At 73.0% G+C, this 56,306-nt stretch carries 50 protein-coding genes (1 of these 50 running past the window's edge); 18 read left to right on the plus strand and 32 right to left on the minus strand.

Annotation, left to right across the window (positions count from 1 at the left end; all coding sequences use genetic code 11):
* Positions 1-200: 200 nt before the first annotated feature.
* The 5 genes from IE136_RS26920 to IE136_RS26940 form a co-directional block, all read right to left on the minus strand.
* Positions 201-1,559: a PAS domain-containing protein gene (locus IE136_RS26920; protein ID WP_158989084.1), complete on the minus strand. Its 1,359-nt coding sequence runs from the start codon at positions 1,557-1,559 to the stop codon at positions 201-203.
* A 464-nt stretch (positions 1,560-2,023) separates the two neighbouring features.
* On the minus strand, positions 2,024-5,248 hold the full coding sequence (locus IE136_RS26925; RefSeq protein WP_189601653.1) for an FG-GAP-like repeat-containing protein: 3,225 nt from the start codon (positions 5,246-5,248) through the stop codon (positions 2,024-2,026).
* A 158-nt stretch (positions 5,249-5,406) separates the two neighbouring features.
* Positions 5,407-6,228 (minus strand): ABC transporter permease, encoded by an 822-nt coding sequence (locus IE136_RS26930; RefSeq protein ID WP_189601654.1) that lies wholly within the window; start codon positions 6,226-6,228, stop codon positions 5,407-5,409.
* Positions 6,225-7,217, minus strand: a complete 993-nt coding sequence (locus IE136_RS26935; RefSeq protein ID WP_189601655.1) for an ABC transporter ATP-binding protein — start codon at positions 7,215-7,217, stop codon at positions 6,225-6,227. Before IE136_RS26935 ends, IE136_RS26930 begins: the two co-directional genes overlap by 4 nt.
* Positions 7,217-8,020, minus strand: coding sequence for an ABC transporter permease (locus tag IE136_RS26940; protein ID WP_189601656.1), 804 nt, complete (start codon positions 8,018-8,020; stop codon positions 7,217-7,219). The genes IE136_RS26935 and IE136_RS26940 overlap by 1 nt, the downstream gene beginning before the upstream one ends.
* A 138-nt stretch (positions 8,021-8,158) precedes the next feature.
* On the opposite strand from IE136_RS26940, the gene IE136_RS26945 reads away from it, so the two are divergent.
* Positions 8,159-9,037, plus strand: a complete 879-nt coding sequence (locus tag IE136_RS26945) for a winged helix-turn-helix transcriptional regulator (RefSeq protein WP_189601657.1) — start codon at positions 8,159-8,161, stop codon at positions 9,035-9,037.
* Here the strand turns inward: IE136_RS26945 and pdxH are convergent.
* Positions 9,029-9,661, minus strand: coding sequence for a pyridoxamine 5'-phosphate oxidase (gene pdxH, locus IE136_RS26950; protein ID WP_229819222.1), 633 nt, complete (start codon positions 9,659-9,661; stop codon positions 9,029-9,031). The two genes, IE136_RS26945 and pdxH, sit on opposite strands and share 9 nt — an antisense overlap.
* Positions 9,662-9,876: 215 nt before the next feature.
* Between pdxH and IE136_RS26955 the strand changes: the two genes are divergently transcribed.
* Entirely contained in the window at positions 9,877-10,977 is a 1,101-nt protein-coding gene (locus IE136_RS26955; protein WP_189601659.1) for a citrate synthase 2, read from the plus strand.
* On the opposite strand, the gene IE136_RS26960 is transcribed toward IE136_RS26955, so the two are convergent.
* From IE136_RS26960 to IE136_RS27000, 9 genes are all read right to left on the minus strand, one after another.
* A complete protein-coding gene (locus tag IE136_RS26960) occupies positions 10,956-12,008 on the minus strand; it encodes an isopenicillin N synthase family dioxygenase (RefSeq protein ID WP_158989070.1) in 1,053 nt (350 codons plus the stop codon). The two genes, IE136_RS26955 and IE136_RS26960, sit on opposite strands and share 22 nt — an antisense overlap.
* Positions 12,009-12,248: 240 nt before the next feature.
* On the minus strand, positions 12,249-12,836 hold the full coding sequence (locus tag IE136_RS26965) for a TetR/AcrR family transcriptional regulator (protein ID WP_158989068.1): 588 nt from the start codon (positions 12,834-12,836) through the stop codon (positions 12,249-12,251).
* Positions 12,824-13,546 (minus strand): enoyl-CoA hydratase family protein, encoded by a 723-nt coding sequence (locus IE136_RS26970; protein WP_189601660.1) that lies wholly within the window; start codon positions 13,544-13,546, stop codon positions 12,824-12,826. The genes IE136_RS26965 and IE136_RS26970 overlap by 13 nt, the downstream gene beginning before the upstream one ends.
* Positions 13,543-15,126 carry a 4-coumarate--CoA ligase family protein gene (locus IE136_RS26975; RefSeq protein WP_189601661.1) on the minus strand — a complete coding sequence of 528 codons (1,584 nt, stop codon included), beginning with the start codon at positions 15,124-15,126 and terminating at the stop codon, positions 13,543-13,545. The genes IE136_RS26970 and IE136_RS26975 overlap by 4 nt, the downstream gene beginning before the upstream one ends.
* Before the next feature lie 47 nt (positions 15,127-15,173).
* A complete protein-coding gene (locus IE136_RS26980; protein ID WP_189601662.1) occupies positions 15,174-16,310 on the minus strand; it encodes an acyl-CoA dehydrogenase family protein in 1,137 nt (378 codons plus the stop codon).
* Positions 16,307-18,313: an acetyl/propionyl/methylcrotonyl-CoA carboxylase subunit alpha gene (locus IE136_RS26985; RefSeq protein WP_189601663.1), complete on the minus strand. Its 2,007-nt coding sequence runs from the start codon at positions 18,311-18,313 to the stop codon at positions 16,307-16,309. The genes IE136_RS26980 and IE136_RS26985 overlap by 4 nt, the downstream gene beginning before the upstream one ends.
* A gap of 11 nt (positions 18,314-18,324) precedes the next feature.
* On the minus strand, positions 18,325-19,926 hold the full coding sequence (locus IE136_RS26990; protein ID WP_189601664.1) for an acyl-CoA carboxylase subunit beta: 1,602 nt from the start codon (positions 19,924-19,926) through the stop codon (positions 18,325-18,327).
* Entirely contained in the window at positions 19,923-21,647 is a 1,725-nt protein-coding gene (locus IE136_RS26995; RefSeq protein WP_189601665.1) for an acyclic terpene utilization AtuA family protein, read from the minus strand. Before IE136_RS26995 ends, IE136_RS26990 begins: the two co-directional genes overlap by 4 nt.
* Positions 21,644-22,465 (minus strand): TIGR03084 family metal-binding protein, encoded by an 822-nt coding sequence (locus IE136_RS27000; protein WP_189601666.1) that lies wholly within the window; start codon positions 22,463-22,465, stop codon positions 21,644-21,646. Before IE136_RS27000 ends, IE136_RS26995 begins: the two co-directional genes overlap by 4 nt.
* A gap of 210 nt (positions 22,466-22,675) precedes the next feature.
* Between IE136_RS27000 and IE136_RS27005 the strand changes: the two genes are divergently transcribed.
* Positions 22,676-23,014, plus strand: coding sequence for a hypothetical protein (locus tag IE136_RS27005; protein ID WP_189601667.1), 339 nt, complete (start codon positions 22,676-22,678; stop codon positions 23,012-23,014).
* Positions 23,015-23,038: 24 nt separating this feature from the next.
* On the opposite strand, the gene IE136_RS27010 is transcribed toward IE136_RS27005, so the two are convergent.
* The gene (locus IE136_RS27010; RefSeq protein WP_158989050.1) at positions 23,039-23,980 is read right to left on the minus strand and encodes an EamA family transporter; all 942 of its coding nucleotides are present in this window, start codon (positions 23,978-23,980) and stop codon (positions 23,039-23,041) included.
* A gap of 171 nt (positions 23,981-24,151) precedes the next feature.
* On the opposite strand from IE136_RS27010, the gene IE136_RS27015 reads away from it, so the two are divergent.
* Positions 24,152-25,009 (plus strand): LysR family transcriptional regulator, encoded by an 858-nt coding sequence (locus IE136_RS27015; RefSeq protein ID WP_189601668.1) that lies wholly within the window; start codon positions 24,152-24,154, stop codon positions 25,007-25,009.
* A 22-nt stretch (positions 25,010-25,031) separates the two neighbouring features.
* Here IE136_RS27015 and IE136_RS27020 read toward each other — a convergent pair whose 3' ends face one another.
* Together IE136_RS27020 and IE136_RS27025 are read right to left on the minus strand one after the other, a co-directional pair.
* Positions 25,032-25,625: an MBL fold metallo-hydrolase gene (locus IE136_RS27020; RefSeq protein WP_158989046.1), complete on the minus strand. Its 594-nt coding sequence runs from the start codon at positions 25,623-25,625 to the stop codon at positions 25,032-25,034.
* 103 nt (positions 25,626-25,728) lie between these two features.
* Positions 25,729-28,521 (minus strand): FAD-binding and (Fe-S)-binding domain-containing protein, encoded by a 2,793-nt coding sequence (locus tag IE136_RS27025; RefSeq protein WP_189601669.1) that lies wholly within the window; start codon positions 28,519-28,521, stop codon positions 25,729-25,731.
* Between the two features lie 51 nt (positions 28,522-28,572).
* Between IE136_RS27025 and serC the strand changes: the two genes are divergently transcribed.
* Positions 28,573-29,691: a phosphoserine transaminase gene (gene serC, locus IE136_RS27030; protein WP_158989042.1), complete on the plus strand. Its 1,119-nt coding sequence runs from the start codon at positions 28,573-28,575 to the stop codon at positions 29,689-29,691.
* Between the two features lie 87 nt (positions 29,692-29,778).
* Here the strand turns inward: serC and IE136_RS27035 are convergent, their stop codons facing one another.
* The 3 genes from IE136_RS27035 to IE136_RS27045 all read right to left on the minus strand — a co-directional run bounded on the left by IE136_RS27035 (position 29,779) and on the right by IE136_RS27045 (position 32,088).
* Complete coding sequence (locus IE136_RS27035; RefSeq protein WP_158989040.1) at positions 29,779-30,144, minus strand: cupin domain-containing protein; 366 nt, start codon at positions 30,142-30,144, stop codon at positions 29,779-29,781.
* Positions 30,145-30,256: 112 nt separating this feature from the next.
* Positions 30,257-31,117: an ABC transporter permease gene (locus tag IE136_RS27040; RefSeq protein WP_158989038.1), complete on the minus strand. Its 861-nt coding sequence runs from the start codon at positions 31,115-31,117 to the stop codon at positions 30,257-30,259.
* The gene (locus IE136_RS27045; protein ID WP_158989036.1) at positions 31,114-32,088 is read right to left on the minus strand and encodes an ATP-binding cassette domain-containing protein; all 975 of its coding nucleotides are present in this window, start codon (positions 32,086-32,088) and stop codon (positions 31,114-31,116) included. The genes IE136_RS27040 and IE136_RS27045 overlap by 4 nt, the downstream gene beginning before the upstream one ends.
* 81 nt (positions 32,089-32,169) lie before the next feature.
* Between IE136_RS27045 and IE136_RS27050 the strand changes: the two genes are divergently transcribed.
* Complete coding sequence (locus IE136_RS27050; RefSeq protein ID WP_158989034.1) at positions 32,170-32,925, plus strand: TetR/AcrR family transcriptional regulator; 756 nt, start codon at positions 32,170-32,172, stop codon at positions 32,923-32,925.
* Here IE136_RS27050 and IE136_RS27055 read toward each other — a convergent pair.
* Positions 32,891-33,892 carry a WD40 repeat domain-containing protein gene (locus tag IE136_RS27055; protein WP_158989032.1) on the minus strand — a complete coding sequence of 334 codons (1,002 nt, stop codon included), beginning with the start codon at positions 33,890-33,892 and terminating at the stop codon, positions 32,891-32,893. The genes IE136_RS27050 and IE136_RS27055 overlap by 35 nt on opposite strands.
* A gap of 261 nt (positions 33,893-34,153) precedes the next feature.
* On the opposite strand from IE136_RS27055, the gene IE136_RS27060 reads away from it, so the two are divergent.
* The gene (locus IE136_RS27060) at positions 34,154-34,840 is read left to right on the plus strand and encodes a GDSL-type esterase/lipase family protein (protein ID WP_158989030.1); all 687 of its coding nucleotides are present in this window, start codon (positions 34,154-34,156) and stop codon (positions 34,838-34,840) included.
* A gap of 33 nt (positions 34,841-34,873) precedes the next feature.
* Here IE136_RS27060 and IE136_RS27065 read toward each other — a convergent pair whose 3' ends face one another.
* A complete protein-coding gene (locus tag IE136_RS27065) occupies positions 34,874-35,980 on the minus strand; it encodes an SGNH/GDSL hydrolase family protein (RefSeq protein ID WP_229819196.1) in 1,107 nt (368 codons plus the stop codon).
* 332 nt (positions 35,981-36,312) lie between these two features.
* Here IE136_RS27065 and IE136_RS27070 point away from each other — a divergent pair, with 332 nt between their 5' ends.
* Positions 36,313-36,516, plus strand: coding sequence for a hypothetical protein (locus IE136_RS27070; RefSeq protein WP_189601670.1), 204 nt, complete (start codon positions 36,313-36,315; stop codon positions 36,514-36,516).
* A 28-nt stretch (positions 36,517-36,544) separates the two neighbouring features.
* On the opposite strand, the gene IE136_RS27075 is transcribed toward IE136_RS27070, so the two are convergent.
* Positions 36,545-36,985: a carboxymuconolactone decarboxylase family protein gene (locus IE136_RS27075; protein WP_158989026.1), complete on the minus strand. Its 441-nt coding sequence runs from the start codon at positions 36,983-36,985 to the stop codon at positions 36,545-36,547.
* 35 nt (positions 36,986-37,020) lie between these two features.
* On the opposite strand from IE136_RS27075, the gene IE136_RS27080 reads away from it, so the two are divergent.
* Complete coding sequence (locus IE136_RS27080; protein ID WP_189601671.1) at positions 37,021-37,530, plus strand: MarR family winged helix-turn-helix transcriptional regulator; 510 nt, start codon at positions 37,021-37,023, stop codon at positions 37,528-37,530.
* A gap of 51 nt (positions 37,531-37,581) precedes the next feature.
* Here the strand turns inward: IE136_RS27080 and IE136_RS27085 are convergent, their stop codons facing one another.
* Positions 37,582-38,571 carry an aldo/keto reductase gene (locus tag IE136_RS27085; protein ID WP_158989024.1) on the minus strand — a complete coding sequence of 330 codons (990 nt, stop codon included), beginning with the start codon at positions 38,569-38,571 and terminating at the stop codon, positions 37,582-37,584.
* Between the two features lie 116 nt (positions 38,572-38,687).
* Here IE136_RS27085 and IE136_RS27090 point away from each other — a divergent pair, with 116 nt between their 5' ends.
* Positions 38,688-39,617, plus strand: coding sequence for a GNAT family N-acetyltransferase (locus IE136_RS27090; RefSeq protein WP_198422482.1), 930 nt, complete (start codon positions 38,688-38,690; stop codon positions 39,615-39,617).
* Positions 39,618-39,758: 141 nt separating this feature from the next.
* Here the strand turns inward: IE136_RS27090 and thpR are convergent, their stop codons facing one another.
* The gene (gene thpR, locus IE136_RS27095; RefSeq protein WP_158989020.1) at positions 39,759-40,328 is read right to left on the minus strand and encodes an RNA 2',3'-cyclic phosphodiesterase; all 570 of its coding nucleotides are present in this window, start codon (positions 40,326-40,328) and stop codon (positions 39,759-39,761) included.
* A 35-nt stretch (positions 40,329-40,363) separates the two neighbouring features.
* Here thpR and IE136_RS27100 point away from each other — a divergent pair, with 35 nt between their 5' ends.
* Positions 40,364-40,876, plus strand: a complete 513-nt coding sequence (locus IE136_RS27100; RefSeq protein WP_229819199.1) for a GNAT family N-acetyltransferase — start codon at positions 40,364-40,366, stop codon at positions 40,874-40,876.
* A gap of 62 nt (positions 40,877-40,938) precedes the next feature.
* On the opposite strand, the gene IE136_RS27105 is transcribed toward IE136_RS27100, so the two are convergent.
* Entirely contained in the window at positions 40,939-42,285 is a 1,347-nt protein-coding gene (locus IE136_RS27105) for an MFS transporter (RefSeq protein WP_158989018.1), read from the minus strand.
* Positions 42,286-42,312: 27 nt separating this feature from the next.
* The gene (locus IE136_RS27110; protein WP_158989016.1) at positions 42,313-42,756 is read right to left on the minus strand and encodes a MarR family winged helix-turn-helix transcriptional regulator; all 444 of its coding nucleotides are present in this window, start codon (positions 42,754-42,756) and stop codon (positions 42,313-42,315) included.
* Between the two features lie 132 nt (positions 42,757-42,888).
* Here IE136_RS27110 and IE136_RS27115 point away from each other — a divergent pair, with 132 nt between their 5' ends.
* Positions 42,889-43,071, plus strand: a complete 183-nt coding sequence (locus IE136_RS27115; RefSeq protein ID WP_158989014.1) for a ribbon-helix-helix protein, CopG family — start codon at positions 42,889-42,891, stop codon at positions 43,069-43,071.
* Positions 43,072-43,110: 39 nt separating this feature from the next.
* On the opposite strand, the gene IE136_RS27120 is transcribed toward IE136_RS27115, so the two are convergent.
* Positions 43,111-44,562, minus strand: a complete 1,452-nt coding sequence (locus IE136_RS27120; protein ID WP_158989012.1) for an NCS2 family permease — start codon at positions 44,560-44,562, stop codon at positions 43,111-43,113.
* A 151-nt stretch (positions 44,563-44,713) separates the two neighbouring features.
* Here IE136_RS27120 and IE136_RS27125 point away from each other — a divergent pair, with 151 nt between their 5' ends.
* The gene (locus IE136_RS27125; RefSeq protein ID WP_189601672.1) at positions 44,714-45,022 is read left to right on the plus strand and encodes a DUF2530 domain-containing protein; all 309 of its coding nucleotides are present in this window, start codon (positions 44,714-44,716) and stop codon (positions 45,020-45,022) included.
* Positions 45,023-45,121: 99 nt separating this feature from the next.
* Positions 45,122-47,572 carry an HAD-IC family P-type ATPase gene (locus IE136_RS27130; protein ID WP_158989008.1) on the plus strand — a complete coding sequence of 817 codons (2,451 nt, stop codon included), beginning with the start codon at positions 45,122-45,124 and terminating at the stop codon, positions 47,570-47,572.
* Between the two features lie 40 nt (positions 47,573-47,612).
* Here the strand turns inward: IE136_RS27130 and IE136_RS27135 are convergent, their stop codons facing one another.
* Both IE136_RS27135 and IE136_RS27140 read right to left on the minus strand, forming a co-directional pair.
* Positions 47,613-50,753, minus strand: coding sequence for a sacsin N-terminal ATP-binding-like domain-containing protein (locus tag IE136_RS27135; RefSeq protein ID WP_189601673.1), 3,141 nt, complete (start codon positions 50,751-50,753; stop codon positions 47,613-47,615).
* Between the two features lie 307 nt (positions 50,754-51,060).
* Complete coding sequence (locus tag IE136_RS27140; protein WP_158989004.1) at positions 51,061-51,981, minus strand: DUF3027 domain-containing protein; 921 nt, start codon at positions 51,979-51,981, stop codon at positions 51,061-51,063.
* Between the two features lie 359 nt (positions 51,982-52,340).
* Here IE136_RS27140 and IE136_RS27145 point away from each other — a divergent pair, with 359 nt between their 5' ends.
* The 4 genes from IE136_RS27145 (at position 52,341) to IE136_RS27160 (ending at position 56,111) form a co-directional block, all read left to right on the plus strand.
* On the plus strand, positions 52,341-53,708 hold the full coding sequence (locus tag IE136_RS27145) for an MFS transporter (protein WP_158989002.1): 1,368 nt from the start codon (positions 52,341-52,343) through the stop codon (positions 53,706-53,708).
* Positions 53,709-53,906: 198 nt separating this feature from the next.
* On the plus strand, positions 53,907-54,386 hold the full coding sequence (locus tag IE136_RS27150) for a DUF2771 domain-containing protein (RefSeq protein WP_158989000.1): 480 nt from the start codon (positions 53,907-53,909) through the stop codon (positions 54,384-54,386).
* Between the two features lie 7 nt (positions 54,387-54,393).
* A complete protein-coding gene (locus tag IE136_RS27155) occupies positions 54,394-55,218 on the plus strand; it encodes a futalosine hydrolase (protein ID WP_189601675.1) in 825 nt (274 codons plus the stop codon).
* On the plus strand, positions 55,215-56,111 hold the full coding sequence (locus IE136_RS27160; protein ID WP_189601676.1) for a 1,4-dihydroxy-6-naphtoate synthase: 897 nt from the start codon (positions 55,215-55,217) through the stop codon (positions 56,109-56,111). The genes IE136_RS27155 and IE136_RS27160 overlap by 4 nt, the downstream gene beginning before the upstream one ends.
* A gap of 31 nt (positions 56,112-56,142) precedes the next feature.
* On the opposite strand, the gene IE136_RS36620 is transcribed toward IE136_RS27160, so the two are convergent.
* Positions 56,143-56,306 carry the 3' end of a cold-shock protein gene (locus IE136_RS36620; RefSeq protein WP_158988994.1) on the minus strand. Its footprint extends 220 nt past the window's final position, so only the last 164 of its 384 coding nucleotides appear in the window; its start codon lies off the right edge, out of view; its stop codon occupies positions 56,143-56,145.

Genomic DNA, 56,306 nt, shown 5'->3' on the forward strand with positions numbered 1-56,306 from the left:
AAGCACAGCCCGCTGGGCACCGGTCACCGACAACGGCGGAATCTTCGGACCCGGACGACTCATACCGAACCAACGACGAATCTCCGACTCAGGTCACTAGGTCGGGTCCGGAAGGTAGCGCCGTCTGCCCGCAGGGCAGGGCACGCGGCGAGCGTGCGGGCCAGGCGTCGCGGGGCCAGGCGGGACTTCACGGACACGGCCTAGGTCTCACTGGAGGGGACCCCCGCGCCGGCCAGGTCCAGGGACGCCGCCACCCGTGCCGCCACGGTGTCCGCGTACACCGCGTCCGGCCGCTCGAAGGCCGTACGGGACGCCGCGCGGAGGAAGGTCACGGCGCCCACCGTGCGGCCCCGGCTGCGCAGCGGAAGGCACAGCGCGTGGACGGCGTCGCGGGGCCAGTGGCGCTCCACGGCCCAGTCCTCGGCGCCGCGCGCCGTCGCGGCGGAGGCCGAGGCCCGCACCGGGCCCGTGCGGGAGACCGCCTGGAGGACCGGGTGGCCCGAGGGATAGCGCAGCGGAATGCCCCCGCCCGCGACCGGGACCACCGGGCCGGGGGCGCCGGCCGGGGTGGCCGCGACCCGGACGAGGCGCCGCTCCCCCGCCGCCAGGTCGAGCAGCGCGTGGTCGGCGAACCCGGCCAGCGCGAAGTCCAGCAGGACCGTCGCCGCCTCCATGGGGTCCTCGCACTCCGCCGCCGCCGCACCGGCCCGGTGCAACTGGCTGTACCGGAACCGCAGCCGGTCCGCCTCCTGCTCCGCGAGCCGCTCCTCCGTCACGTCCTGGAAGAGCCACCCCACGCCCAGCGGCACCGGCTCCTCCGCCAACGGCGACGACAGCCGCACGAAACCGCTGCGCCAGCAGCGCCGCCGCTCGCCCTCCGCGGTCCGCAGGGTCACCCACACCTCGGCGAGCGCCCGCGGCGCCCCCTCCGCCAGCACATGCTGGAGGGCGCCCTCCAGCTCCTCCACACCCTGGACGACCAACTCGCCGAGCGGCCGCCCGAGGAGAGTCGTACGGCCGGCGCCCATCGTCCGGGCGGCGTACCCGTTGACGACGGTGGGCCGCAGATCGACGTCGACCAGGACGACGCCCCAGGACGCGTCCTCGAACAGCGCCTCGCTGAGCGCGATCGACCGCTCCAGATCGATCTGCGCGTGCACCTCGCTGAACGCGCAGTACACCCCGGCCGGGGCGCCGTCCGGACCGCGCACGCCCGCCGACTGCGTCCGTACGAGCACCCTGCCGCCGTCCTTCCGCAGCAGGGCGAACTCGTGCACCAGCCGGCCGGGCGCCTCCATCGCCGCCATCAGCCGCGCCAGCGCCTCCGCCGCGTCGGCCCTGCGCGCCGCCCACCCCTCGAACCCGCTCCGCCCGACGGCCTCCTCGGCCGACCAGCCGAGGATCCGCTCGGCCTCGCGGTTCCAGTGGGTGACGGTCCCGTCCGCGTCGAAGGCGCAGAGCGCCGCGTCCATCCCGTCCAGCAACGCGGCGAGCAGATCCGCCCCGGGCCCCTGCCCGTCGGCCGCCCGCCGCGCGGTCTCGCTCGTGGAAGCACTCATCCCGGACCCCCTGTCAGGACGGTGTACGCGCGTGCATCCGCACGCCCCGCCCCCAATTCAACTGGAACGTGACGCACGACACACCCGCTTCAACGAAATCGTTGCGCCCCGGAAGCGCGCGGAACCCGTCTCATAAATCGCTTGAGCCCTCGCCGATCGCTTCTTAGGGTGGGGGCACACGTCGAAAGGAGGTGATCCGAAAACATGGTTTCTTTTCGGACTCGTGAGGTGACTGCGGGCTAAGGCCTGCTGTCGCACATCGTGCATCTCGGCAGGCTGTCTGCCGACAACAACGCAGTCACCCGACCCGTGGGCCGCCGGTAAGTCCGGCCGGCTCTCGTCCGAACTCGAGCGGACGGGACCAAGGCCCACGGGTCGTCCGCGTTCTCCCAGCTCCTGCGGCGTAAAGAAGTCCGCCGTCGGCGCGGCGACCGCGTCGACGGCGAACCTCCCTCACTTCGGCGTCAGAACAGGCCCTTGAATCCGTTCCAGCCCCCGGTGCCGATCAGCACCCGGCCGCCGTACGTACCGGCCCCCGTGGAGGCGTACCGCCACAGCTTCCCCGTGGTGTCCCGCGCCAGCAGATCGGCGCGCCCGTCACCGGACAGGTCACCGGTCGTGACGAGAGCGGAGTAACCGCCCCACCCGCCGCCGACCCGCACCCGCGCGGTCAGGCCGCCGGTGGAGGTTCCGTAGTACCGCCACAGCACACCGGCGGAGTCGACCCCGAGCAGGTCGCCACGCCCGTCCCCGTTCAGGTCCCCCGCCCCGACGATCCGCTTGTACAGCTTCCAGTTCGTCCCGATGCGCACCCGGGCCTTCAGCCGGTGATCGGCCGTACCGGCGTAGAAGTACAGGTCACCGGTGGATGCCTGGCGGGCCACCAGGTCGACGAACCCGTCGCCGTTGACATCGCCGGACGACGTCAGCTGGTCGTACTGCCCCCAGCCGGATCCGAGCAGCGTGTACGGCGACGAAGCGGTGACGGCCTTCCCGCACCCGGGCCGGTACGCCCGCAGCTGGTCCCCGACCCGCGCGAGCACGTCCCCGCACCGGTCGCCGTCGATGTCCCCGAAGGGCACGAGCACGGAGCCGGCGGCGAACGGGCTGCCGGTCCCGGCGATACGGGACGACAGGCCACCGGTCCCGGTGCCCCGGTACAGCGACACCGCCCCGGTCGTGTCCATCGCCAGCAGGTCGCCGAACCCGTCGTCGCCGGCCATGTCCCGCCACACGGCGGCACCGCCGGTCACCGGCACCGTCCCGAGGACGGAAAGGTCCGCCTGGACGCCGTCGGCGGGCTTCGCGGTCAGGGTCCAGGTGTAGGCCCCGTTCGGGACGTACTTCCCGCCCGCGTCCCTGCCGTCCCACGACGGCGCGACCAGGCCCCTGGCCTCCCCGCCGGAGAGGGTCCGCACGGTCTTCCCGGTCGCCTTGTTCTTCAGCGTCAGCGACCACGACGCCGCCGGCTTCGACAGCCACCAGCGCGGCTTCCAGACACCGGCCTTGATGTTCACGGCGGGCGTTTCGGCGTCGATGACGGCGATCCGGGAGGCCGGAACGCCCGACGGGACGATCCGCACCCGGCGGTCCTCGCCCGTGTAGGCGACGTGACCGCCGAAGCGGTCGACGGTCCACCCGGACCGGCGTGCGGTCCGGTCTCCGAGCTCAGCGGCGGTGGCGACCACTCGCTGGGGCAGGTCCGCCTCCTTTCCGCTGACCGGGAGGCCGTTGTGCAGGTCGACGAGGGTGAGGCCGACGGCGTCCGAGCGGCGGACCAGGTAGCCGTCGCCGAGGAGCGTGTGGTCGGCGCCCAGCCTCAGGGAGCGCTTCGTCTGCAGGTCGTGGACCCCGGCGCCCTTGAAGTCGTGGCCGTGGTCGCCGCACCGCCAGTACACCCAGCGGCCCACGGCCTGGAGATCGTTGGGAACGCAGCCCGCGTCGAAGGACTCGCCGGCGGCGCCCGTCGACAGGTTCTTCGCCGCCACCCAGGTCGACACGCCCGAGCTGGAGTCGTCCCACCGGCCGAGGGCGCTCCACAGCGTGTTGCCCCAGACGGAGGCCGCCACCGGCTGCCGCTTCAGGAGCACGCTCCCGGTGTCGGCGTCCTTGAAGTGGAGGACCGCCTGCTCACCGCCCCACGCCTGGTTCACGACACCGAACCGGCCGGAGAGGTCGACGAGCTGCGGGCTGCCGAGTCCGGAGGTGACCCTCGGGCCCCACGGGGCGGCGCCGTTCCGGTAGAGCATGGTGACGTCTTGCTCGGTCGCGGCCTTGCGGCCGTGATGGCCGTCGCCGCTCGCGAACATGGTCACGCAGGAGGTGCCGGAGGTGACGCCGCAGTCCTCGTCCCGGCCGGACACGACGCCGTCGACGGTCGAGTCCAGCTCCTCCGGACGGCCGGAGGTCTTCAGCCAGGTGCTCCGGTAGCCGCCGATGGTGGTGCCGGGGCTGTAGTGCTGCGAGTCGTCGGCCGTGGTGAGGACACCGCTGCCCAGCGAGATGCCGGCCGGCTCGGCCTCCCTGTCCGCTATGTCCGCGAGGCGCTTGCGGGTGACGGTGCCGTCCGCGGCGGGGGTGAAGAGGTAGTACCCCCATGCGAGTGCGCCGTAGGTGGTGCGCTCCTCCGCGCCGGCCACCAGGAGCGAGCCGTCGGGGGTGCGGTGCAGGGAGGTGGAGGCGACGGCCAGCAGGGACTTCAGGTACCTCCCGTCGAGGTCGCGCAGGGACAGCTCGTTGCCCCGGTACTCGTTGTCGCCCGGGTTCGGCCGGGACACGGTGACGAGACCGCCGGCGAAGGGCCGGACGGTGTCGTCGTAGGAGATGTCCCGCAGGTCGAGGGTGGCCGGCTCCGCGTCCAGGTCGTCCCGGCGGTACACCTGGGCGGCGTAGGACTCCGGGGCACCGTGGTGGTAGACGGTGTCCCGGTCGAAGGAGACGCTCTCGCCCTGCGTGGAGAGCGCCTTCACGCTCCCGGTGGCGAGGTCGACGACCCACCACCCCTGGGACATCGTGCTGTCCTCCCACTTGATGCCGCGGACGGCGACGGACCGGGCGTCGCCCTCACTGATGGAAAGGTTCCACCCCTCCGGCAGGCCCTCCAGTCTCCGGTCCCGCACCTCGCCGTTCTCCAGATGCAGGAGGTGCAGGCCGGTCACGGCGTTCTCGGCACCGGTCCGGGTGACGACGGTGTCGCCGTAGGTGGCGACGTACGTCTGGCCTTCCGGGATCTGGACCGTGGTGGACGGTCCGCCGCCCGCCCGCTGCTGGAGCGTCACGTGCGGGGTCGGGGTTTCCGCGTAGAGGGCGACGGTGTCGGAGCCGTGGCCGAAGTCCGCCGGGTACTGGGCGAAACGGAACTCGTCCACGTCGTACGCGAGCGGCTCGGGCAGCCGGTGGTCGAGGAGGGTGGTGGCACCGGTGGCGTAGTCGATCCAGCGGAGACGGTCGTCACCCTCCTGGGCGGTGAGGAAGCCGGTCTCGCCGGCGTTCAGGACGATGGTGGCGCGGGGCACGAAGCGTGCGCCCGGACTGATGACGACGGGATCGGCGGACGCACCGGGGGTCTCGGCGACGGCCGACCCCGTGGCGGTGCCGATTCCGGCGGTCACGGCGAGCGTGACGGTGAGAGCGATACGGCCGAGCGCGCGCTGGTGGCGCGTGGCCCGCCTGTTCAGCGGACGAATCACGAAGAAGTCCCTCCCCAGGGCAGTCGACGCAGGGGGGGGGCGCTCACGGAATCGCCGCTCGTCCCTGCGCGAGCAGGGCGACAGTAGCAGGAGGGATCTTCGCGTGACACCTGGTTTCGAACCTGTTCAAGGGCTGAAGGCGGTCCGGGTGGGAGCCTCTAGGCGAGGCCCAGTCTGCCCGTGCGCTGGGAGCGTGCCTCGCCCAGGCGCAGGATGAGCGCGGCCGCCGCCAGGAGGGTCGCGCTGAGCAGGAGGAGGGCCAGGAGGGTCGGGGCGAGCTCGGCGAGGGTGCGGTGTTCCAGGAGCGCGCCTCGCACCGCGATGAGGCTGCCCGTCAGGGGGAAGACCGCGCCCACGACCTGGATCGTCGCCGGCAGGGCGAAGTGCGGGAGGCGGACGCCCGAGACGAACCAGAGGGGTTCGTCGAGGATCGTGTAGAGGAAGGCGGAGTCGCGGGAGAAGACCAGCAGGCTGTTGAGGAACGCGCCCCACGCGGCGGCCGGGATCAGCAGCGCCAGGAAGACGATCCCGTACATCCACCAGGCCGAGACGGAGAGCGTGCCGAAGCCGGTCAGGGCGGCGACGGTGAAGCAGGTCAGCAGCCAGGCGTTCTGCAGGAGCGCCCCGGCGCCGTTGGCGAGCATGAGGGTGAGGCGGCCGGCCGGGGAGAGGAAGAGGAGTTCCAGGGTGCCGGTGGTGCGTTCGAAGGAGAGGTGCCAGGCCGACTGGACGAGGGAGAAGAAGAAGGCGTAGGCGAGGGTGCCGGTGGCCAGGAAGGCGAGGAGGCGGTCGGGGTCGGCGGCGAGCGGCCAGTTCGCGGCGGCCGGGGAGGCGGTGGCGACGGGGCGCAGGGTGTAGTAGGTGGTGGCCAGTTGGAGGACGGGCCAGACGAGCATCGAGAAGACGACGATGGGCTGGCCGAAGAGGCGTCGGTGCTGCTTGAGCGCTTCCGCCGCGAAGACCCGCAGGGCGTGGCTCATACGGTGGCCGCCTCGCGCGAGCCGTCCGCCAGGGCCAGGATCGCGTCCTCCAGGCTCGCCTCCGCGATCTCCAGTCCGCCGATCGAGCCGCCCGCCTCGACGATCGCCGCCGCGAGCGGGCCGGCCATGTCGTCCGGGTGGCGCAGGGTGATCAATTCGGCTCCCGTGGGGAGGAGTTCGAGGTCCGCGCCGAAGCGGGTGGCGACCGCCGCCGTGGCCGGGCTCGGGGTCGTCACCGTCAGGCGGATCGTACGGTGGGTTCCCGTCGCCGCCTTCAGTTCCGCCGGGCTGCCGGCGGCGAGGTGGCGGCCTGCCGAGATCACGTACACATGGCCGCAGAGTTCCTCGACCTCCGCGAGGTAGTGGGAGGTGAGGAGCACCCCCGTGCCCTCCTCGGCGAGGCGGGCCACGACGCGGCGCAGGTCGCGGGCGATGGGGGCGTCGAGGCCGAGCGTCGGTTCGTCGAGGAGCAGATAGGCGGGGCGGTTGACCAGCCCTCGGGCGATGGCGAGGCGCTGGGTCATGCCCCGGGAGTAGCGTTCGACCATGGTGTCGGCCACGTCCGTGAGGCCGACGAGGGCGAGCAGGTCGTCGATGCGGGGGCGTAGTTCCTTCTTCGGGACGTCGTAGAGCTGGCCGAAGTACCAGAGGTTCTCGCGTCCGGTCATGCGGGTGTAGACCATGCGCTCGCCGCCGGCGATGAGGTTGATGCGGCGGCGTACGGCCCGGGCGTCGGTGACGGTGTCGAGGCCGTCGACCGTGACGCGGCCCGAGGTGGGGCGCAGGAGGGTGGCGACGGTCTTGATGGTGGTGGTCTTCCCGGCGCCGTTGAGGCCGAGGAGGCCGGTGATGCGGCCGCGCGGGACGTCGAGGTCGAGGCCGTCGACGGCGCGCTTGACGCCACGGGGGCCGAAGATCCCCTTGTCCCGTACGGGGAACTCCTTGCGCAGGGCACGGACCTCGATGGCGGCCTTGACGGATGTCGTCATCAGTACGTCCTTTCGACGGCCCGGGCCTCGGCCCGTGGCAGGTAGAGCAGTCCGAGGAGGAGGTAGGCGGCGGTGAGCAGGGCGCAGACGCCCAGTCGCGGCAGGAGGTCGGGGAGCGACTGGCCCCCGGTGAACGCGCCGTGCAGGACGTCCATGGCCGAGGTGGTGGGGAGGAGTTCGGCGAACCACTGGGCCCACAGGGGCAGGTAGTCGCGGGGGAAGGTGAAGCCGCCGACCAGGCCGAGGACGATGAAGACGGTGTTCTGAGAGATGTGGGCCTCACCGGCGGCGATCATCAGGCCGCCGAGGCCGACCGAGAGCGCGAAGACGGCGGCGACCAGCGCGAGCGCGCCGAGCAGCGCGCCGGCGGCCGAGGAGACGGGGACGGAGACGCCGAGGGCGGCGATCACCAGACCGAGGGTGAGGAACTCGACGAGGCTGCTGAGGACGGCGAAGACGGTGAAGCCGAGGAGGTACGGGAAGCGGCCGGCGGGGGCGACGAGGAGGGCGCCGAGGGTGCCCTGGCGCTGTTCGGTGATCAGGGCCTTGGCGGACCAGAGGATGAGCCGGACGGTGAACTGGAAGGCGGTCGCGCCGACGACGACGTAGGCGAGGTAGGCGGTGGTGCCGCTGCCCTGCTGGAAGTCGGCGGCGACGGTGCCGCCGCCGATGGCGTGGTAGCCGAGGTAGGCGAGCGAGATGGCGAGCGCGGCGGGCAGGACGGTGCCGACGGCGTACGTCCACGGGTAGGCGCGGCGGGTCATCTGCCAGGTGCGCCAGGCGGTCGCCCAGGCGATGGGCATGGAAGTGGTCCCCTCCCCCGAGGAATAGTGAGTTTCCTTTGGGAACTTGTGATGGCCGAGTAAGTTTCTATCGGGAACTCAGTCGATGGCGCAAGATGGGACGGCCCACCGAAGCGCCCCCGACCACTGGAGGAGACCATGGCCCGAGCCGTGCCCGAGCGCGACGCCGCCTGTGCGATCGCCCAGGCCGCCGCCGTCGTCGGCGACTGGTGGAGCCTGCTGCTCGTACGGGAGACGGCGCGAGGCCGGCACCGCTTCGACGAGCTCCAGCGCGAACTCGACATCTCCCGCAAGGTCCTCACCGAGCGGCTGAACCACCTGGTCGACAGCGGCGTCCTGGACAAGGTGCCGTACCAGGAGGGGCCGGTGCGGTACGAGTACCGGCTCAGCGCGACGGGCCGCGCCCTGCTCCCCGTCCTGGTCTCGATGCAGGACTGGGCCGACCGCTGGCTGCTCGGCGACGGCACCCTCACCGCCTCGGCCGACGAGCACAGCGCCGAGGCCCGCCGCCTCCACGGCCTGCCCGGGACCCGGCTGCCCCGGCTGACCCTGCCCGCGCACACGGGCGAGGAGCAGGACCCGGTCGATCCGGGCGCCGCCGCCACCGTGCTCTTCTGCTACCCGGCGACCGGGCGGCCGAGCCCGCTGCCGGACGGCTGGAACGACATCCCCGGCACGGTCGGCTGCACGCTGGAGAACCGGCTGTTCAGGGACGCGTACGACAGGTTCACGGCGGCCGGGGTCGCGGTCCGCGGTGTCTCGACCCAGCGGCCCGACGAACAGCGGGCCTTCGCCGCCGCCGAGGAGATCCCCTTCCCGCTGCTCTCCGACATGGACGCGCGGCTCGCGGCGGCGCTGCGGCTGCCGACCTTCCGGGCCGGGCAGGCGCTCCGGCTCAAGCGGGCGGTCGTCGTCGTCGACCGGGAGCGGACCGTACGGCACACGCAGTTCCCGGTCACGGACATTCCGCACGCGGTCGAGACGGCGCTGGCGGAGGCGATCAGCGCCTCACGGTGAGAGGCGCTCCACCCGCCAGTCGTCCCCCGCGCCCTCCCGCACGTACCGGAGCCGGTCGTGCAGCCGGTTCTCGTGGCCCTGCCAGAACTCCACCGTCTCCGGCACCACCCGGAAGCCGCCCCACTCCGGCGGCACCGGAACCTGCTCGCCCTCGGGATAGCGCGCCGCCAACTCCTCGTACCGGGCGAGGAGTTCCTCCCGGGATCCGATCACCGAGGACTGGTGGCTCGCCCATGCACCGAGCTGCGAGCCGTGCGGCCGGGTGCGGAAGTACGCGACCGTCTCGTCACGGCCGGTACGGGCCGCCCGGCCCGTGACGATGACCTGGCGGGCCAGCGGATGCCAGGGGAAGAGCAGCGAGAGGTACGGATTGGCCGCCAGCTCGCCGCCCTTGCGGGAGCCGTAGTTCGTGTAGAAGACGAACCCCGCCTCGTCGTAGTGCTTGAGCAGCACCGTCCGGGAGGACGGCCGGCCGTCGGGAGTGGCCGTCGAGACGACCATCGCGTTCGGCTCGTGGATCGCCGGGTTGGTGGCGGTCTCCTTGAACCAGCGCGTGAACTGTTCGATCGGTTCGGGGGCGAGGTCCGCCACGGTCAGCCGCGGGGTCCGGTACTGCTCGCGCATGTCGGCGGGATCGAGAGCGTCGGTCACAGGGCCATCCTGCCGCAGCGGGCGAGTGTGCCCGGCACCCCGTGCCGCTAACCCTCTCTCGCCGGATCGGCGGAGTGTGCCGGATGTCACGCTTCCCCGCATCATCGGAACCGTACAGACTCTTGGGCTGGATGACTGTTACTTCCCGACCAAGCCGGATGATTGATCATCGATAGAGGAGCCGCCTGATGTCCGACTTCGTACCCGGACTCGAGGGAGTCGTCGCGTTCGAAACGGAGATCGCCGAACCGGACAAGGAGGGCGGCGCGCTCCGGTACCGCGGCGTCGACATCGAGGATCTGGTCGGCCAGGTCTCGTTCGGCAACGTGTGGGGCCTGCTGGTCGACGGGGCGTTCAACCCCGGCCTGCCGCCGGCCGAACCGTTCCCGATCCCGGTGCACTCCGGTGACATCCGGGTCGACGTCCAGTCCGCGCTCGCCATGCTCGCGCCGGTGTGGGGCCTCAAACCGCTCCTCGACATCGACATCGAGCAGGCCCGCGACGACCTCGCCCGGGCCGCCGTCATGGCGCTGTCGTACGTCGCCCAGTCGGCGCGCGGCCAGGGCCTGCCGATGGTGCCGCAGAGCGAGATCGACAAGGCGCAGTCCGTCGTCGAGCGGTTCATGATCCGCTGGCGCGGCGAGCCCGACCCCAAGCACGTCAAGGCCGTCGACGCGTACTGGACCTCGGCCGCCGAGCACGGCATGAACGCCTCCACGTTCACCGCGCGCGTCATCGCCTCGACGGGCGCCGACGTGGCGGCGGCGCTGAGCGGCGCCGTGGGCGCCATGTCCGGGCCGCTGCACGGCGGCGCTCCGTCCCGCGTCCTCGGCATGATCGAGGAGATCGAGCGGACCGGCGACGCGGTGGGATACGTGAAGAAGGCCCTTGACCAGGGTGAGCGCCTGATGGGCTTCGGCCACCGCGTCTACCGCGCCGAGGACCCGCGCGCCCGCGTCCTGCGCCGTACGGCCAAGGAGCTGGCCGCGCCGCGCTTCGAGGTCGCGGAGGCGCTGGAGAAGGCGGCCCTGGAGGAGCTGCACAACCGCCGCCCGGACCGCGTCCTGGCGACGAACGTGGAGTTCTGGGCCGCGATCGTGCTGGACTTCGCCGAGGTTCCGGCGCACATGTTCACGTCGATGTTCAGCTGTGCCCGTACGGCGGGCTGGTCGGCGCACATCCTGGAGCAGAAGCGCACGGGCCGGCTGGTGCGGCCGTCGGCGCGGTACATCGGCCCCGGCCGGCGCGACGTCCAGGAGATCGAGGGTTACCGCGACATCGCGGGCTGACCGGGCCGGCCGCCCCGCCCTTCGGGGTTCAGCAGCAGGTCCGCGTGGTGGCGGGCCGCGACCAGCGGGTGGGCGCGGAGCTTGCCCTTCAGCTCGTTACGGCCGTACTCGGCGAACAGCGGGTTCGCCGGGTCGGCCGTGACGCCGGGCGCCGTCCCGGCGTACGGGAAGGCCAGCGGTTCGATGCGGGCGTCGAGCCGGGGGTTGTAGAAGAACGGGACGGAGTAGCGCTCCGTCGCCCCGGGCGGGGAGACCACCCGGTGGTTGGTGGCGCGGAGATAGCCGTTCGTCGCCACTTCGAGGAGCTCGCCGAGGTTGACGACGAACGCGCCGGGCAGCGGTGGCACGTCGTGGAAGGCGCCGTCCTCGCGCTCGACCTGGAGGCCGCCGACGTGGTCCTGCAGGAGCAGGGTGAGGAAGCCGTAGTCCTTGTGGGCGCCGACGCCCTGGTCGGCACCGTCGCCCGCGCTTCCGGGGTAGCGGACCAGCTTGAGGTGCGGGTGGGCGTGAGCGCCGAAGATGTCGTCGTAGAAGTCGGCGGGGGCGCCGATGGAGACGAGCAGCTCGTGCAGCAGCCGCTCGGCGACCCCGCTGAGGCGCTCGACCCAGTTCAGGGCGGCGAGGCGGAGCTCGGGGAGCGCCGCGGGCCACTGGTTGGGGCCCTGGAGCCACCAGTACGGGGGCTCGCCGGGGCCGGGCACGTGCGCGGGGCGTTCGGCGCCGATGTCGAGCTGGTCACGCCAGTCGCGGGCGCCGCCGGTGCGCTCGTCGCCGGTGCGGGTGTAGCCGCGGAAGTGCGGCGAGTTGATGTTGTCGATGGCGAGCCGGTCGGCCTCGGGCAGCGCGAAGAAGGCGCGCATGGCGGAGGTGAGCGCCTGGGTCTCGGCCTCGGAGACGCCGTGCCCGATCAGCTGGAAGAAGCCGACGTCGTGGGCGGCGGAGTGCAGCTGGGCGTGGAGGAGGCGCCGGGCCTGGGGGCCGCGGTCGGCGGCGGCGAGGTCGACGATGGGGAGCTGTGACGTGTAGGTCATGGTGTGCGTCCGCGTGGGGTGTACGGGGGCCCGGTGGATGCCGGCGGGGTCTCCGCCGGACGACCGGGGTGGGTGGGCGTCGGGGTCAGGCCGAGGGCCGACAGCCCATGGTCGTGACGCGGAGGAAGTCCACGTGACGACGGCGTACGAGCGAAAGCATGCGACCAGCGTACTGCGGGGAACGGCCCGTGTATGTGTCCCGGGTCACGACGCCCTCCCGCCCCGCGCTTGGGTGAGCGGTCAGCCCAGGGCCTCGTCCACCAGGGCGGCCCATTGGGCGACGACCCTGTCGCGGCGGGTTCGGTCGTCCGTCAGGAGGGTGGCCAGGCCCAGGCCGCGGGCCATGTCCAGGAGGCCCTGGACCGTTTCACGGACGCCGGGCAGGGACTCGTCGGCGCGGAGGAGTTCCACCGCGATGCGGTGGGACTCGCGGCCGACGCGGGCCTCCAGTTCGGTGACCGGACCGCGCAGCTGCTCCTCGTTCGAGGCGGCGACCCACAGGTGGAGCGCCGCGCGGAACAGCGGGCCCGTGTAGAGGTCGACCAGGGCGGCGACGACCTCGCCACGGTTCTCGGCCGGCAGGGCGCGCAGCGCCTGGGAGCGTTCCTCGGCGACGTACTCGACCGCCGCCGTGAAGAGGGCCTCCCGGGTCGGGAAGTGGTGCTGGGCCGCCCCGCGCGAGACCCCGGCGCGCTCGGCGACCACGGAGACGGTGGAGCCCGCCCAGCCGTGTTCGGCCAGGCAGGACACCGCCGCTTCCAGGAGCCGCTGCCGGGTGGCGCGGCTCCTGTCCTGCTGGGGCTGTTTCGGTGGGCTCACCACACCCATTCGGGGTCCCGTCGTTCGAGGAAGGCCGTCATCCCTTCGCGCGCCTCCGCGGAGGCGAACAGCGACGCGGACCGCTGCACCAGCTCCTCCGCGTCCCGTTCGAAGGTCTCCAGGACTTTAGCCGTGACCAGGCGCTTGGACTCGGCCAGGCCCTGCGGCGAGCCCTTGCGCAGCCCGTCGAGGATGTCGTCCAGGGCGTCGTCCCCGGCGGTCACCAGGCCCATGCGCAGGGCCTCCGGCACCCCGAAGCGCTCGCCCGTCAGGTAGTACCGGGCCGCCGCCCTCGGCTCCAGCTTCGGCAGCAGCGTCAGCGAGACGACCGCAGCGGCGACCCCGATCCGCACCTCCGTCAGGGCGAAGTCCGACTCCGGGGACGCCACCACCACGTCACAGGCGCCGAGCAGTCCGAGGCCGCCCGCCCGTGCGTGGCCCCGCACCACCCCCACCACCGGTTTCGGCAGCTCCACGATCTGCCGCAGCAGCGCCACGAAGGAGTACGGGTTGGGCGGTGCCTTCAGGTCGGCGCCCGCGCTGAAGGTGGAGCCGGAGTGGGTCAGCACCACCGCCCGTACGCCCTGATCCTTCGCGCACGCCGTCAGCGCCTCGGCGAGGTCGGCGACCAGCGACGCCGACAGCGCGTTGCGGTTGCCGGGTGCGTCCAGGGTCAGGGTGGTGACGCCGCGTTCGCCGGCGACGGAGACCTGGGTCATGAGTTCTCTCGCTCCCTCAGTTCGCGGCGCAGGATCTTCCCCGACGCCGCCCTCGGCACCCCGTCGACGAACTCCACGCGCCGGATCTTCTTGTACGGGGCAACATGCCCGGCCACGAAGCCGATGATGTCGTCGGCGGAAAGGTCGGCCGCGTGCGGCTGGCGGACGACGTACGCCTTCGGGACCTCGTTGCCGTCCTCGTCGTACACGCCGATCACCGCCGCGTCGGCCACGCCCTCGTGGGTGAGGAGCAGCGCTTCGAGCTCGGCGGGAGCGACCTGGAAGCCCTTGTACTTGATGAATTCCTTGACCCGGTCGACGACGAAGAGCCAGCCGTTCTCGTCGACCCGGCCGATGTCGCCCGTGTGCACCCAGCCGTCGGTGTCGATCATGGCGGCGGTGGCGTCGGGGCGGCCGAGGTACCCCTTCATGACCTGCGGGCCCCGGATGGCGACCTCGCCCTCCGTGCCGGGTTCGGCGTCCCGCGCGGGGTCGTCGAGGGACAGGATCCGCATCTCGGTGGAGGGCAGGAGCTTGCCGACGGCGCCGGGCGGGGGGTTCACCGCGTCGAGCGGGACGACGTGGGTGCCCGGGGACAGCTCCGTCATGCCGTACGCCTGGCGGACCGGCGGCAGTTTGAGCCGGGCCGAGCAGGCCTCGGCGAGGGAGGCGTCGAGCGGGGCGGCGGCGCTGACGATGTACTCCAGGGAGGACAGGTCGTAGTCGGCGACCGCCGGGTGCTTGGCGAGCGCGAGGACGATCGGCGGCGCCACGTACAGGCCGTTGATGCGGTGCTTCTCGATGGCGGCGAGGAACTGGTCGAGCTCGAAGCGGGGCAGGACGACGACGGTGGCGCCCTGCCGCAGCGGGGCGTTCATCAGGGCGGTGAGCCCATAGATGTGGAAGAAGGGCAGGACGGCGAGGATGCGGTCGCCGGGGCCCATGGGGATGAAGGGTTCGAGCTGGGCGAGGTTGGTGGCGATCGAGGTGTGGGTGAGCATCACGCCCTTGGGGACGCCGGTGGTGCCGGAGGAGTACGGCAGGGCGGCGATGTCCTCGTCGGGGTCGATGTCCACGAACGGCTCGGGAGTGGTCGTCGCCAGCATGGCCTGGAGGGAGAGGTGTCCCTCGGCCCGGTCCGCCTGGTCGCAGACGAGGATCTCCTCGATGCCGCCGGCGAGTTCGGCGGCCCGGCGGGCGGCCCCGAGCAGCGGGGAGACGGTGACGATCCAGCGCGCGGAGGAGTCGCGGAGCTGCTTGGCGAACTCCTCCGGCGTGGCCAGCGGGTGGACCGTGGTGACGGACGCGCCGGCGCGGGTGGCGGCGTAGAACGCGACAGGGAAGAGCACGGTGTTGGGGCTGTGCAGGGCGAGGACGTCGCCCTTGCGGACACCTGCCTCGGCGAGCCCGGCGGCGATCCGCCGGTGGAACGTGTCGACCTGGGCGTACGTGAGGGTCAGGTCGCCGGTCCCGTCGATGAGGGCCGGGGCGTCACCGTGTTCGGCGGCCCGGCCGAGGACGGCCTCGTGGATGGGGAGGGAGACGGCCGGGACGGGCTCGTACTCGCTGTGGAACACCATGCGTGGCCCCCTGGAGAGGTGGAAGGTGAGCGCCAGGATCGCGCGGCTCAGTACGACTTGGGGAGCCCCAGGGACTGGTGCGATACGTAGTTGAGGATCATTTCGCGGCTGACGGGGGCGATCCGGGCCACGCGGGAGGCCGTGACGAGCCGGGCGAGGCCGAACTCGCGGGTGAGGCCGTTGCCGCCGAGGGTGTGGACGGACTGGTCGACGGCCTTCACGCAGGCCTCGGCGGCGGCGTACTTGGCCATGTTGGCGGCCTCGCCCGCACCGATGTCGTCTCCGGCGTCGTAGAGGTGGGCGGCCTTCTGCATCATGAGCCTGGCCAGTTCCAGCTCGATGTGGGCCTGGGCGAGAGGGTGGGCGATGGCCTGGTGGGCGCCGATGGGGGTCTTCCAGACCTGGCGTTCCCTGGCGTAGTCGACGGCTTTGGCGAGCGCGTACCGTCCCATGCCGATCGCGAAGGCGGCCGTCATGATCCGCTCGGGGTTGAGCCCGGCGAACAGCTGGAGCAGGCCCGCGTCCTCGTCGCCGACGAGGGCGTCGGCGGGGAGGTGGACGTCGTCGAGGGTGAGCTCGAACTGCTTCTCGTGGGCGTCGAGTTCCATCTCGATGTGGCGGCGCCCGAAGCCCGGGGCGTCGCGGGGGACCACGAAGAGACAGGGCTTGAGGTTGCCGGTGCGGGCATCGGAGGCGCGGCCGACGATCAGGGTCGCGTCGGCGATGTCGACGCCCGAGACGAAGACCTTCCGCCCGTTGAGCACCCAGCCCGCTTCGGTCCTCGTGGCGGTGGTCGTGATGCGGTGGGAGTTCGAGCCGGCGTCGGGCTCGGTGATGCCGAAGGCCATCGTGCGGGAGCCGTCCGCGAGACCGGGCAGCCAGGCCGCCTTCTGCTCGTCGGTGCCGAACCGGGCGATGACCGTGCCGCAGATGGCGGGCGAGACGACCATCATGAGGAGCGGGGCCCCGGCCGCGCCGGCCTCCTCCAGGACGATGGAGAGTTCGGCCATGCCGCCGCCTCCGCCGCCGTACTCCTCCGGAAGGTTCACGCCCAGGTAGCCGAGCTTGCCGGCCTCGGCCCACAGGGCGGCCCGGTCGAAGCCGGGGCCGTGACGCCGGCCGAGCGCGGAGACGGCGGAACGCAGCGCGGTGTGCTCGGGGGATTCGACGACGGTGCCGGTCATTTCTGGTCCTCCTGTGCATCGGTCGGTACGGCCTGTACGACGGCGAGCAGGGCGCCGACCTCGACCTGGCGGCCGGGGGCGGCGTGGAGCGCGGTGAGCGTGCCGGAGGCGGGGGCGGTGACGCGGTGCTCCATCTTCATGGCCTCCAGCCAGAGGAGCGGCTGCCCGGCGGTGACCGGGTCGCCGACCGCGAGGCCCTCGGCGACCCGGACGACGGTGCCGGGCATGGGGGCGAGGAGCGATCCGGGCGCGGCCTGGTCGCGGGGGTCGGGGAAGCGGGGGCGTGCGGTGAGGCGATGGGGGCCGACGTACGCGGTGTCGCCGTGGCGGGCGACCTCGAAGTCCCGTACGACTCCGTCGACTTCGAGGCGGACATGGTGCGGGGTGACGGTCACGGGGCGGACGCCTTCGGGGGCGGTGACGGTGTAGCCGCCGTCGCGGGTGGGGCGGTAGCGCACCTCGTGCTCGCCGTACGTCCGCACCTGGTCCTGGGAGCGGACGTTCCGCCAGCCGCCTCCGAACCGGCCCGCGTTCGCGGCCGCCGCCGCGAGCGCGGCGGCGACGGCGGCGTACGCCTCGCCGGGGAGCGGTGCGACGAGATCCGGCAGGTTCCGGTCGTAGAACCCGGTGTCCAGGCTCTCCGGCCGGGTGAACTCCTCGTGCCGCAGCGAGGCGACGAGGAGGTCCCGGTTGGTGACGGGCCCGTGGATGCGGGCCCGCGCCAGCGCGTGGGCGAGCTTGCGGACGGCCTCGGCGCGGGTGGGGGCGTGGGCGACGACCTTGGCGAGCATCGCGTCGTAGTGGACGCCGATGGTGTCCCCCGAGGCGTAGCCGGTGTCGACGCGGAGCGACGCCGCGCCGCCCGCGTGAAGCCGCGGGTCGTCCGCCGGCGGGCTGCCGGCACCGGCCGTCGGCGCACCCCGGGCCGCGCCGCCCGCGTGAAGCCGCGGGCCCCGGGAGACCCGGAGGACGCCGTCCCCCGGGAACTCCAGGGTGTGCAGGACGCCCGTCTGGGGGGACCAGGACCGGGAAGGGTCCTCGGCGTAGAGGCGGGCCTCCACGGCGTGCCCGTGCGGGCGCGGGGGCTCGGGCGGGAGGGGGGTGCCCTCGGCCACGGAGAGCTGGAGGGCGACCAGGTCCAGGCCGAAGACCGCCTCGGTCACCGGGTGCTCGACCTGGAGGCGGGTGTTCATCTCCAGGAAGTGCGCCCGTCCGTCCGCGACGAGGAACTCGACCGTGCCCGCGCCGACGTAACCGACGGCCTTCGCCGCCGCGACCGACCGCTCGCCCAACTCGGCGCGCAGCGCGGGCGGCAGTCCCGGCGCCGGGGCCTCCTCGATCACCTTCTGGTGGCGGCGCTGGAGCGAGCAGTCGCGGGTGCCGAGCGCCCACACCGTCCCCTGCCCGTCGGCCAGGATCTGGACCTCCACGTGCCGGCCGTTCTCGACGTACGGCTCGACGAACACCTCGCCGTCCCCGAACGCGCTCGCCGCCTCCGCCGAGGCGGCCGCAAGCTCCCCCGGGAGCGCGGCCAGGTCGCGGACGATCCGCATGCCCCGGCCGCCGCCGCCCGCCGCCGCCTTGACCAGGACCGGCAGGTCCGCCTCGCCGACGTCCGTGAGCGGGGCGATGCCCAGCAGTTCCTTCGCCCGCGTCTTCGACGCCATCGCCTCGATCGCGCCCGGCGGCGGGCCGATCCACACCAGGCCCGCCTCCTCGACGGCCCGCGCGAAATCGGCGTTCTCGGAGAGGAAGCCGTAGCCGGGGTGGACGGCGTCGGCGCCCGCGGCCAGCGCCGCCTTCACGATCAGGTCGCCGCGCAGGTACGTCTCCGCAGGGGCGGACCCCGGCAGCCGGACGGCCGCGTCCGCCTCCCGTACGTGCAGGGCGGAGGCGTCCCCGTCCGAGTACACCGCGACCGTCGTGATGCCCAGCTCACGGCAGGTGCGGAACACCCGGCAGGCGATCTCGCCGCGGTTCGCGACCAGCACAGTCGAAATCATGGGATGGGGCCTCACATTCGGAAGACGCCGAAGCCGCCGCGCGCGCCCTCGACCGGTGCCGTGTGGATCGCGGACAGGCACAGGCCGAGGACCGTGCGGGTGTCGCGGGGGTCGATGACGCCGTCGTCGTACAGCCGTCCGGAGAGGAACATCGGCAGCGACTCCGCCTCGATCTGCGCCTCGACCATCGCGCGCAGTCCGGCGTCCGCCTCCTCGTCGTACGGCTGCCCCTTGGCGGCGGCGCTTGCCCGCGCCACGATCGACAGGACGCCGGCGAGCTGCTGCGGGCCCATCACGGCCGACTTGGCGCTCGGCCAGGCGAAGAGGAAGCGCGGGTCGTAGGCCCGGCCGCACATGCCGTAGTGCCCGGCGCCGTACGACGCTCCCATCAGGACGGACAGGTGCGGGACGCGGCTGTTCGACACCGCGTTGATCATCATCGCGCCGTGCTTGATGATGCCGCCCTGTTCGTACTCCTTGCCGACCATGTAGCCGGTGGTGTTGTGAAGGAAGATCAGCGGGATGTCCCGCTGGTTGGCGAGCTGGATGAACTGCGCCGCCTTCTGCGACTCCGGACTGAACAGCACACCCTGGGCGTTGGCGAGGATGCCGACCGGGTAGCCGTGCAGCGCGGCCCAGCCGGTCACCAGGCTCGGCCCGTACAGCGGCTTGAACTCGTCGAAGTCCGAGCCGTCCACGATCCGGGCGATCACCTCGCGCGGGTCGAACGGCGTCTTCAGGTCCTCCGGCACGATCCCGAGCAGTTCGTCCCCGTCGTACTTCGGCTGCCGGACGGGAACCGAGGGGTCCGGGTGCGCCTTGCGGTGGTTCAGCCGGGCGACGATCCGCCGCGCCTGGCGCAGCGCGTCCGGCTCGTCGACGGCGTAGTGGTCGGCGAGGCCGGAGGTGCGGGCGTGCATCTCGGCGCCGCCGAGCGACTCGTCGTCGCTCTCCTCCCCCGTCGCCATCTTCACCAGCGGTGGACCGCCGAGGAAGACCTTCGACCGCTCCTTGATCATCACCGTGTGGTCGGACATGCCGGGGACGTACGCCCCGCCGGCCGTCGAGTTGCCGAAGACGACCGCGATCGTGGGGATCCCGGCGGCGGAGAGCCGGGTGATGTCGCGGAACAGCGCCCCGCCGGGGACGAAGATCTCCTTCTGGGACGGCAGGTCGGCGCCGCCGGACTCGACGAGCGCGATGCACGGCAGCCGGTTGGCGTACGCGATCTCGTTCGCCCGCAGCGCCTTCCTCAGCGTCCACGGGTTGGAGGCCCCGCCCCGCACGGTCGGGTCGTTGGCGGTGATCAGGCACTCGACGCCCTCCACCACCCCGATACCGGTCACGATCGAGGCGCCCACCGGATGGTCACTGCCCCAGGCGGCGAGCGGCGACAGTTCGAGGAAGGGCGTGTCGGGGTCGATCAGCAGCTCGATCCGCTCGCGGGCGAGGAGTTTCCCGCGCCCCCGGTGCCGTGCGACGTACTTCTCGCCGCCGCCCGCGAGCGCCTTTGCGTGTTCGGCGTCGAGCGCGGCGAGCCTGCCGAGCATGGCGGCGCGGTGGGCCGCGTAGTCGGGTCCCCCGGTGTCGAGGGCGGAGGCGAGGACGGTCACAGGAGTTCCTCCGGTACGTCGAGTTCACGGGCGCGGAGCCATTCGCCGAGAGCCTTGGCCTGCGGGTCGAAGCGGGCCTGGGAGGCGACGCCCTCCCCGAGGAGTCCGGTGACGACGAAGTTCACCGCCCGCAGTCCGGGCAGGTCATGACGTACGACGGGCAGGCCGGCGGTCTCCGGGAGGAGTGCGCGCAGCCGCTCCACGGTGAGGGTGTGGGCGAGCCAGCGCCATTCCCGGTCCGAACGGACCCAGACGCCGACGTTCGCGTCCCCGCCCTTGTCGCCGCTGCGGGCCCCGGCGACGCGCCCCAGTGGCACCCGGCGCGTGGGCCCGGCAGGCAGGGGTTCGGGGAGCGGGGGCGGCTCGACCGGTGCCGGTTCCCGGGTGTGCGGCGGCACGGGGACGCGAACGCGGGTCCCGTCGGGCAGCACGGCGGTGTGCGGGACGTCGGCGGCCGGTACGTACGCGGCCTCGAAGACGCCGTAGGGCGCGCCCTTGCCGGGCGGTGCGGTGACGTGGAAGCCGGGGTAGCTGGCGAGGGCGAGCTCGATCACGGCGCCGCTGAGCGCGCGGCCGACGGCCTCGGGGCCGGGGTCACGGACCACGAGGCGGAGCAGGGCGCTCGCGGTCTCCTCGGTCTCGGCGTCGGCCCGGTCGGTGCGGGCCAGCTCCCACCGCACCTCGGCGGGACGGGACTCGGCCCGGGTGAAGGCGTCCTCGATCTGGTCCTGGACGAGCCGGGCCTTCGCCTCGATGTCGAGTCCGGTGAGGACGAGGACGACCTCGTTGCGGAAGCCGCCGAGGCGGCAGCGGCCGGCCTTGAGGGTGGACGGCGGGGCCTCGCCGCGTACACCGCTGATCCGGACCCGGTCGGGGCCGGCCTGGGTGAGCCGTACGGTGTCGAGCCGGGCGGTGACGTCGGGTCCCGCGTACCGGGCGCCGGCCGTCTCGTACAGGAGCTGCGCGGTGACCGTGCCGATGTCGACGAGGCCGCCCGTACCGGGGTGCTTGGTGATGACGGACGTGCCGTCGGGGTGGATCTCGGCGAGGGGGAAACTGGGGCGGCGCACGTCGTGCTCCCGGAAGAAGGCGTAGTTGCCGCCGGTGGCCTGGGTGCCGCACTCCAGGACGTGTCCGGCGACGACGGCGCCCGCGAGGCGGTCGTGGTCGGCGGGCTCGGCGGGGTCCCAGCCGAAGAACCACTGGGCCGGGCCGGTGACGAGGGCGGCGTCGGTGACGCGGCCGGTGACGACGACGTCGGCGCCGGCCGCGAGACAGGCGGCGATGCCGCCGCCGCCGAGGTAGGCGTTGGCGGCGAGGACTCCCCCGGCCGGAGGCCGGGGGGACCCCCCACTCGCCTCGCTCGCCCCGGCGGGCAGCCGGTCGCCTTCGACATGGGCGATCCGCGCCGGGACGCCGAGGCGGTCCGCCAGGGCGCGCAGGGCGTCGGCGAGGCCGGCCGGGTTCAGGCCGCCCGCGTTGGTGACGATCCGGACGCCCCGCTCGTGGGCGAGGCCGAGACCCTCCTCCATCTGCCGCAGGAAGGTCTTGGCGTAGCCCGCGTCCGGGTCCTTCAGCAGGTCGCGGCCGAGGATGAGCATGGTCAGTTCGGCGAGGTAGTCACCGGTGAGGACGTCGAGTCCGCCGCCGGTGAGCATCTCGCGGACGGCGTCGAACCGGTCGCCGTAGAAGCCGGACGCGTTGCCGATACGGAGGATCACCGGGCCGCCCCCTCGGCGGAACGGCCGGGACCGGAGCTCTCGGCGGGACGGCCGGGGCCGGCCGGTCCGGCGAAGGCCTGGGCGATCGACAGCCAGCGCTCGGCGTCCGCGCCCTCGGCGCGCAGGCCGGTGTCGTCCCGGTGGACGCGCTGGGTGACGAGGAGGCAGAAGTCGAGGGCGGTCCCGCTGATCCGCTGGGCCGCGTCCGGAGGTCCGTAGACCCACTCCCGGCCGTCGGGGGCGACCAGCTCCACCCGGAACGGCTCGGCCGGCGCCGTGATCCCCCGTACGAGATAGGCGTAGTCGCGGGCCCGGACGCCGATCCAGGCCACGTGCCGGAGCCGGTCGGTCGGTTCGCGGACGAGACCGAGGGCGTCGGCGACGTCCTGCCCGTGCGCCCAGGTCTCCATGAGCCGGGCGGTGCCCATGGAGATGGCGCTCATGGGCGGGCCGTACCAGGGGAAGCGGGCGCCGGGCGGTGCCTCGCGCAGCGCGCGCTGGAGCTGCTCGCGTCCCGCCCGCCAGCGGGCGAGCAGCTCGTGGGGCGGGAGTGCGGCGCCTTCCTCGGCGCCCTCGTCGACGAAGGTGCCGGGGGCGGCGAGGGCCTTCTCGGTCTCGGCGGCGAAGGCATCCGGGTCGGTGGCGGCGAGCAGGGCGGCCCGGTCGGTCCAGGCGAGATGGGCGATCTGGTGGGCGACGGTCCAGCCTTCGGCGGGGGTCGGAGCGGCCCATCCCGCACCGCTCAACCCGTCGACCATCCGGTCGACTTCCTCGCTCTCGCTGCGCAGATCGTCGAGGACGACGGCAGGGTCGGACACGGTGCGCTCCCCTCGGGAAGGGTGGGACACGGGCCTGTGCCGAGGAGCATGGCAGCGCCCCGTAAAACAAGCAAGCATGCTTGCTTGAAAATCTGCGGGAGGGGTGCGGACGGCCCACCCGTTTCCGTTCTCCGACCGGTTCACCCTGGTCAGCACGCTCGGCGTGCCCGAGGTCAGCACCCCTTCTACCTGGACTCACGGCCCCTTACGGTGGCTCTCTTCGCCCTGCGGGGCACCGGACCGCTGCGCGCCGCCCACGCCCGGCCGGGCCTGCGGCGACTCCTGACCGACTCCGCCCGCCGGGTGGACCCGGGCGGCGACCGCTTCGCCCTGCGCACCGACGCCCACGGGGACGAGCGCCACGCCGCGTACGCCCTGACCGGCGACGGACAGAGCCGGGCCGGCGGCCTCGTCGCCGCCCACGCCACCCGCACCCTCCTCAACGGCGGCCTCCCGCCCGGGGCCCACCGCATCGAACGGCTCCCGGCCCTCGCGGGCGTCCCGGAGGCACTCGCAGCGAACGGCGTGCGGGTGTACCGGAAGACCTGAGGGGCACGGTCCCGCCGCCGGGCGTCAGTCCTGGGGCCGGGCCTTGCGCATCTGCGTACGGACCGCGCCCATGCTCGCGGCGATGACCAGGGAGACGGCGAGCGCGTCCGTCACGGACAGGGCCTGGTGCAGGACGAGGAAGCCGGCCGTCGCCGCGATGGCCGGTTCCAGGCTCATCAGGATCGCGAAGGTGGGCGCGGGGAGGCGTCTCAGGGCGAGGAGTTCGAGGGTGTACGGAAGGACGGAGGACATCAGCGCGACGGCGAGACCGAGGCCGATCGTCGACGGTACGAGCAGCTTGTCGCCCGCCTCCACGATGCCGAAGGGCAGGCTCAGCACGGCGCCGAAGGCCATGGCGAGCGCCAGCCCGTCCGCCTGCGGGAAGCGGCGGCCGGTACGGGCGGAGAAGACGATGTACGTCGCCCACATCGCGCCCGCGGCGAGCGCGAAGGCGGCGCCCAGCGGGTCGAGCCGGTCGAAGCCGCCGCCGCTGAGCAGGAGGACACCGCCGAGGGCGAGTCCGGCCCAGAGCAGGTTCACCAGCCGGCGGGAGGCGATCACGGAGAGGATCAGCGGGCCGAGGACCTCCAGGGTCACGGCGGCGCCCAGCGGGATCCTGTCGGCGGCCTGGTAGAAGAGGATGTTCATGCCCGCCATGGCGGTGCCGAAGGCGACGATCGTGCCCCAGTCGGCGCGGCCGTAGCCGCGGACCTTGGGGCGGCAGACGATCAGCAGGACGGCCGCGGCGAGCACGAGCCGGAGCGTGACGACGCCGAGCGCGCCCGCCCGGGGCATGAGCAGCACGGCGATCGCGGAGCCGAACTGTACGGAGAGACCACCGGCGACGACGAGCGCGACGGGTCCCAGGCGTGCCGCACGGCCACCGGGAGCGGCCGGGGCCGCTGCCGGGCCGGCCGCCGCCTCGGGTACGGAGACGGCGGCGATGTCCTTGACCGGGCTGTCCACCGGCTCACTCCCTTGCGTGGCTCCTCGGCGGCTGACACCCCGAGCATAGTTCATCAAACTGGACTGTCAGTCCAGAATAATGCACTCGCCAACCGGGCTCCCGACTCTCACGCTACGAGCCACCGCGCGGCGGGTGAAATGCCGATTGGGCTGCGCTTATGCTCCGGACGCATGGGCATCGAGCTGCGTCATCTCCGCTGCTTCCTCGCCATCGCCGAGGAGGGCAACGTGACCAGGGCGGCGGCCCGGCTCCACCTCACCCAGCCCGCCGTCTCCCGCACGCTCGCCGCCCTGGAGAAACACCTCGGGGTCCGGCTCGTCGACCGCTCCACCCACCACCTCGCCCTCACCGCCGAAGGCCGCGCCTTCCACGACCGGGCGGCCGCCGCGGTCACCGCCTTCGACGCCGCCCTCGACCCCGCACGGCTGCGCCACCGCCCGCTCCGGGTGGGGTACGCATGGTCGGCACTCGGCCCGTACACCACTCCCCTGCTCCGGCGCTGGCAGCACGAGCACCCCGGGACGCCGCTGGAACTCCTCCGCGTCGACGACCGCACGGCCGGGCTCGTCCGTGGCGAGGTGGACGCGGCGCTGCTCCGGGGACCGGTGGACGCGCCGGGCCTGGCGACGGCGGAGCTGACGGCCGAGACCCGGATCGCCGCCGTCCCCGCCGACAGCCCCCTCTCCGGCCGGCCGACGGTGCTGCTCGCGGACCTCGCCGGCGAGACGGTCGTCCTCAACACCGTCTCCGGCACGACGACCCTCGACCTCTGGCCCCGCGCCCACCGCCCGGCCGGGACGCTGACCGTCGGCAACACCGACGACTGGCTCACGGCGATCGCGGCGGGCCGGGGGGTGGGCGTCTCCTCCGCCTCCACGGCCGCGATGCACCCGCACCCGGGCGTGACCTACCGCCCCCTGACGGACGCGCCGCCCGTGCCACTGGTCCTGGCCTGGCGGGACGCGTCCCCGCACCCGGCGATCGGGGCGCTGGTGACCCTCGCCCGCGCGATCACCCGGGAGGCGTGAATCCCCCGCCTCCCGGCCTGGGCTACACCGGCGCCTGCTCCCCCGCCGGAAACGGGCCGCCGTGGCCCGGGACGATGACGTCGGCCGCCGCCAGGACCCGCAGGCGCGAGGTGCGCAGGGTGTCGCGGTCCGGGGCGACCGGGTCCTCGGCCGGGCCGTCCGGGCGCCACCAGAGGTCGCCGGCGAAGGCGATCACGCCGTCCGCCGTACCGGCGAGGAGCGTGATGTCTTCGGGGCTGTGCCCCGGAGTGCGGATCAGGCGCAGCGACGGGGTGAGCTCGTGGCCCTCCGCGTCGCGGTCCGTCCACTGGTCGGCGCGGTACTCCGCCTTGTGGTCGTGGACGCGCGCCTGGCCGAACAGGCCGACGTTCAGGGTGTTGTCGGGGTGGTGGTGGCTGAGCACGACGTCGGTGATGTCGTCGGGGCCCAGGCCGAGTTCCGCGAGCGGGCCGAGGATGCGGTCGCGGCTCGCCACCATGCCCGGGTCGACGATCACATGGCGCTCGCCGTCGGTGACGTACGAGACGGTGGCGGCGACCCCGGGCCCCGTGGAGAGGGTGTATCCGGTCGTCAGGACGGTGTAGCGGGCGGTGGTGCCGAGCGGCTTCTCTGTCATGGCTCCACCTTCGCCGGACCGGGAGCCGGCCACGAGTGGCCGCGCTGCCACCGATCGCGGGTTTCGTGCCAACACGGGGCCACTCCCCTCGGGGTCCATGCCCTCAGGGTTCGCGCGCCGGCAGCGCCTGCGCCAGGACCTCCGCCAGGTGCCGCCCCCGCCGGTCCGTCAGGTGGTCGATCTGCGTACGGCAGGAGAATCCGTCGGCCAGGACGAGCGCGTCCTCACCGGCGGACCGCAGCGCCGGCAGGAGCTGGTCCTCGGCGCAGGCCACCGACACCTCGTAGTGACCGGGCTCGAAGCCGAAGTTGCCCGCCAGACCGCAACAGCCGCCGCTCAGCCCACCGGTCAGGCCCGCCCGCTCCCGCAGGCGCCGCTCGGCCGTGTCACCGAGGACCGCGTGCTGGTGGCAGTGGGTCTGGCCGACCACCTCGCGGTCCAGGCGCGGCGGGTCCCACGTCGGCGCGAACTCCTCGATCGCCTGGGCGAAGGTCCGTACGGAAGAGGCCAGTCGGCGGGCCCGGGGGTCGTCGGGCAGGAGTTCCGGCAGGTCCGTGCGCAGGGTCGCCGCACAGGAGGGTTCGAGGACGACCACCGGTCCCGGCGCGTCCGCCATGACGTCGAGGGTGGAGCGCATGACCGCGCGCGCCCGGTCGAGCTGTCCGGTGGAGACGTACGTGAGTCCGCAGCACACCCGGCCGGGCGGCAGCCCGACCCGGACCCCGGCCGCTTCCAGGACCCGTACCGCCGAGCGGCCGACGTGCGGAGCGAGGTGGTTGGTGAAGGTGTCGGGCCACAGCAGCACGTCGGAAGGCGTCTCCAGGCGCGTGCCGAACCAGGAGACGAACGTCCGGGACGCGACGCGCGGAAGATCCCGCTCCGGAGTGACGCCCGCCAGACGGGCGGCGAAGGGCAGGGCGCGGCCGAGGTTGAGTGCCGGGCCGAACCAGCGCAGCCACTGCGGCAGCCGGCCCATCGTGACGTGCGACCACGGCCGCCGCCTGCCCTCGTAGTGCCGGTGCAGGAACTCGGCCTTGTACGCGGCCATGTCGACGCCCACCGGGCAGTCGCTGCGGCAGCCCTTGCACGCGAGGCACAGGTCGAGCGCCTCGCGGACCTCCTCGGAGCGCCAGCCGCCGGTGACGACCTCCCCGAGGGCCATCTCGTGCAGCAGCCGCGCCCGGCCCCGCGTGGAGTGACGTTCCTCCCCCGTGGCGCGGTACGAAGGGCACATCACGCCCGGCCCCGCGCTCGGGCCCTCCACCCGGCACTTGGCGACCCCGACGCACCGCGCCACCTCGGGCACGACCAGGGGCAGCCCCTCGAAACGCAGCCCCGAGTCCAGCGGCTCGGGCCGCACCAGGATCCCCGGGTTCAGGCCGCCGTCCGGATCCCACACGTCCTTGACCTCGCCGAAGAGGCCGACCAGCTCGGGTCCGTACATCTTCGGCAGCAGCTCGGCCCGCGCCTTTCCGTCGCCGTGCTCGCCCGACAGCGATCCGCCGTGGGCGACGACCAGGTCCGCGACCGCCTCGGAGAACTCCCGGAAGCGGCCCACACCGGCGTCCGTCCACAGGTCGAAGTCGATCCGGACATGGATGCAGCCGTCGCCGAAGTGACCGTACGGAGTGCCCCGCAGGCCGTACGAGGCGAGCAGCGCCCGGAACTCCCGCAGGTACGCCCCCAGGCGCGCCGGCGGCACCGCGCAGTCCTCCCAGCCCGGCCAGGCCTCGCCGCCTCCCCCGGACCTCGTCGGGGAGGTGCCCCCGGGCATCCGGGTCGCCGTGCCGGCCGCGTCCTCACGGATCCGCCAGAGCGCCCGCCGCTCGGCCGGGTCCCTCACCACGGTCGCGTCGAGCGCGTCCGCCGCCCGGACCAGCTCACGCGCCGCGCTCTCCCCGTCCGCCTCGACGAAGAGCCACGCGCCGCCCCGGGGGAGCAGCTTCCGCTCGGCGCCGGGCACGAGGTCGTCCGCCATCCCCTCGACCGTCAGCGGCCCGTACGGCAGCAGCCCGGCCGCCGCGTCGGCGGCCGCGGTCTCGTCCGGGTAGCCGAGGACGGCGAGGACGGGCGCCGACGGCGCCTTCACCAGGCGTACGGTCGCCTCGGTCAGCACGCCGAGCGTCCCCTCGCTGCCGCACCAGGAGCGGGCCACGTCCGCGCCCCGCTCCGGCAGCAGCGCGTCGAGGGCGTAGCCGGAGATCCGGCGCGGGAGGCCGGCCGGGTAGCCCGTCCGCAGGACGGCGAGGTTCCGGTCGACGAGGTCGCGCAGTCCGGCGGGGGCGCCCCGCCAGTCGGGGCCGAGGCGCAGCTCCGTCCCCCGGTAGGTGAGGACGTCGAGGCCGAGGACGTTGTCGGCGGTCGTGCCCCAGGCCACGGAGTGCGCCCCGCACGCGTTGTTGCCGATCATGCCGCCGAGGGTGCAGCGGCTGTGGGTGGAGGGGTCGGGGCCGAAGGTGAGCCCGTACGGGCGTGCGGCCTCGCGCAGCCGGTCCAGGACCAGGCCGGGCTGGACGACGGCCGTGCGCGCCTCGGGGTCGAGGGAGACGAGCGCGCGCATGTGGCGGGTGAAGTCGAGCACGACGCCGGTGCCGGTGGCCTGGCCCGCGATCGAGGTGCCGCCGCCTCGGGCGACCACCGGTACCCCGAACGAGCGGCAGACGGACAGGGCGGCCGCCACGTCCGCCGCGTCGCGCGGGGCGACCACGCCCAGCGGCACCCGGCGGTAGTTGGACGCGTCCATCGTCGCCAGGGCCCGCGCCGTGGCGCCGAAGTCGACGTCTCCGGCCAGGGCCGCGCGCAGCGCCGCCGCCAGCTCCGGATGCTCCCCGCGATGCTCCTCGTGGTGTTCTTCGTGTTTTCCCACCAGGTCAGGATGTCTCACCTGTCGTCTCATCCGGCGGACATCGTCCGCCGTCGGCCCTTCCGACCGGATACGCTCCGCCTCGTGGCTGAGATCCGGATTCCCGCTGACATCAAGCCCGCCGACGGCCGTTTCGGCGCGGGCCCCTCCAAGGTGCGTACGGAGGCGCTGGACGCCCTGGCCGCCACCGGCACCTCCCTCCTCGGTACGTCCCACCGCCAGGCACCGGTCAAGAACCTGGTCGGCGAGGTACGCACCGGAGTGCGTGACCTCTTCTCCCTGCCCGAGGGCTACGAGGTGATCCTGGGCAACGGCGGTTCGACCGCCTTCTGGGACATCGCGACCCACGGGCTGATCGAGAACAAGTCGCAGCACCTGAGCTTCGGCGAGTTCTCCTCCAAGTTCGCGAAGGCCGCGAAGCTGGCCCCCTGGCTGGCCGAGCCGACCGTGATCTCCTCCGACCCGGGTACGCACCCGGAGCCGCGGGCCGAGGCGGGCGTCGACGTCTACGCGTTCACCCACAACGAGACCTCGACCGGTGTCGCCGCCCCGGTGAAGCGGGTCGCGGGCGCCGACGAGGGCGCGCTGGTCCTGGTCGACGCGACCTCCGGTGCGGGCGGCCTCCCGGTCGACATCACCGAGTCGGACGTCTACTACTTCGCGCCCCAGAAGTCGTTCGCCGCCGACGGTGGTCTGTGGCTGGCGGCGTTCTCCCCGGCCGCGCTGGAGCGGGCGAAGAGGATCCACGAGTCGGGCCGTCACATCCCGGAGTTCTTCTCGCTCCCGACGGCGATCGACAACTCCCTGAAGAACCAGACGTACAACACCCCGGCTCTCGCGACCCTCTTCCTGCTCAACGAGCAGCTGAAGTGGATCAACGGCCAGGGCGGTCTGGACTGGGCCGTGGCCCGCACCCGCGAGTCCTCCCAGAACCTGTACGGCTGGGCCGAGGAGTCGAAGTACGCGACGCCGTTCGTCACGGACGCGGCCAAGCGCTCCCAGGTCATCGGCACGATCGACTTCTCCGACGAGGTCGACGCGGCGGCGGTCGCCAAGGCGCTGCGCGCCAACGGCATCGTGGACACCGAGCCGTACCGCAAGCTGGGCCGCAACCAGCTGCGGATCGCGATGTTCCCGGCGGTCGACCCGGCGGACGTGCAGGCGCTGACGGCCTGCATCGACTACGTGATCGAGAAGCTGTAACGCCCGTGGGCACGGGGGCCCGGCGTCGGACATGGTCGATGCCGGGCCCTTCGCCGTCTCCCCGCCCGTGCCGGTGGCCCGCGCGGTTCAGCCCGCCTGCGCCTTCACGTGGTCGATCACCTCGTTGAACGCGGCGGTCGGCGAGAACTCCACGACGTCGACGTCCTCCAGGGCCTCGGGGGCGTGACCCGGCCCCCAGTAGTAGGCCTGCCCGGCCTCGTAGATCTCCTCGCCCGAAGCGGTCCGCATCCGGATCCGGCCCTTGAGCAGATAACCCCAGTGGGGGCACTGGCACAGGTCGTCCTCCAGGCCCTTGAGCGCCGGCGCCATGTCGGTTCCCCGGGGAAGGTGGAGGAAGGCGACGGTCATGTCGCCTCCGGCCTCCTGCATACGGAAGTCCAGACCGCCGCCCTCCATGGCGACAGGAGTGTCCTCGCGAGTGAATCCGGTCATGGTTTCCTCCACGCCTCGTCGCCCGATCCTTCTCCCCGCGTCGGGCTCTCCGGTCTTCCTCCAGTCTCGACCCGGCCGTGCTCCGGGTCGACGCGGGGGGAAGGAGCGCAGGTCAGCGACTGAGGGCCTGGAACCTGCGCACCGCGAGCGGGAGGAACACCGCCGTGATGGCCAGCGGCCAGACGAAGGCCATCAGGACGGCGTTCTGCTCCACCCAGCTGCCGCCGCCGGCCCCGGGGTTCCCGAAGAGTTCGCGGGTCGCGGTGACGGTCGAGGAGATCGGGTTCCACGCGGCGACCGGCGCGAGCCACGCGGGCATCAGGCTGGGCGCCACGTACACGCTGGAGACCATCGTGAGCGGGAAGATCACGGCGTACAGCGCGCCCGCGGCCTCGGCGTTCGGCAGGACGAGCCCGCACCAGACGCCCACCCAGATCAGGCTGAAGCGAAGGAGCAGCAGCAGGCCGAAGGCGAGCAGCGTCGCGGGGAGGCCGCCGTCTGAGTTCCAGCCGATGGCGAGGGCGGTCGCGGCGAGGATCGTCAGTTCGGCGGTGGCGACGAGGAGGTCGGCGACCCCCCGGCCGGTGGTGACGGCGGAAGGGGCCATCGGCATGGAACGGAAGCGGTCCACGACACCTTTGCCGACATCCGTGACGACGGTGGTGGCGGTGTTCATGAAGCCGAAGGCCATGGTCGTGGCGAACATGCCGGGCATGAGGAACTCCCGGTAGTCGCCGCCGCCCGGTACCCGCATCGCGCTGCCGAAGACGAATCCGTAGAGCAGCACGGAGACGATGGGGAAGCCGAGCACCCAGAGGATGGCCAGGGGCTGGCGGCGGTAGTTGAGCAGGGTGCGGCGGACGACGTTCCAGCAGTCGACGACGGCCCAGTAGGCGCGGCCGTGGCGGGTGTCGGGGGTCAGGTCCACGGGGGTGGGCGCGGCGGTGGCGGTCATCGTGGTGGCGGTGGTCATCGGTTCTCCTCGTCCGTGCGGTGGCCGGTCAGGGTCAGGAACACGTCGTCCAGGCTGGGGCGGCGCAGTCCGATGTCCTCGACGACGATCCGCTCGTCCCGAAGGGACCTGGCGACCTCGGTCAGGGCGTCGACGCGATCGGTGACGGGGGCGTGGAGGCGCCGTTCGGGCGCGTCGACCGTCGGTTCGCCGTCCCCGACGCGGGCGACGATCTCGCGGGCGGCGGCGAGGTCGGCGCGTTCGGTGACGACGACCTCGATCCGGTCGCCGCCGACCCGGTTCTTGAGGCCGTCGGGCGTGTCGTCGGCGATGGCCCGGCCCCGGTCCATGACGGTGATCCGGGAGGCGAGCCGGTCGGCCTCGTCGAGGTACTGCGTGGTGAGCAGGACGGTCGTGCCGCCCTCGACCAGGGTGCGGACCGCGTCCCAGACCTCTCCTCGGCCACGCGGATCCAGGCCGGTGGTCGGCTCGTCGAGGAAGAGGACGTCGGGGGCGAGGATCATCGAGGCGGCCAGGTCGAGGCGGCGGCGCATGCCGCCGCTGTAGGTGCCGGCCCCCTTGTCCGCGGCCTCGGCGAGGTCGAAGCGGTCGAGGAGTTCCGTGGCCCGGTCGCGGGCGCGGCGGGCGCCGAGGTGGAAGAGGCGGCCGAAGAGGTCCAGGTTCTGCCGCCCCGTGAGGCCCTCGTCGACGGCGGCGTACTGGCCGGCGAGGCCGATGCGGGCGCGTACGCCCCGCGGGTCGCGGGCCACGTCGAGTCCCGCGACCTCGGCCCGACCGCCGTCGGACTTCAGGAGCGTGGCGAGGACGCGCACGGCGGTGGTCTTGCCGGCGCCGTTGGGGCCGAGGAGGCCGTGGACGGTGCCGGGGCTGACGGCGAGGTCGAAGCCGGCGAGAGCGAAGGCGCCCCCTTTCCGGGTCCTGCCGCCGTAGCGCTTGCGGAGTCCTTCGGCGAGTACCGCGGGTGTGTCCATGGATCGGCCTCCACTCGTGACAGGAACTGAGTACACCGTACCCGATTACGAGTACGGTGTACTCAGTTTTAAGGTGAGGCCATGAAGGAGACGACGACGAGCAGCCTGGACCTCCTGTGGGGCACCGGTGAACGCCCCGGCCGAGGCCCCAAGCCCGGCCTCACCCTGGACCGGATCGTCACGGCCGCGGTCGCCGTCGCCGACGCGGAGGGGCTCGACGCGGTGTCCATGCGGCGGGTCTCGGCGGAGCTGGGCGTCGGCACGATGTCGCTGTACCGGTACGTCCCCGGCAAGGCCGAACTCCTCGACCTGATGCTCGACCGCGTGCAGGGCGAGTCCTTCGAGAAGGACCCCGAGCCGCCCACCCACTGGCGCGAGACGGTCACGAAGCTGGCCCGCTCCTCCCTCGACCTCTACCGGGCCCACCCGTGGCTGATGAAGGTCAACCAGGCCCGCTCGCTCCTCGGGCCGAGCGCGCTACGCGGCCTGGAGCTGTGCCTCTCGGGGCTGAAGGGGCCGCACGGGATGGGGCTGAGCGACCCCGAGACGATCTCCGTGATCATCACGGTGCAGAGCTACGCCGCGGGGCTCGCCCGCATGGAGATCCAGACCGCCGAGGCGGCACGGGAGACCGGCGTCGGCGACACCGAGTTCTGGCGACGGCAACAGCCCTATCTGGAACGGGCGATGGCCTCCGGCGACTACCCGCTCATGGCGGCGCTGGCCGACGACACCTTCTCCACCGAGACCGACCACTTCGCGTTCGGGCTCGAACGCCTCCTCGACGGCTTCGAGGTGCTCGTCAGCCGCGGCGCAGGAGGCGCTTCCCGCCGATGACGACAGCGGTGGCGACACCGAGGACGACGACTCCGAGGCCGAAGCCGCCCGTGTCGCCCTCGCCGTCCCCGGGCGCACCGGAGGGGGCGGGGGTCCGGGCCGGGCCCTGGCCGCCGCTGCCGCTGCCGCTGCCGCTGCCGGAAGGCTTCGCCCGTTCCACCTCCACCCGCACGACCCGGCTGTTCCTCCCCTCCGAACCGAACATCAGCGCCGATCCGTCCTTCGTGTACGTCACCGACTCGGCCTGCCCCTGGAAGGGCGCCCCCACGGACTCGCCGTCGTCGCCGAGCCGGCCGTCCTTCCACGCGTAGGACCGGGCGCTGAAGTAGCCGCGCAGGACGAGCCGCTCACCGTCCGGCGAGAAGGCGCCGTCCGTCACCCAGGGAACGTCGTCGACGCGCCGGAAGACGTTCGTCCCGGCCGACGAGAGCCGCTCGGGTCCCGCGTAGAGCCCGCCGCTGTTCTCGTTCTTGCTCGCGATGTACACCCGGCCGGTCTTCGGATGGACCATCAGCGCCTCGGCGTTGCGCGGCCCGTCGGCGTACTTCACGTCGTACTGCCTGGCCTGGACCGTCTGGTCCTTCAGGACCTTCGGCTCGGGGAAGCGGTAGATCCAGACGTGGTCCCACGTGCCGTCGCGGTTGTCGCCGATGTCGCCGACGTAGATGTCGCCGTCCGGGCCGACCGAGACGGCCTCCATGTCCCGAGGGGTGCCGACACCCTTCATGGTGAGCGTCGCGACCGTCTCGCCGGTGCGGGAGTCGATGCCGTAGATCAGCGGCGCGTCCTGGTCGTTGTGCGTCCAGTAGACGCCGGGATGGGCGCGGCTGGCGGCGAGACCACTGGACTCCGTGATCCGGGAGTCCTTGACCGTGAAGTCCCGGTCGGCCTCCGCGGCCCCGGCCGGCGCGGCGGCGCAGAGCAGGACGAGGGCCGCGGCACCGGAGGCGTACAGGAACGAGCGCATGCGCTCAAGCCTGCCACGGAGACGGTCGGAGCCGCCTCCGTGACAGGGTGCGATCCGCCCCCAAGCGGCCCGCCCGGCCGGGGGGGATGGGGCCGGTCGCGGCGCCCCGGGCCACACCGGCACCGGGCTCGATCGCCGGCGCCACGGCGGCGTGCCCCGTCGGGGGATCCGCCGGAACGGCGGTGCGGCATCTGCCTCGTCCCGGCATCGTGTCGGGGATCACGTCGCAGGCCGCCGCCACTGTCGGTGATGATGGTCACCATGCGTTTCATGTTCGTCGGCGACAGCTGCACCATCGGACGGGCCGGCGACCACACCTGGCGCTACCGGATGTGGCGGCACCTCGAATCGGCCCTGCCCGGACGGTACGAGATCGTCGGCCCGCGCACCACGCTCTACGACACGGCCGCCGACGCACCCCTCTCGCACGACTACGCCGACCCGGCGTTCCCCGCGCCGGCCCGGCGTCATCTGGCCGGCTGGGGCGAGGGCTGGCTGCACATGGCGCCGCTCATCGGCGAGGCGGTCGCCACGGCGGAGGCGGACGTGCTGCTGGTCTCGCTGGGCCTGATAGACCTCGGCTTCTACACCGACAGCGACCAGACAGCCGCGAACGTCCGCGCCTTCGTGGCCGCGGCCCGCGCGGCGAACCCGCGCGTCAGGGCCGTGCTGTTGCCGGTGATCCCCAACGTGCGGGCCGAGTCGGACGCCCCCTTCGCCGCCGAGTGCGCGCGCTTCAACGTGCTGCTCGCGAAGGCGGTCGCGGACCTGGACACGGCCGCCTCGCCGCTGCTGCTCGCGTCGGCCCCGGAGTCGTACGACCTGCGTACGGACACCTATGACGGCACCCACCCCGGTCCGACGGGCGAACACAAACTGGCGGGCGCCTTCGCCGACGCCATGCACCAGGCGTGGGGGGTCGGTTTCCCGTACGGAGAACGTCGGTAGGACGGGACCCACAGCCCTCAGGGCCACAGGGCCTCAGGCCGGGCCGTGGCCGTACATCGCCGCGATGGACCGGGCGACCGCGTCGCCGTTCCCGTCCCGGCCCGTCTCGTTCGCCCAGAGGTACCAGGGAAGCCTCTGGTGAAGGAGCGTCACCCCCGAGGGCTCCAGCAGGCCCCCCACGCCACGGTCCGTGCCGTCGCACGCCGTCGTCCCGCCCGTCGCCGCGTAGAGGTCGACGAAGTGCGCGCCGTGACGCTTCGACGCCTTCGCCATCAGTGTGTTGAGCGGGGCCTGGACCTTCTCGTCGAGGAGGTCCCACGCCTCCTCCGGAACGTCCGCGAGGGGACTGCCGCCGTCCGGGAGGGTTGCGCGGCAGCGCGTGCGGTCCTTCGGGACGAGCCGGGGATAGCCGACCAGGACCGTGTCCGCCGACGGGGACTCGCCGCCGATCTCCGAGAAGAGCTTGTCGAGGTCCTTCTCCGTGCGCTCGAAGCGGCCCGCGAGCCAGGCCTTGCCCGCGCCCGCCGTGAAGTACGAACGGCACTGCCGGGCGGGCGAGTCCGGGTCCACCGGCGCGTCCGGCAGATGCGCCCCCTCCGTCCCGCGCAGCCGCGCCGAGCACTGCTTCAGGACCTGCCCGAGACCGGCCGTCCCGGCTCCCAGGGACGCGACCACCAGCCGCGTCTCCTTCTTCAGCGCCCGCTTCTGCGGCACCGCCGTCATGCCGCCGCCGAGGTCCTGCTCCTCCCAGACGTGGTGGAGCGCGGCGCCCGCACAGGACACGTCCGCCGTGATGTCGAGGAGGATCGACTGGTCGGCGAGCTGGTCCTCGATCACGTCCGGCAGATTCTCCTCCGCCCGGACGCAGAGCAGCGCGTTCTGGTCCACGGGCGCGATGCCGTATCCGCCGATCGAGGCGTCGCCGAGGAAGACGGTCGGGATCTTCGCGGGGATGGCGGGGGGCGCGGGGCTCGCGGCTGTCGGGGGCGGCGCGGCCGCCACCGCGAGGAGCGCGGCCACCACCACGCACACGGCCGTCCGTATCGTCGCCGCCTTCCACGCTCGGGCCGGTCCGCCACCACGGACGCTCACCACCGGACGTGCGGCCTCTTCGGCACCCGCTCGACGCTCTGCTCGCATGTGAGGTCTCTTCACGCCGGGGGCGAGGGACATGCGGGAGGTCCCTCGACAGCGGGGCGCAACGGCAGCAGCTCCGGCGTGCGAGCCGGAGCACTTGGCGCCGCCGTGTCGGCCTCGGTGTCAGAGGGAGCTGCATGACGGCGGCGAGGTGGGCGTTCACGGTGGGTTCCTCCTGGTCCGGCGGGGCGTCGTTCTCGATGGACATGACGGTGCCGAACCCGCCTGGCAGCCCCCTTGCCGCGCGCTGACAGCCGGCCGCCCGGGCTGTCAGCGCGCTTCGCGGTGCGCTACTGAGAGGATGGCGGGGACCGCAACGAAGAAGGGGGACGATCATGACCGTGTTCGTCTTGTCCGGCATCCTCGTACTCGCCCTCGCCGGGTGCGCCTGCGTCGTCTGGGCGTCACGGGGCGGCCCGCGCTGGGTGCGCGCGGTGGCCGCCGTGACGCTGGGGGCGGGTGAGCTGGTCCGCCGTTCGGGGAGCACGAACCGGAACTCCGGCTCGGGCGACGGATCGAGCGGCACGCTGGACGGCTAGGGGTGTCTCGTGCCCCGGGCCGCGCGGGTCAGGCCGCGCGGGTGAGCCGGTTCGCGAAGGTCGAGACCGTGTACGTACCGATGCCGAGGACGACTTCGAGGGCGTTCCGGCGCGTGTAGCCGTGGGCGTAGAAGGCGTCCAGCTCGGCGTCCGTCACCGCGCCCGAGGACGCGAGGGCCTGGAGGGTGAAGTTCCTTACCGCCTCCAGGCGTTCGCGGTCCGCGACCGGGCCCAGCGCGGCGAGCTTCGCCTCGTGCATGTCGACGCACAGGTGGCACTGGTTGCGGGCGGCGACGGTCAGGATGACGGTCTCGCGGGAGTGGGCGTCCAGGGTCGTGGACTCGAAGATCTCGCTGAGCTTGAGGAACCCGTCGAGGGTGTGCGGGGACTCTTTCAAGAGGGCTACGGCGTTGGCCGTACGGGCGGTCAGGCCCTGGGGCTCGTGGGTCTGGTGGGTCTCCTGGGGCAAGGCATCTCCCGGGTGCGTGGAATAGAATCGACAACATGGTTGACCATGGTGATGGGAAGAAAGTAAACCAGGTTGTCGATCCTGGCAAGGGATATGAGCTGCCTCTGCTCCTCTTCGCCGGCTTCCGCACCCTCATCGACCGGCTCCACGCCGAACTCGCCCGCCAGGGCCACCCCGGCCTCCGCCCGGCCCACGGTTTCGCCATGCAGGCCATCGGGGTCGAGGGCGCCACCGCCAGCGACATCGGGCGGCGCCTCGGCGTCTCCAAGCAGGCGGCCGGCAAGACCGTCGACCGGCTCCTCGCCCTCGGGTACGCGGAGCGCGCCGACGACCCCGCGGACGCCCGCCGCAAGCTCGTCCGCCTCACCCCGCGCGGTGACGACGCCCTGGCCCGCTCCGCCGCCGTCTTCGACGAGCTGCGCGCGGAGTGGGCCGCGACCCTCGGCCCGGCGCGGGTCCGGGACATGGAGGCGGCCCTGCGGACCGTCGTACCCGCGGAGACGACGTACCGGCTGGACGCGACGAGCTGGCTGGGCACCCCCTAGGCCGCCCAGCCCGTCAGCCGGCCGGGCGCCCCGTCCGCCGGCCGAGCCGCCTCACCAGGCGAACGCCTCCGGGGACGGGCCCGGGCCCGGGAAGATCTCGTCGAGGGAGGCCAGCAACTCCTCGCTCAGCTCGAGCTCCAGCGCGCGCAGGGCGCTCTCCAGCTGCTCCGCCGTACGAGGGCCGACGATCGGACCGGTGACGCCGGGCCGGGTGAGCAGCCACGCCAGGGCCGCCTCCCCGGGCGCCAGGCCGTGCTTGTCGAGAAGGTCCTCGTACGCCTGGAGCCGGGACCGCATGGCCGGGTCGGCCAGCGCCTCGGCCGCACGGCCCGTGGCCCGCCGGCCGCCCTCGGTCTCCTTCCTGATGACGCCGCCGAGCAGGCCGCCGTGCAGCGGGGACCAGGGGATGACCCCCAGGCCGTAGTCGCGCGCGGCCGGGACGACCTCCATCTCGGCACGGCGCTCGACGAGGTTGTAGAGGCACTGCTCGCTGACGAGCCCGACCGTCCCGCGCCGGGCCGCGGTCTCGTTCGCCTGGGCGATCTTGTAGCCGGGGAAGTTCGACGAACCGGCGTAGAGGATCTTCCCCTGCTGGATCAGGACGTCGACGGCCTGCCAGATCTCCTCGAAGGGGGTGTGGCGGTCGATGTGGTGGAACTGGTAGAGGTCGATGTAGTCCGTGCCGAGCCGCTTGAGCGAACCCTCCACGGCCCGGCGGATGTTGAGGGCCGAGAGCCGGTCGTGGTTGGGCCACGCGTCCCCGTCGGCGGCCATGTTGCCGTAGACCTTGGTGGCCAGGACCACCTTGTCGCGGCGGTCCCCGCCGCCCGCGAACCAGCTTCCGATGATCTCCTCGGTGCGGCCCTTGTTCTCGCCCCATCCGTAGACGTTGGCCGAGTCGAAGAAGTTCAGACCCGCGTCCAGCGCCGCGTCCATGATGGCGTGACTGTCCGCCTCATTCGTCTGCGGGCCGAAGTTCATGGTGCCGAGCACCAGACGGCTGACCTTGAGTCCCGTACGTCCGAGCTGTGTGTACTCCATGGTCCGTCAGCCAACTCGATGGAGCGCGCTCCAAGCAAGACCCGGCTCCCCTACTCCCGTAGGTGATGGCAGAGTTGCGCCTTTCACCCCCCGGAGGCCCGATGCACCACCGCCCGATGACCGAGACCGACCTGGGCGCCGTCCTCGCCTGGGACGTCAAGGAGCCCGTCCTCTGGATGGACGCCGACCGCTACCGCGAGGAGACGGCGGCCCGGCAGTTCCGCCCCGAGTGGACCTGGCTCGCCGAGGAGGACGGCCGGATCCTCGCGCGCGCCGTGTGGTGGGGCCGCTCCGACAGCGCGCACCCGCTCGCCCTGGACTGCCTGTCCGCGCACGCCTCGGTCGCCGACCCGGCCGCGCTCGCCGCCGAGCTGCTCACCGCCGCCCACGCGGAGTTCGCGGAACGGGGAGCGGCCAAGCCGCCCCAGTACAACATCATGCTTCCGCAGGACGACAGCGACGAGGAGAGCCGGGCCGCCGCGGTCGGCTGGCGCGAGGAGGCCGCCCGGCGCGCCGGCCTGGGCGAGCGGATGGAACGGCTCCGATTCGAGTGGGCCCCGGAGAACGGCACGCCGGAGCCGTCGGACCGGCTGGTGTTCACCGCCGAACCCGACGACGAGGCGTTCGTGGAGGTGTTCCGGCAGGTCTCGCGCGGCAGCCTGGACAGTGAGACCGTCGCCACCGTCGCCGCCGAGGGCGAGGAGGAGGCCGCCCGCGGCGACCTCGCGTTCTACCTGAGCTGCCCGGGCAAGCGGGAGTGGTGGCGGCTCGCCCACACCCCGGACGGCCGCCTCGCCGGTTTCGCCATCCCCTCCCGCACTCCGTACGGGCCGAACGTCGGCTACCTCGGCGTCGTCCCCGAGCTGCGCGGACAGCGCTACATCGACGACGTGCTCGGCGAGATCACCCGCTTCCACGCGGGCGAGGGGGCGCGACGGATCACCGCCACGACGGACTCCACCAACGTCCCGATGGCGAACGCCTTCCGCCGGGGCGGCTACCGCGTCAGCGAGGTACGCGTGATCATGACGGCGCCCGCCGGCTGACCCGGCCACCGCCGCGGGCAGGGCGGGCGGGGCGGGCGGCGTCTACTGACCGACCACCGACGCCACCGCGACGATCGCGAACATCAGGACGAGCACACCGGCCATGATCCGGTTACGGGTTTTGGGGTCCACCCTTCGAGGTTAACCCGCCCCTCCCAGAGGCCAGGCGCCGACCGTCTCGTACCGCGGCTGTTCCCCCGGCACGCCGCTCCCCGGGAGGCGGCTGCGGACGAGGGCCAGCTCGGCGACCTGCCAGCGGCGGCCCTCGAACCGGTCCAGCTCGGCGAGGAAGGGGCGCAGGTCCGTGTCGTGGCGGGCCCGGGCGACGGTGAGGTGGGCCTGGTAGCGGCGGTGCTCGTCCATCGCCACGCCCGCCCGGCGGGCGGCGGCGTCGACGCGCTCGGCGAGCAGCCGCAGCGTGTCGATGCCCCCGGCGGCCCCCACCCACAGCGCGCGCCGGCCGAAGTGGCCGCCGCCGTGGAGGCGGAGCGGGAAGGGGTCGGTGCGCCGGGCGGCCCGGCCGAGGCGCGCGTGGAGGTCGGGGAGCAGCTCCTCGTCGACCTCCCCCATGAACGCGAGGGTGAAGTGCCAGCCCGGCCGCGAGGTCCAGCGCAGCCGCTCGGCGCCCGGCAGGCGGACCAGGCGGTCGACGGCCTGGGCGAGTTCGGTCTGCTGCTCCTCGGGCGGCAGCACGGCAGCGAAAAGCCTCATGGCGCGAGTGTGGCACCCCTTCTACCCTCGGCGGGATGGACACCGGGATGAAGATCAGGAAGGGCGCGGCGGACGACGTCCCCGCGATACTCGCGATGCTGGACAGCGCGGTGGTCTGGCTGAACGAGCGGGGCGTCACCGACCAGTGGGGCACGGAGCCGTGGTCCGCCCGTCCGAAGGCGGTGCGGCAGGTCGAGGAGACCGTGGTCGAGGGCAGCCCGTGGATCGCCGAGATCGACGGCGTCCCGGCGGGCACGCTCACCCTGACGCCCCACCCGGGTCCGCATGTGGCGCGGGTGGACGAGCCGGAGCTGTACGTCCGGCTGCTGGCGACGGACGCGCGGTTCCACGGCCGGGGGGTGGGGGCGGCGCTGCTGGCCCACGCGGTCGAGGAGACCCGCCGCCAGGGTGTCTCGCTGCTGCGGGTGGACTGCTTCGCGGGCAGCGGGGGCCGGTTCGTGGCGTACTACGAGCGCCAGGGCTTCACGCGGACCGAGCCGTTCACGGTGGGCGACTGGCCGGGCCAGGTGCTCGAACAGCGCGTCTGACGCCGCGCCCCGGAGGCGGGTGGGCGGTGTGCCCGCCCGCCCCGGGGGACCGGAAGATCGCGTTACGCCGCCGTCGCCAGGCGCTCGCGCGTCTCGCGCTCCACGAGGCGGACCCGCGGGTGGCCGTGGTGCCAGCCGAAGGCCATCTTCAGACCGCCGACCCGGGCCAGGACGAGGCCGACGACGCCGGCCGCCGCGAGGGAGATCACGCCGCCGGTGGCGAAGCCGATCCGGGGGCCGTAGGTGTCGGTGATCCAGCCGAGCAGCGGGGCGCCGATCGGGGTGCCGCCGGCGAAGACCATCATGTAGAGACTCATGACCCGGCCCCGCATCGCGGGGTCCGTCGCCAGCTGGACGGCGGAGTTGGCGGTGATGTTGACCGTCAGGCCGAACATGCCGATCGGCACGAGCAGCAGCGCGAAGAGCCAGAACGACGGCGAGAGCGCCGCCGCGATCTCCAGCACGCCGAAGGCGACCGCCGCGCCCACCAGCATCCTCAGCCGCGAGCTGCCCCGCCGGGCGGCGAGCAGCGCGCCCGCGAGCGAGCCGGCCGCCATCAGGGTGTTCAGGAAGCCGTAGGTGCCGGCGCCGACGTGGAAGATGTCGTCCGCGAAGGCGGTGAGCCAGATGGGGAAGTTGAACCCGAAGGTGCCGACGAAGCCCACGAGGACGATCGGCCAGATCAGGTCCGGCCGCCCGGCCACGTACCGCAGCCCCTCCCGCAGCTGTCCCTTGCCGCGCGGCGCGCGCTCCACCTTGTGGAACTCGGCGGGCCGCATCAGCAGCAGTCCGGTGAGCGGGGCGAGGAAGAACAGGCCGTTGAGCAGGAACGACCATCCGCTGCCGACGGTGGCGATCAGCAGACCGGCGACCGCCGGGCCGATCAGCCGGGCCGACTGGAAGTTCGCGGAGTTCAGCGAGACGGCGTTGCGCAGCTGGCCGGGGCCGACCATCTCGGAGACGAAGGACTGCCGGGTCGGGTTGTCGACGACGGTGACCATGCCGAGCAGGAAGGCGACCAGGTAGACGTGCCAGACCTGGATGTGGCCGGAGAGGGTGAGGACGGCGAGCGCGAGTCCGCACAGGCCGAGGGCGGCCTGGCTGATGAGGAGGATGCGCCGTTTCGGGTAGCGGTCGGCGAGGACACCGCCGTACAGACCGAACAGCAGCATCGGAAGGAACTGCAGCGCCGTGGTGATGCCCACGGCGGCGGCGGAGCCGGTGAGGCTCAGCACCAGCCAGTCCTGCGTGATCCGGGCCATCCACGTACCGGTGTTGGAGACGATCGCTCCGGTGAAGAACAGCCGGTAATTGCGTATGCGGAGTGAGGAGAAGGTTTCTCCCCGCCCGCGGGTGTGGGTATCGGGTTTGTGGACGGGTGCGGAGTCTGCTCCGGGTCCCGTACTCAAAGTGCGTCGCCTCCTCGGCGTCGGTCTCTACAGATGGGCGAGTTTCTCCAGGACCGGGGCGGCCGCGCGCAGCTTGGCCCACTCGTCCTCGTCCAGCCCCTCGGCGAGCGTCGCCAGCCAGGCGTTCCGCTTGCGGCGGGACTCTTCGAGCATGGCTTCGGCCTGCTCGGTCGGGCTGACGACCTTCTGCCGGCGGTCGTCGGGGTGCGGCTCGAGACGGACCAGTCCCTTGGCCTCGAGCAGCGCGACGATACGGGTCATCGACGGCGGCTGGACGTGCTCCTTGCGGGCGAGCTCGCCGGGGGTGGCGGAGCCGCAGAGCGCCAGAGTGCCGAGCACCGACATCTCGGTCGGGCTCAGCGACTCGTCGACGCGCTGGTGCTTGAGGCGTCGGCTCAGTCGCATGACGGAGGAGCGGAGCGCGTTCACGGCCGCGGCGTCGTCGGCGGTCCCGTGGGACAGGTCAGGCATGTTCCTTAGCGTAACTCATTACCCTACCTAAAGACCAACCGGAAACGTTCCGTCGATATCTGTCACCCGAACGAGTGAGTCGGATCCGGAAAGTGACACGCAGCGCCCCTCTCCGGCCCGACTCTGGCGGGCATGGGATCGACAGTGCTCAGCCTGCGCATCGACGGTGAGCTGCTCGACCGGCTTCGGGGGCATGCCGCCAAACGCGGAATGAGCGTCCAGGACTATGTGGTCCGGACGCTCATTCGCGACGACTTCGACGAGCGGTTCAAGACCGCCGTCGACGAGACGGAGAAGTTCTACGGGCTGACGTAGCCCGACAACCGGTCGGGCCGGTGAGCCGGGCCGGGCCCGTCAGGTGAGGCCGAGGGCCGGCATCGCGTAGTAGAAGACGAACACCGCCGACACGACGTACATGGCCACCGGGACCTCGCGGCCCCGGCCCGCCGCGAGCCGCAGCACGCTGAAGGCGATGAAGCCGATGCCGATGCCGTTCGTGATCGAGTACGTGAACGGCATCATCACCATCGCCAGGAACGCCGGCACCGCGATGGTGAAGTCGCTCCAGTCGATGTCCTTGACCGATCCGGCCAGGATCAGGAAGCCGACCGCCAGCAGCGCGGGCGTGGCCGCCTGGGACGGGACCATCGTCGCGAGCGGCGTGAGGAACAGCGCGACCGAGAAGAGGCCGCCGGTCACCACCGACGCGAGACCCGTGCGCGCGCCCTCGCCGACACCCGCCGTGGACTCCACGAAGCAGGTGGTGGCCGAGGAGGAGGTGGCGCCGCCGGAGGCGACGGCCAGGCCGTCCACGAGCAGGACCTTGTTGATGCCGGGGAAGTTGCCGTCCTTGTCCATCAGCTTGGCCTCGTCCCCGACGCCGAGGATCGTGCCCATCGCGTCGAAGAAGCAGGACAGCAGGACGGTGAAGACGAACAGGACGCCGGTCAGCAGACCGACCTTCTCGAAGCCGCCGAACAGGCTCACCTCGCCGACCAGCCCGAAGTCGGGGGAGGCGACCGGGTTGCCGGGCCAGGTCGGGGTGGTCAGACCCCAGGACGGGACGGTGGCGACGGCGTTGATCACCATCGCGACGATCGTCATCACGACGATGGAGATCAGGATCGCGCCCGGAACCTTGCGGATGATCAGCGCGAGGGTGAGCAGAGCGCCCAGCACGAAGACCAGGACCGGCCAGCCGGTGAGGTGGCCGTCGCCGCCGAGCTGCAGCGGGACGGTGGTGTGCGCCGCGTCGGGGATACGGGAGACGAAGCCGGAGTCGACGAGGCCGATGAGCATGATGAAGAGGCCGATGCCGATCGCGATGCCCTTGCGCAGGCCCACCGGGACGGCGTTCATCACCCGCTCGCGCAGACCGGTCGCGACCAGCAGCATCACCACGATGCCGGCGAGGACGACCATGCCCATCGCGTCCGGCCAGGACATCTTCGGCGCGAGCTGGAGGGCGACGACCGTGTTGACGCCGAGGCCGGCCGCCAGCGCGATCGGCACGTTGCCGATGACACCCATGAGGAGGGTGGAGAAGGCAGCGGTGAGCACGGTCGCGGTGACCAGCTGGCCGCCATCGAGCTGGTTCCCGTACATGTCCTTGGCGCTGCCGAGGATGATCGGGTTCAGCACGATGATGTAGGCCATCGCGAAGAAGGTGGCGAAGCCGCCACGGACCTCACGGGCGACGGTGGAGCCACGCTCGGAGATCTTGAAGTAGCGGTCGAGACCGGAGAGCGGGCCGTGCGGGCTCGTGGGCTCGGGGGAGGTGGCCTTGGCGGCGGCCGTGGTGCTCATGGGGGGTCCTCTTCGGGTACTTTCGTGACACTCGTTGGCGGTTCGTACGAAAGAAGCCCGCCAGAGGCAAACCGTTTCAGTATGAACACATGAACGAAGCGCCGTCCATCTCCGCGCGTAGACCGTTCGAGCGCCCACCTACACTGACCGCATGGCGAAGTGGACCCCCAAGCACGAGGCACCCGAACCCCTGGAGGGGCCCGTCGTCGGCACCATCACCGGCGGCACGATCCTCTGGTTCGTCCTGTTCCTGGTGCAGGTCCCGTTCTACGGCTGGTTCGACGACCACGACCTCACCTGGTGGGTGTGGACCTGCCTGGCCGGCGCGGGGCTCGGCCTGATCGGCATCTGGTACGTACGCAAGCGCGACGCGGCGATCAGGCGCGACGCCGCCGACAGCCGGACGGAAGCGGCCACCGAGTCCGCCGAGGCCGACGACGCCGGCCAGGCCACGCCGTAGCCACCCCGTAGTACCCGGGGACCATTCCCCTCCTCCCCCGGTCTGATCTTCCGCCCCCTCGGCGGGTGAACGACCGGTTCCGGTCGTACCGTCGAAAACATGACTCAGCGGGCGAAGATCGATACGGACGAGGGCGAGCGCGTGGCGGCCGAACCCCCCGTCGTCCACCGCGCCGCCGGACTGACCTCCGCCGAGGTCGCCGAGCGCGTCGCCCGCGGCGAGGTCAACGACGTACCCGTCCGCTCCAGCCGCTCCGCCGCCGACATCATCCGCGGCAACGTCTTCACCCGCTTCAACGCGATCATCGGCGTGCTCTGGGTGGTCATGTTCTTCGTCGCGCCGATCCAGGACAGCCTGTTCGGCTTCGTGATCGTCGCCAACACCGGTATCGGCATCATCCAGGAGCTGCGCGCCAAGAAGACCCTCGACGGGCTCGCCGTCATCGGTGAGGCCAAGCCCGTCGTCCGCCGCGACGGCACCTCCGGGGCGGTCTCCACCTCCGAGATCGTGCTCGGCGACCTGATCGAGCTCGGCCCCGGCGACAAGGTCGTCGTCGACGGCGAGGTGGCCGAGGCCGACAACCTGGAGATCGACGAGTCCCTGCTCACCGGCGAGGCGGACCCGGTGGTGAAGAAGCCCGGCGACCGGATGATGTCGGGCTCGTTCGTGGTCGCCGGCGGCGGCGCGTTCACCGCCACCAAGGTCGGCCGCGAGGCGTACGCCGCCCAGCTCGCCGAGGAGGCCTCCCGCTTCACGCTCGTCCACTCCGAGCTGCGCTCCGGCATCTCCACCATCCTCAAGTACGTGACGTGGATGATGGTCCCGACCGCGATCGGCCTGATCATCAGCCAGCTCGTCGTCAAGGACACCAACCTCAAGGACTCCATCGCCCGGACCGTCGGCGGCATCGTCCCGATGATCCCCGAGGGCCTCGTCCTGCTCACCTCCGTCGCCTTCGCGATCGGCGTGATCCGGCTCGGCCGCAAGCAGTGCCTCGTGCAGGAACTGCCCGCCATCGAGGGTCTGGCCCGCGTCGACGTCGTCTGCCTCGACAAGACCGGCACCCTCACCGAGGGCGGCATGGACGTCAAGGAGCTGCGGCTCCTCAGCCCCGCCGCCGAAGGCGATGGCACGGGCGGAGCGAAGCGGAGCGGGGGCGACGAGCCGTACGTACGGAAGGTCCTCGGCGCGCTCGGCGAGTCCGACCCGCGCCCCAACGCCTCGCTCCAGGCCATCATCGACACCTACCCGGACGCCGAGGAGTGGCGCTGCACCCAGGCCCTGCCCTTCTCCTCCGCCCGCAAGTACAGCGGCGCCGCCTTCAGCGAGGGCAACGGCGAGACCTCCGCGTGGCTGCTCGGCGCCCCGGACGTGCTCCTGCCGGACGGCGACCCCGTCCTCGCCGAGATCGACCACCTCAACGAGCAGGGCCTGCGGGTCCTGCTCCTCGCCCGCACCACCCGGGAGCTCGACGCCCCCGACGTGGCCGAGGGCGCCCGCGCCACCGCCCTCGTCGTCCTCGAACAGCGGCTGCGGCCCGACGCCGCCGACACGCTCGCCTACTTCGCCGACCAGGACGTCGCCGCCAAGGTCATCTCCGGCGACAACGCGGTCTCGGTCGGGGCGGTGGCCGGAAAACTCGGTCTGCCCGGGGCGGCGAACACCGTCGACGCCCGCCTCCTGCCCGCCGAGCGGGAGGAGATGGCGCGGGCCCTCGACGAGAACGCGGTCTTCGGCCGGGTCACCCCGCAGCAGAAGCGCGACATGGTCGGCGCGCTCCAGTCCCACGGGCACACGGTCGCCATGACCGGCGACGGCGTCAACGACGTCCTGGCGCTCAAGGACGCCGACATCGGCGTGTCGATGGGCTCGGGCTCCGAGGCGACCCGGGCCGTCGCCCAGATCGTCCTGCTGAACAACTCCTTCGCCACCCTCCCCTCGGTGGTCGCCGAGGGCCGCCGGGTCATCGGCAACATCACGCGCGTGGCGACGCTCTTCCTCACGAAGACCGTCTACTCGGTGCTCCTGGCGATCCTGGTGGTCTGCTCCCAGGTCGAGTACCCCTTCCTGCCCCGGCACCTGACCCTGCTGTCCACCCTCACCATCGGCGTCCCCGCCTTCTTCCTCGCCCTCGCCCCCAACAAGGAACGCGCGAAGCCCCACTTCGTCCGCAGGGTGATGCGGTACGCGATCCCCGGCGGCGCCATCGCGGCAGCGGCCACCTTCACCACGTACCTGCTCGCCCGTTCCCACTACAGCGGCACGGGTGCCCTGGCGGCCGAGACGAGCGCGGCGACGCTGACCCTCTTCCTGGTCTCCCTGTGGGTCCTCGCGATCGTCGCCCGCCCCTACACCTGGTGGCGCGCCGGCCTGCTCGCCACCATGGCCGGAGGCTTCCTGCTGGTCCTCGTGGTCCCCTGGCTCCAGCACTTCTTCGCACTGAAGCTGGTGGGCGTCACGATGCCGTGGACGTCGGTCGGGATCGCCGCTGTGGGCGCGGGCGCCCTGGAACTCGCCTGGCGATGGGTCGACCGGCGGTTCCCGGCCTGAGGCGGGGCCGCCCGGTCGCTCGGCGCGGTTCGACCGCGGCTCACTGGTCGAACCAGCGGTCGCGGGCCAGTTCCGCCGTCCTCGAGGGATCTTCCAGGAGGGCCGCGACCTCGAAGCGGCGCGGCCACTGGCCGGCCGCCCAGGCGAGGCCCGCGGCGACGCCCTCCAGGGTGGCGGCGTGGACGGTGCCGTCGGGGGTGCGGCGCCAGTCCAGTTCGACGCCGGCCGCGCGGAGCTCCTCGTGCTCGACGTAGGTGGCGGGGGTCGCAGGGCCGAGGAGCGCGTGGACCGCCGAGGGCACCTCGTGCTCCTCGCCGACCGTGGTGACCTCCGCCTCGACGGTCTCGCTCAGCCGGCGGACCTGGAACAGCTCCGCCAGGTCGGCCGCCCGGGACGGGGCGACCGGCAGCAGCGGCATGCCACCGGCGAGCGGAAGGAGGTCGGGGGCGTCGGCGACCACGGCCTCCGATGCGTCGACCACCAGGAGAGAGCCGTCCACGACCGCGCGCAGCTCGTCGGGGAGGGTCACCTGCTCGGGGTCGAGGTCCGCGAGCGCGGTGTACAGGGCGTGCAACTGGGCACTGGTCACCTCCCGTTCCGGGGACGCGAGCCGGCCGAGCAGCTCGGCGGCGCCGCCCGGCTCGGCGAGCAGCGCCGCGACGGAGGTGCGCACGCCCAGCGCCCGCAGGACCTGCTCGTCCTCGAAGCCGGTCGCGTCGGCGGAGTCGTACAGACCGATCAGGAGCGGGTCGGTGCCCGCGGCCCGCAGGCCCGCGGGACGGCGGCCGTCCAGGACGGGGTGGTCGCGCAGCCACCAGGCGGTGTACGGCCGTACGTTCTCGGTCGTGCCGTCCGGCAGCAGGACCCGCACCGGCTGGATCAGCGCGTCCCGCAGCGGCGGCCTGGCCAGCAGGGCGAGCGCCTGCGGCCAGGCGTCGTCGTCGACCAGGTCCAGGTCCCGTACGGCGGCGATCTCGGTCGCCACCGGCGGCACCGGCGTCTCGGGCAGCTGGTCCAGGACGTCCTCGCACCACACGTCGACGGCGTCGAGCAACCCGGCGTCGTCGGGCTCGGCGAAGTCGCCCTCGCGGGGCTCCAGCTCGTCCGGGTCCAGGACGAGGTCGGTCGCCCGGACCAGGGCGAAGTCGGCGAGCACCCCGCAGGCGGCGAGGGGCTGTTCGCCCCACCGCTCGGCCAGCTCGGCGTCACAGAGGGCGAGTTCGCCCTCGCGCATCACGGCGGCGAACGCGCTGCCCGGCAGGACCAGTTCACCGGCGGGCGCCAGCTCCCCGTCCTCGTCGGGCAGGGCCAGCGCGCCGAGCCAGGGCTCGTCGCCCGGCTCCAGCTCGGCGTCCCGTACGAGCGCGAGCACCGCCTCGGCCAGCTCGTCCGCGTCCAGGGTGTCCGCGTCCTCGTCCCAGATCTCCCCCGCCTCAAGGGAGCCGGCGACCGCCATCCTGACCTGGGGCGTCGTGAGCACGGCACGGGGCGTGGCGGCCAGCGCGCCGAGCTTCTCCAGCAGCGGATGGGCGGCGTCCGGGTGGGCGACCTTCAGGCCGAGGCGGGCGAGATCGACCGGGGTGTGCTCCTGCGGCAGCAGGACCTGACGGGGGCCGATGGTGGTACGGCCGGAGGCCAGCGGCACCGGAAGACCGGTGAGGCGGTCGGGGTCGACCCCGGCGAGGGAGTCGTACAGCCGCCACCACCACGACGGTTCGCGCTCCAGACCCGCGAGCCGGTCGATGACGTCGGTCAGCGGCAGCCGGCCCACGCCCAGCGTGCGCAGTTCGGGGCGGCGCTCCAGGCCGGCGGGGAGCAGCGTCGGCAGGACCTCGGCGAGCACGGACACCGTCTCGGCGCCCGCCCCCTCCACGACCTCGGCCTCCAGGGGCCGCAACGCCGGGACCTCCTCCGAGGGAGCCTCGGGGGCGAGGAAGGCCACCCGCGGCAGCCGCTGGAGGATCGCCGCGCGCAGCGCCCCGTCCAGGGCGCCCTTGCCGAGCGGTCCGGGCACCAGGTCGATGGTGGCGACGGTCACCGGCTGCCAGTCGGCGAGGAGTTCGGCGTACGCGTCGGCGGCCCGCTCGACGAGGAAGTCGGTGAGCGGTCCGGGCGCCGGGTGCCGGCGGGCGGTGTCCAGCGGCAGCGAGGCGATCAGCAGGGCGGGCAGACCGAGCGGTTCGTCGGTGGGGGTGGGGGCGTGTACGACGGGGGCGGTACGGGGGTACTGCGGGGCACCCTCGCCGTCCACGGGTACGGCCCAGGTCACCGACCAGTGCGGACGCAGCCGTTCCTCGACGGGGCGGTCCTTGAGGAGGCCGACGGCGAGCGGCCCGCTGTGGCTGACCGTCCGCCAGCGGCGCGTCCGACCGGTGGCGGTGTCCTCGATGTGGACGTACGCCTCGTCCGTCTCGTCCTGGGCGCGTGTGAGGACCCGTACGCCCTCCGGGGTCTCGACCACGATCTCGGCGAGCCCCGGAAGGGTGAGGAGCAGGGCGTCGTCGATGGAGTCGAGGAGCCGCTCGGCGAGGTCGACGGCGGCGGAGTCCCGTAGCGGGAGGACGACGACGGTGTCGTAGCCCTCGGGCGCGGTGCCCTCGGCGGGCAGCGGGAGGCGCAGGAGGGGCACGTGGCCGTCGCGGCGGCGCAGTTCGTCCCCGAGGCCGGGGCTGTGCCGGGCGGCGTCGGCGGCCAGCTCGCGAGCCTCGGCGAGGGACCAGCGGACACCTCCGTGGCGGCCGAGGACGGCGGGCTCGTCGCTGACGGCGAGGACGGCGGCGAAGCCGACGCCGAAGCGGCCGACGGCGGTGGTTTCGTGGTCGCGCTTGGCGGAGGCGCGCAGGGTGGACAGCGACTCGACGCCGGTCGCGTCCAGCGGGGCGCCGGTGTTGGCGGCGGCCAGGACGGCGGGGGCGTCGGGGCCCGCGGGGTGCAGGGTGAGGCGGAGCCGGCCGGTGACGCCCGCGCGGCGGGCGGCGTCGGCGGCGTTCTGGGCGAGTTCGACGACGAGGCGGTCGCGGTAGCCGCCGAGCGCGAGGTCCTCCTCGGCGTTGGCGTCCTCCCGGAACCGGGCGGGCCCGGCCCCCCAGGCATCGAGCACGCCCCGCCGCAACCGGGCGGTACCGAAGGGGTCGGCTCCGTCGGTCGTCGTCCTGACGCTGACGCTCACGTCTGACTCCACTCTGCGGAACGGGATGGGACAGGGGCCCGAAGGTACCGCGCCCGGCACCACCCTCGTCGCCCGAGCTCCGTCGTGCCCTCCCGAGCGCAGACCCCGGAGGCGGTCCGTGAGGTGCGCGTACCCCGGGGTGGACGGCCCAGTCGGGCCGGCCGCGCCCGCCGTCAGGGCGCGGCCCGGCCACCCGTCGGACGTGGTCCCTCGCCCCAGCGGGCGAGGACCCCGAGACGCCTCCGGCAGGGCGGTGGGACCGCGACAGGGCGGCCGTCACCCGCCCGGCGGGGCGGTGGGACCGCGACAGGGCGGCCGTCTAGGAGTGGCCGAGGTCCTCGGAGACGTCGTCCGGTTCCGTCGTGGAGCCCGAGTCCTTCGGCGGGCGGAGCGCGAACACGTCCGCCGCCATCGAGTCGAAGACCGGCGGCGCCGGACGCGGCGGCTTCGGCATGACCGCCGCCTCCGAGTGCCCGCCGCAGCCGTACGCCAGCGAGACGACCCGCCCGTCCGCCGGGGAGAACTCGTTCGCGCACACGCCGAACGCCTGCTTCAGGGAGCCGGCCAACGGCATGAGGAACGCGCACGACTCGCAGGACGCCGGTGCGGCCTGCGCCATCGGCGTCTTCGCGCCGAACGCCTCGTCCCAGCGGTCCGCGGCCACGTGCAGCCCGTACCGGGAGAGGACCCGCGCGCGCCGAAGGCCCAGTTCCTCGGCGACCGAGGCGATGGTGCCCCGGGACGGCGTACGGGGCACGATCTCCGCGTCCTCGACGTCGAGGTGCTCCGCCATGTCCTCGGAGACCGCCGAGTTCGGCGGCGGGGCGTCCTCGCCGGTGTAGCCGGGTTCGAGCCGCAGGTCGTCCTGCTCGGTCGGCAGCAGGTCCCCGGGACCGAGGTCGCCCGGACGCAGGCGCTCGCTCCACGGCACCCACTCGGGGGCGAGCAGAGCGTCGGGGCCGGGCAGCATCACGGTCTCGTCGAGCGTGACGTTCTTCGCCCGGGAGGCCCGGGCGACCGTCACCGCCCAGCGCCAGCCCCGGTAGCCGGGTTCCTCCACCTCGAAGAAGTGAGTGACGACCCGGTCACCCTCGGCGACGACCTCCACGTGCGGGCCGACGACGCCGGGAGCGGCGGCCTCCTCGGCGGCCGCCCGCGCAAGGTCTACCGCCTCGGCGCACAGGCGGTCGGGGGTACGCGGGGTACGCGGGGTACGGCTTCGCGTCGTCGCAGCACTCACAGGTCTCGCTTCTCTCCTACGCCGTCTCACGGGTGCGCCGGCCGAGGAGCGGGAGCGATATCACCGGGCGGCGGGCGGAGCGGACCGGGGGGCCGCATCGACGTCCGCACCCGACATGTCTCGCGTGTCTCGGGCGCACCTATCGTCATCCATTCTGCGGGATGCCGAAGAGGCGCGCGGCCGAGAACTTCCGCCGGTGGCGCGCTACGCACGCTACCCCCTCTGCCGCCCGCCGCCCACCTGCCCGCCCCAAGTGGCCCGTATCGCGGACGTCCGGAGGACGTCAGGCTGCGGTCCGGCGGCGGCGCGCGGGGCCGCGCCACGGTTCGCGAGCGAGAGGTGTGGGGCACTATGACGGAGTGGCAGCCGCACGGTCGTCCGCACGATCCGACGATCATGCCGGGCCGCTCAGCCGAGCGGGCCGGGCGGTCGGGCGCGCCCTCCACCTGCCGTTCACCGGCACGGCGAGGGGCATCAGAAAGGCGACGCACGCGCACGGGGCGGGCGAGTCGGGTCTCGGCAAACTGATCGAGCTGCACGCCGTGAACGGCGCCGGCGATGTCATGATCACCGTCGCGCTCGCCTCCACGGTCTTCTTCTCCGTGCCGACGGACGAGGCGCGCGGCCGGGTCGCGCTCTACCTGGCGATCACCATGGCCCCGTTCACCCTGCTGGCGCCGGTGGTCGGCCCGCTCCTGGACCGCATCCCGCACGGGCGCCGCGCGGCGATGGCGGGGGCGATGCTGACCCGGGCCGTGCTCGCGCTCACCATGTCGGGGGCGGTGGCCACGGGCGGCCTGGAGCTGTATCCGGCGGCCCTGGGCGTGCTCGTGGCGTCCAAGGCGTACGGAGTGGTCCGCAGCGCGGTCGTGCCTCGGCTGTTGCCACCGGGCTTCTCCCTGGTCAAGGCGAACTCCCGGGTCACCCTGGCGGGCCTGTTGGCCACCGGGATCGCCGCGCCGATCGGCGCGGGGCTGCAGCAGGTCGGGCCGGGCTATCCGCTGTACGGGGCGTGCGCGCTGTTCCTGCTGGGGGCGTACTGGGCGTTCCGGATGCCGCACAAGGTGGACTCGGCGAAGGGCGAGCGCCGGGTGCACCTGCTCACGCACGGGGAGAAGAAACCGAGCCTGCGGACGGTCGGCCCGGCGGTGCTGCACGGCCTGCAGGCGAACGCGGCGCAGCGGATGCTCTCCGGTTTCCTGATCTTCTTCCTGGCGTTCCTGCTGCGGGAACATCCGCTGTCGGGCCAGAGCGCGGCGCTGTCGCTGGCGATCGTGGGGGTCTGCGCGGGGGTGGGGAACGCGTGCGGCACGGCGGTGGGCTCGCTGCTGCGGGAGCGGGGCCACGGCCCGGAAGTGATCATCGCCACGATGATCACGATCGTGCTGGCGGTGGCCGCCTGTACGGCGGTCTTCTTCGGCGGGCTGATGGTGGCGGTCCTCGGCGCGACGGCGGGCCTGACGCAGGCGCTGTCGAAGCTGTCGCTGGACGCGCTGATCCAGCGGGACGTCCCGGAGGTGGTCCGCACGTCGGCCTTCGCCCGCTCGGAGACGCTGCTCCAGATGGCCTGGGTGGTGGGCGGCGCGATCGGTATCGCCCTCCCCCTGAACGGCACCCTGGGCATGTCGGTGGCCGCGGGCATCCTCGCCCTGGGCGCCCTCCTCGCCGTCCGCGGCCTCCTCACGGCGGCCCGCAAGGACAGCGGTTCGACACCGGAGGCGGCCTGAGGAACCCCGCGGGCCGGCGGGGCGGAAGGGACCACCCGGCCGCGGGGCACCCGTCCCGGCGGAAAGCAGGGTCGCGGGCCGGCCCGCCCCTGGCTCAGGCGGTGACAGCCGCGGGGGCGCGCCGCCACAAAGGGCGGAAAACGCGGCGCGCCGCACCCCCGCGTGGCGGAGCTCGACACGCCCGATAGCCTTCGGGCCATGACCGTTGCGTTCTTCACCGCCTCGCGCCGCCGGGCCGCCGTCGCCCTCGGGGCCGTCTCCGCCGGCCTCCTCGTACTCTCCGCCTGCGACAAGCCGACCCCGCTCGCGACCCTGACGGTCGGGACGGAGTCGGTGCACGCCGAGGCCGCCTGCTACAACGACGGCGCCGCCATCAAGGAGTCGCAGATCCAGCAGTGCCTCAACAAGAAGGCCGAGAAGACCCTCACGGTCTCCGCTGACGACAAGATCCGCTTCGGCGTCGACCCCGAGATCGCCGAGAAGGGCTGGACCATCTTCCTCGGCGGCCAGGCCGCCGAGCCGGAGCCGTACAAGAAGACGTACCGGTCGATCCCGGCCAGCGCCTTCTTCTCCAGCCAGACCGGCGAGGCGACCAACCAGACCCAGGTCACCATCGTCGAGACCGACGGCAAGAAGCTCACCGGCATCTGGAGCTTCCAGCTGAAGAAGGACGCCTGATCCTCCGGTGACCCACCGGATCCTGATCGTGACGGCCGTGGCGGCGGAGGCCGACTCCGTCGCCCGCGGCCTCCCCTTCGGGGGGCCCGGATCGGGCGAGCTCCCGCTGCCGGGCGGCTTCCGGCTGCGCCGCCACGCGGACACCCTGCCCCTACCGGGCGGAGCGCCACGGGGCCCCGAACCACGTGCCGTCGTCGACGTCCTCGTCGGCGGGGTCGGCCCCGCGGCCGCCGCCGTCGCGACCGCGACCGCCCTGGCCGCCGCCGCCCTGGCCGCCGCCGCCCTGGCCGCCGCCTCCCGGGCCGACACCCTCCGAGCCACCCCCTACGACCTCGTCGTCTCCGCCGGGATCGCCGGCGGCTTCCAGCCTCTCGCGCCGCTCGGCTCCGTCGTCGTCTCCGACACCATCGTCGCCGCCGACCTCGGGGCGCAGACGCCCGACGCCTATCTCGCCGTCGAGGAGCTCGGCTTCGGACGGTCCACGCACCCCGTGCCCGCCCGCCTCACGGAGCGGATCTCCCGAGCCCTGGGCGAGGGCGTCCAGCGCCACACCGTCGCGCCCGTCCTGACCGTCTCCACCGTGACCGGCACCGCCGAACGCGCCACCGAGCTGGCGAATCGTCACCCCGGCGCCGCCGCCGAGGCGATGGAGGGCTTCGGGGTGGCCGAGGCCGCCGCCGCGTACGGGGTGCCCGTGGTCGAGATCCGCGCCGTCTCCAATGCCGTCGGCCCGCGCGACCGCGGGGCCTGGCGGATCGGCCAGGCCATGGACTCGCTGCGGTACACGTTCCAACTGCTCAGCAACACACTCTTCGTGGAGCCCGCCCCATGACGCCTGTGCCTCCGTCCACGCTCAAGATCGCGTACTCCCCCTGCCCGAACGACACCTTCGTCTTCGACGCCTGGGCCCACGGCCGGGTGCCGGGCGCGCCGCGCCTGGACGTGACCTTCGCCGACATCGACCTCACCAACGGCTGGGCGGAGAGCGGCACGTCCCCGTACGACGTCCTGAAGGTCTCGTACGCCGTCCTGCCCTGGATCCTCGACGAGTACGCGCTGCTGCCCTGCGGCGGCGCCCTGGGCCGCGGCTGCGGCCCCCTCGTCCTCACCCGTGAGCCGGACGCCCCGGGGGGTACCTCCCAGGCCGAAGGCCCTGGGGCGCTGACGGGGAAGACGGTGGCGGTGCCGAGCGAGCGCTCGACCGCCTATCTGCTCTTCCGGCTGTGGACGGCGGACGTCCTGCCGGAAGGGGTCGGGAACGTCGTCGTGATGCCGTTCCACGAGATCATGCCCGCCGTACGGGACGGGAAGGTCGACGCGGGACTCGTCATCCACGAGGCCCGGTTCACCTATCGGGACTACGGCCTGCACGCGCTGGCCGACATGGGCGCCCACTGGGAGGACACCACGGGGCTGCCGATCCCGCTCGGCGCGATCATCGCCAGGCGCTCGCTGGGCGCGGAGACCCTGCGACGGATCGCCGACGCGGCCCGCACATCCGTACGGATGGCGTGGGACGACCCGGTCGCCTCACGTCCGTACGTCATGGAGCACGCGCAGGAGATGGACCCGAAGGTGGCCGATCAGCACATCGGCCTGTACGTCAACGAGTTCACCGCCGACCTCGGCGAGGCCGGCTACGCGGCGGTCCGCGGGCTGCTCACGCGCGCCGCGGCCGAGGGGCTCGTACCGCCCCTCGGCCCGGACGCGCTGGCCTTCCCCTGACCCGGAACCTCGACCGGAACCTCGACCGGGGCTACACGTCGAGCTGGTCCGCGACCGCCCTCAGCAGGCCCGCGATCTTCGCGCCCTGCGCCTTGTCGGGGTAGCGGCCGCGCTCCAGCATCGGGGTGATGTTCTCCAGGAGCGTCGTCAGGTCCTGCACGATGGACGCCAGTTCGTCGGGCTTGCGGCGCTGCG

Source organism: Streptomyces lateritius, from assembly GCF_014649715.1.
GTDB classification, from domain to species: domain Bacteria; phylum Actinomycetota; class Actinomycetes; order Streptomycetales; family Streptomycetaceae; genus Streptomyces; species Streptomyces lateritius.

Coding starts and splice junctions, on each gene's coding strand:
- IE136_RS27060 (WP_158989030.1), top strand. CDS start 34,154: ATGCGTTTCATGTTCGTCGGCGACAGCTGCACCATCGGACGGGCCGGC.
- IE136_RS27085 (WP_158989024.1), bottom strand. CDS start 38,571: ATGGAGTACACACAGCTCGGACGTACGGGACTCAAGGTCAGCCGTCTG.
- IE136_RS27130 (WP_158989008.1), top strand. CDS start 45,122: ATGACTCAGCGGGCGAAGATCGATACGGACGAGGGCGAGCGCGTGGCG.
- IE136_RS27050 (WP_158989034.1), top strand. CDS start 32,170: ATGAAGGAGACGACGACGAGCAGCCTGGACCTCCTGTGGGGCACCGGT.
- IE136_RS26920 (WP_158989084.1), bottom strand. CDS start 1,559: ATGAGTGCTTCCACGAGCGAGACCGCGCGGCGGGCGGCCGACGGGCAG.
- IE136_RS27045 (WP_158989036.1), bottom strand. CDS start 32,088: ATGGACACACCCGCGGTACTCGCCGAAGGACTCCGCAAGCGCTACGGC.
- IE136_RS26930 (WP_189601654.1), bottom strand. CDS start 6,228: ATGAGCCACGCCCTGCGGGTCTTCGCGGCGGAAGCGCTCAAGCAGCAC.
- IE136_RS27055 (WP_158989032.1), bottom strand. CDS start 33,892: ATGCGCTCGTTCCTGTACGCCTCCGGTGCCGCGGCCCTCGTCCTGCTC.
- IE136_RS27020 (WP_158989046.1), bottom strand. CDS start 25,625: ATGACAGAGAAGCCGCTCGGCACCACCGCCCGCTACACCGTCCTGACG.
- IE136_RS26955 (WP_189601659.1), top strand. CDS start 9,877: ATGTCCGACTTCGTACCCGGACTCGAGGGAGTCGTCGCGTTCGAAACG.
- IE136_RS27040 (WP_158989038.1), bottom strand. CDS start 31,117: ATGACCACCGCCACCACGATGACCGCCACCGCCGCGCCCACCCCCGTG.
- pdxH (WP_229819222.1), bottom strand. CDS start 9,661: ATGCGCGAGCAGTACCGGACCCCGCGGCTGACCGTGGCGGACCTCGCC.
- IE136_RS27150 (WP_158989000.1), top strand. CDS start 53,907: ATGACCGTTGCGTTCTTCACCGCCTCGCGCCGCCGGGCCGCCGTCGCC.
- IE136_RS27025 (WP_189601669.1), bottom strand. CDS start 28,521: ATGAGACGACAGGTGAGACATCCTGACCTGGTGGGAAAACACGAAGAA.
- IE136_RS27035 (WP_158989040.1), bottom strand. CDS start 30,144: ATGACCGGATTCACTCGCGAGGACACTCCTGTCGCCATGGAGGGCGGC.
- IE136_RS27070 (WP_189601670.1), top strand. CDS start 36,313: ATGACCGTGTTCGTCTTGTCCGGCATCCTCGTACTCGCCCTCGCCGGG.
- IE136_RS27090 (WP_198422482.1), top strand. CDS start 38,688: ATGACCGAGACCGACCTGGGCGCCGTCCTCGCCTGGGACGTCAAGGAG.
- IE136_RS26965 (WP_158989068.1), bottom strand. CDS start 12,836: ATGGGTGTGGTGAGCCCACCGAAACAGCCCCAGCAGGACAGGAGCCGC.
- IE136_RS26960 (WP_158989070.1), bottom strand. CDS start 12,008: ATGACCTACACGTCACAGCTCCCCATCGTCGACCTCGCCGCCGCCGAC.
- IE136_RS27160 (WP_189601676.1), top strand. CDS start 55,215: ATGACGCCTGTGCCTCCGTCCACGCTCAAGATCGCGTACTCCCCCTGC.
- IE136_RS27100 (WP_229819199.1), top strand. CDS start 40,364: ATGGACACCGGGATGAAGATCAGGAAGGGCGCGGCGGACGACGTCCCC.
- IE136_RS27110 (WP_158989016.1), bottom strand. CDS start 42,756: ATGCCTGACCTGTCCCACGGGACCGCCGACGACGCCGCGGCCGTGAAC.
- IE136_RS27115 (WP_158989014.1), top strand. CDS start 42,889: ATGGGATCGACAGTGCTCAGCCTGCGCATCGACGGTGAGCTGCTCGAC.
- IE136_RS27120 (WP_158989012.1), bottom strand. CDS start 44,562: ATGAGCACCACGGCCGCCGCCAAGGCCACCTCCCCCGAGCCCACGAGC.
- IE136_RS26975 (WP_189601661.1), bottom strand. CDS start 15,126: ATGGTGTTCCACAGCGAGTACGAGCCCGTCCCGGCCGTCTCCCTCCCC.
- IE136_RS27015 (WP_189601668.1), top strand. CDS start 24,152: ATGGGCATCGAGCTGCGTCATCTCCGCTGCTTCCTCGCCATCGCCGAG.
- IE136_RS26935 (WP_189601655.1), bottom strand. CDS start 7,217: ATGACGACATCCGTCAAGGCCGCCATCGAGGTCCGTGCCCTGCGCAAG.
- IE136_RS26970 (WP_189601660.1), bottom strand. CDS start 13,546: ATGACCCAGGTCTCCGTCGCCGGCGAACGCGGCGTCACCACCCTGACC.
- IE136_RS26940 (WP_189601656.1), bottom strand. CDS start 8,020: ATGCCCATCGCCTGGGCGACCGCCTGGCGCACCTGGCAGATGACCCGC.
- IE136_RS26980 (WP_189601662.1), bottom strand. CDS start 16,310: ATGACCGGCACCGTCGTCGAATCCCCCGAGCACACCGCGCTGCGTTCC.
- IE136_RS27125 (WP_189601672.1), top strand. CDS start 44,714: ATGGCGAAGTGGACCCCCAAGCACGAGGCACCCGAACCCCTGGAGGGG.
- IE136_RS27065 (WP_229819196.1), bottom strand. CDS start 35,980: ATGCGAGCAGAGCGTCGAGCGGGTGCCGAAGAGGCCGCACGTCCGGTG.
- IE136_RS26985 (WP_189601663.1), bottom strand. CDS start 18,313: ATGATTTCGACTGTGCTGGTCGCGAACCGCGGCGAGATCGCCTGCCGG.
- thpR (WP_158989020.1), bottom strand. CDS start 40,328: ATGAGGCTTTTCGCTGCCGTGCTGCCGCCCGAGGAGCAGCAGACCGAA.
- IE136_RS27080 (WP_189601671.1), top strand. CDS start 37,021: ATGGTTGACCATGGTGATGGGAAGAAAGTAAACCAGGTTGTCGATCCT.
- IE136_RS26945 (WP_189601657.1), top strand. CDS start 8,159: ATGGCCCGAGCCGTGCCCGAGCGCGACGCCGCCTGTGCGATCGCCCAG.